Origin of the sequence: Actinosynnema sp. NPDC059335, from assembly GCF_042752395.1 — a bacterium.
In the GTDB taxonomy this organism is placed as follows: Bacteria; Actinomycetota; Actinomycetes; order Mycobacteriales; family Pseudonocardiaceae; genus Actinosynnema.
On sequence record NZ_JBHYXZ010000045.1, the window covers coordinates 10,391 to 57,656 of the forward strand.

At 74.2% G+C, this 47,266-nt stretch carries 46 protein-coding genes and 2 pseudogenes; 19 read left to right on the top strand and 29 right to left on the bottom strand.

All coding sequences use genetic code 11. The features are described 5' to 3' along the window. Positions 1 to 96: 96 nt before the first annotated feature. On the bottom strand, positions 97 to 1,233 hold the full coding sequence (locus ACFXGA_RS16475; protein WP_378088593.1) for a DUF418 domain-containing protein: 1,137 nt from the start codon (positions 1,231 to 1,233) through the stop codon (positions 97 to 99). A gap of 259 nt (positions 1,234 to 1,492) precedes the next feature. Here ACFXGA_RS16475 and urtA point away from each other — a divergent pair, with 259 nt between their 5' ends. Genes urtA through urtE form a run of 5 tightly spaced genes read left to right on the top strand, consistent with a single transcriptional unit; the run spans position 1,493 to position 6,072 of the window. Further along, positions 1,493 to 2,710: an urea ABC transporter substrate-binding protein gene (gene urtA, locus ACFXGA_RS16480; protein WP_378088595.1), complete on the top strand. Its 1,218-nt coding sequence runs from the start codon at positions 1,493 to 1,495 to the stop codon at positions 2,708 to 2,710. Next, positions 2,710 to 3,585 carry an urea ABC transporter permease subunit UrtB gene (gene urtB / locus ACFXGA_RS16485; RefSeq protein WP_378088597.1) on the top strand — a complete coding sequence of 292 codons (876 nt, stop codon included), beginning with the start codon at positions 2,710 to 2,712 and terminating at the stop codon, positions 3,583 to 3,585. The genes urtA and urtB overlap by 1 nt, the downstream gene beginning before the upstream one ends. Continuing rightward, complete coding sequence (gene urtC, locus ACFXGA_RS16490) at positions 3,582 to 4,631, top strand: urea ABC transporter permease subunit UrtC (protein WP_378088599.1); 1,050 nt, start codon at positions 3,582 to 3,584, stop codon at positions 4,629 to 4,631. Before urtB ends, urtC begins: the two co-directional genes overlap by 4 nt. After that, positions 4,628 to 5,377, top strand: coding sequence for an urea ABC transporter ATP-binding protein UrtD (gene urtD / locus ACFXGA_RS16495; protein WP_378088601.1), 750 nt, complete (start codon positions 4,628 to 4,630; stop codon positions 5,375 to 5,377). Before urtC ends, urtD begins: the two co-directional genes overlap by 4 nt. Continuing rightward, the gene (urtE, locus tag ACFXGA_RS16500; protein ID WP_378088675.1) at positions 5,377 to 6,072 is read left to right on the top strand and encodes an urea ABC transporter ATP-binding subunit UrtE; all 696 of its coding nucleotides are present in this window, start codon (positions 5,377 to 5,379) and stop codon (positions 6,070 to 6,072) included. The genes urtD and urtE overlap by 1 nt, the downstream gene beginning before the upstream one ends. Before the next feature lie 6 nt (positions 6,073 to 6,078). Here the strand turns inward: urtE and ACFXGA_RS16505 are convergent, their stop codons facing one another. From ACFXGA_RS16505 to ACFXGA_RS16530, 6 genes and pseudogenes are all read right to left on the bottom strand, one after another. Beyond that, a complete protein-coding gene (locus ACFXGA_RS16505) occupies positions 6,079 to 7,308 on the bottom strand; it encodes a hypothetical protein (protein ID WP_378088603.1) in 1,230 nt (409 codons plus the stop codon). Beyond that, positions 7,305 to 8,063, bottom strand: a complete 759-nt coding sequence (locus ACFXGA_RS16510; RefSeq protein WP_378088605.1) for a hypothetical protein — start codon at positions 8,061 to 8,063, stop codon at positions 7,305 to 7,307. The genes ACFXGA_RS16505 and ACFXGA_RS16510 overlap by 4 nt, the downstream gene beginning before the upstream one ends. A 306-nt stretch (positions 8,064 to 8,369) precedes the next feature. After that, positions 8,370 to 9,668: an FAD-dependent oxidoreductase gene (locus ACFXGA_RS16515; protein ID WP_378088607.1), complete on the bottom strand. Its 1,299-nt coding sequence runs from the start codon at positions 9,666 to 9,668 to the stop codon at positions 8,370 to 8,372. Between the two features lie 156 nt (positions 9,669 to 9,824). Further along, positions 9,825 to 10,163, bottom strand: coding sequence for a proprotein convertase P-domain-containing protein (locus ACFXGA_RS16520; protein ID WP_378088677.1), 339 nt, complete (start codon positions 10,161 to 10,163; stop codon positions 9,825 to 9,827). Between the two features lie 27 nt (positions 10,164 to 10,190). Then, positions 10,191 to 10,991 (bottom strand): annotated as a pseudogene (locus tag ACFXGA_RS16525) (S1 family peptidase); the annotation flags it as partial. A 189-nt stretch (positions 10,992 to 11,180) separates the two neighbouring features. Further along, positions 11,181 to 12,302 carry a hypothetical protein gene (locus ACFXGA_RS16530; protein WP_378088608.1) on the bottom strand — a complete coding sequence of 374 codons (1,122 nt, stop codon included), beginning with the start codon at positions 12,300 to 12,302 and terminating at the stop codon, positions 11,181 to 11,183. 73 nt (positions 12,303 to 12,375) lie between these two features. Here ACFXGA_RS16530 and ACFXGA_RS16535 point away from each other — a divergent pair, with 73 nt between their 5' ends. After that, positions 12,376 to 12,945: a TetR/AcrR family transcriptional regulator gene (locus ACFXGA_RS16535; protein ID WP_378088610.1), complete on the top strand. Its 570-nt coding sequence runs from the start codon at positions 12,376 to 12,378 to the stop codon at positions 12,943 to 12,945. A gap of 10 nt (positions 12,946 to 12,955) precedes the next feature. Here ACFXGA_RS16535 and ACFXGA_RS16540 read toward each other — a convergent pair whose 3' ends face one another. From ACFXGA_RS16540 to ACFXGA_RS16590, 11 genes are all read right to left on the bottom strand, one after another. Beyond that, the gene (locus ACFXGA_RS16540; RefSeq protein WP_378088612.1) at positions 12,956 to 13,423 is read right to left on the bottom strand and encodes a hypothetical protein; all 468 of its coding nucleotides are present in this window, start codon (positions 13,421 to 13,423) and stop codon (positions 12,956 to 12,958) included. A gap of 143 nt (positions 13,424 to 13,566) precedes the next feature. Further along, entirely contained in the window at positions 13,567 to 14,499 is a 933-nt protein-coding gene (locus tag ACFXGA_RS16545; protein WP_378088614.1) for a hypothetical protein, read from the bottom strand. After that, a complete protein-coding gene (locus ACFXGA_RS16550; RefSeq protein WP_378088616.1) occupies positions 14,496 to 15,044 on the bottom strand; it encodes a hypothetical protein in 549 nt (182 codons plus the stop codon). Before ACFXGA_RS16550 ends, ACFXGA_RS16545 begins: the two co-directional genes overlap by 4 nt. A 119-nt stretch (positions 15,045 to 15,163) precedes the next feature. Continuing rightward, positions 15,164 to 16,627 (bottom strand): trypsin-like serine protease, encoded by a 1,464-nt coding sequence (locus tag ACFXGA_RS16555; protein ID WP_378088618.1) that lies wholly within the window; start codon positions 16,625 to 16,627, stop codon positions 15,164 to 15,166. 143 nt (positions 16,628 to 16,770) lie between these two features. After that, positions 16,771 to 17,583 carry a nitroreductase/quinone reductase family protein gene (locus ACFXGA_RS16560; protein ID WP_378088619.1) on the bottom strand — a complete coding sequence of 271 codons (813 nt, stop codon included), beginning with the start codon at positions 17,581 to 17,583 and terminating at the stop codon, positions 16,771 to 16,773. Between the two features lie 442 nt (positions 17,584 to 18,025). Next, entirely contained in the window at positions 18,026 to 19,330 is a 1,305-nt protein-coding gene (locus ACFXGA_RS16565; RefSeq protein WP_378088679.1) for an ABC transporter permease, read from the bottom strand. Continuing rightward, positions 19,330 to 20,052, bottom strand: a complete 723-nt coding sequence (locus tag ACFXGA_RS16570) for an ABC transporter ATP-binding protein (protein ID WP_378088621.1) — start codon at positions 20,050 to 20,052, stop codon at positions 19,330 to 19,332. The genes ACFXGA_RS16565 and ACFXGA_RS16570 overlap by 1 nt, the downstream gene beginning before the upstream one ends. After that, positions 20,049 to 21,050 carry an efflux RND transporter periplasmic adaptor subunit gene (locus tag ACFXGA_RS16575; protein WP_378088623.1) on the bottom strand — a complete coding sequence of 334 codons (1,002 nt, stop codon included), beginning with the start codon at positions 21,048 to 21,050 and terminating at the stop codon, positions 20,049 to 20,051. Before ACFXGA_RS16575 ends, ACFXGA_RS16570 begins: the two co-directional genes overlap by 4 nt. Before the next feature lie 94 nt (positions 21,051 to 21,144). Next, positions 21,145 to 22,203: a GDSL-type esterase/lipase family protein gene (locus ACFXGA_RS16580; protein WP_378088625.1), complete on the bottom strand. Its 1,059-nt coding sequence runs from the start codon at positions 22,201 to 22,203 to the stop codon at positions 21,145 to 21,147. Between the two features lie 753 nt (positions 22,204 to 22,956). After that, positions 22,957 to 23,205 carry an RNA recognition motif domain-containing protein gene (locus ACFXGA_RS16585; RefSeq protein ID WP_378088627.1) on the bottom strand — a complete coding sequence of 83 codons (249 nt, stop codon included), beginning with the start codon at positions 23,203 to 23,205 and terminating at the stop codon, positions 22,957 to 22,959. A 353-nt stretch (positions 23,206 to 23,558) separates the two neighbouring features. Next, positions 23,559 to 24,512, bottom strand: coding sequence for a cation diffusion facilitator family transporter (locus ACFXGA_RS16590; protein WP_378088629.1), 954 nt, complete (start codon positions 24,510 to 24,512; stop codon positions 23,559 to 23,561). Positions 24,513 to 24,570: 58 nt separating this feature from the next. On the opposite strand from ACFXGA_RS16590, the gene ACFXGA_RS16595 reads away from it, so the two are divergent. From ACFXGA_RS16595 to ACFXGA_RS16605, 3 genes are all read left to right on the top strand, one after another. Further along, entirely contained in the window at positions 24,571 to 24,960 is a 390-nt protein-coding gene (locus ACFXGA_RS16595) for an ArsR/SmtB family transcription factor (protein WP_378088631.1), read from the top strand. Positions 24,961 to 25,107: 147 nt separating this feature from the next. Then, positions 25,108 to 25,287 (top strand): hypothetical protein, encoded by a 180-nt coding sequence (locus ACFXGA_RS16600; RefSeq protein WP_053717557.1) that lies wholly within the window; start codon positions 25,108 to 25,110, stop codon positions 25,285 to 25,287. A 113-nt stretch (positions 25,288 to 25,400) separates the two neighbouring features. Continuing rightward, a complete protein-coding gene (locus ACFXGA_RS16605; protein ID WP_378088634.1) occupies positions 25,401 to 26,405 on the top strand; it encodes a GNAT family N-acetyltransferase in 1,005 nt (334 codons plus the stop codon). Between the two features lie 30 nt (positions 26,406 to 26,435). Here ACFXGA_RS16605 and ACFXGA_RS16610 read toward each other — a convergent pair whose 3' ends face one another. The 6 genes and pseudogenes from ACFXGA_RS16610 to ACFXGA_RS16635 form a co-directional block, all read right to left on the bottom strand. After that, positions 26,436 to 26,792 carry a DUF6292 family protein gene (locus ACFXGA_RS16610; protein WP_378088636.1) on the bottom strand — a complete coding sequence of 119 codons (357 nt, stop codon included), beginning with the start codon at positions 26,790 to 26,792 and terminating at the stop codon, positions 26,436 to 26,438. A gap of 98 nt (positions 26,793 to 26,890) precedes the next feature. After that, on the bottom strand, positions 26,891 to 28,498 hold the full coding sequence (locus ACFXGA_RS16615; protein WP_378088638.1) for a tannase/feruloyl esterase family alpha/beta hydrolase: 1,608 nt from the start codon (positions 28,496 to 28,498) through the stop codon (positions 26,891 to 26,893). A gap of 67 nt (positions 28,499 to 28,565) precedes the next feature. Continuing rightward, complete coding sequence (locus tag ACFXGA_RS16620; protein WP_378088640.1) at positions 28,566 to 29,096, bottom strand: hypothetical protein; 531 nt, start codon at positions 29,094 to 29,096, stop codon at positions 28,566 to 28,568. A gap of 146 nt (positions 29,097 to 29,242) precedes the next feature. Next, positions 29,243 to 30,097 carry an NAD(P)-dependent oxidoreductase gene (locus ACFXGA_RS16625; RefSeq protein ID WP_378088642.1) on the bottom strand — a complete coding sequence of 285 codons (855 nt, stop codon included), beginning with the start codon at positions 30,095 to 30,097 and terminating at the stop codon, positions 29,243 to 29,245. 34 nt (positions 30,098 to 30,131) lie between these two features. Then, positions 30,132 to 31,609: pseudogene (locus ACFXGA_RS16630) on the bottom strand (amidase). Positions 31,610 to 31,710: 101 nt separating this feature from the next. Continuing rightward, on the bottom strand, positions 31,711 to 31,869 hold the full coding sequence (locus ACFXGA_RS16635; RefSeq protein ID WP_378088644.1) for a hypothetical protein: 159 nt from the start codon (positions 31,867 to 31,869) through the stop codon (positions 31,711 to 31,713). Positions 31,870 to 31,886: 17 nt separating this feature from the next. Here ACFXGA_RS16635 and ACFXGA_RS16640 point away from each other — a divergent pair, with 17 nt between their 5' ends. Together ACFXGA_RS16640 and ACFXGA_RS16645 are read left to right on the top strand one after the other, a co-directional pair. Beyond that, positions 31,887 to 32,528, top strand: coding sequence for a hypothetical protein (locus tag ACFXGA_RS16640; protein ID WP_378088645.1), 642 nt, complete (start codon positions 31,887 to 31,889; stop codon positions 32,526 to 32,528). Between the two features lie 41 nt (positions 32,529 to 32,569). Beyond that, the gene (locus ACFXGA_RS16645) at positions 32,570 to 33,502 is read left to right on the top strand and encodes a hypothetical protein (protein WP_378088647.1); all 933 of its coding nucleotides are present in this window, start codon (positions 32,570 to 32,572) and stop codon (positions 33,500 to 33,502) included. 89 nt (positions 33,503 to 33,591) lie between these two features. Here ACFXGA_RS16645 and ACFXGA_RS16650 read toward each other — a convergent pair whose 3' ends face one another. Next, entirely contained in the window at positions 33,592 to 34,443 is an 852-nt protein-coding gene (locus ACFXGA_RS16650; RefSeq protein ID WP_378088649.1) for an ABC transporter permease, read from the bottom strand. Continuing rightward, on the bottom strand, positions 34,440 to 35,324 hold the full coding sequence (locus ACFXGA_RS16655; RefSeq protein WP_378088651.1) for an ABC transporter ATP-binding protein: 885 nt from the start codon (positions 35,322 to 35,324) through the stop codon (positions 34,440 to 34,442). Before ACFXGA_RS16655 ends, ACFXGA_RS16650 begins: the two co-directional genes overlap by 4 nt. 114 nt (positions 35,325 to 35,438) lie before the next feature. Here ACFXGA_RS16655 and ACFXGA_RS16660 point away from each other — a divergent pair, with 114 nt between their 5' ends. Then, on the top strand, positions 35,439 to 36,134 hold the full coding sequence (locus tag ACFXGA_RS16660) for a MerR family transcriptional regulator (RefSeq protein WP_378088653.1): 696 nt from the start codon (positions 35,439 to 35,441) through the stop codon (positions 36,132 to 36,134). On the opposite strand, the gene ACFXGA_RS16665 is transcribed toward ACFXGA_RS16660, so the two are convergent. From ACFXGA_RS16665 to ACFXGA_RS16675, 3 genes are read right to left on the bottom strand one after another with little or no spacing between them, the layout of a single operon-like run. Continuing rightward, positions 36,110 to 36,760: a response regulator gene (locus tag ACFXGA_RS16665; protein ID WP_378088655.1), complete on the bottom strand. Its 651-nt coding sequence runs from the start codon at positions 36,758 to 36,760 to the stop codon at positions 36,110 to 36,112. The genes ACFXGA_RS16660 and ACFXGA_RS16665 overlap by 25 nt on opposite strands. Further along, the gene (locus ACFXGA_RS16670) at positions 36,757 to 37,848 is read right to left on the bottom strand and encodes a sensor histidine kinase (protein WP_378088657.1); all 1,092 of its coding nucleotides are present in this window, start codon (positions 37,846 to 37,848) and stop codon (positions 36,757 to 36,759) included. Before ACFXGA_RS16670 ends, ACFXGA_RS16665 begins: the two co-directional genes overlap by 4 nt. A gap of 10 nt (positions 37,849 to 37,858) precedes the next feature. Further along, on the bottom strand, positions 37,859 to 39,283 hold the full coding sequence (locus ACFXGA_RS16675; protein WP_378088659.1) for a serine hydrolase domain-containing protein: 1,425 nt from the start codon (positions 39,281 to 39,283) through the stop codon (positions 37,859 to 37,861). A 152-nt stretch (positions 39,284 to 39,435) separates the two neighbouring features. On the opposite strand from ACFXGA_RS16675, the gene ACFXGA_RS16680 reads away from it, so the two are divergent. From ACFXGA_RS16680 to ACFXGA_RS16710, 7 genes are all read left to right on the top strand, one after another. Further along, positions 39,436 to 40,503, top strand: a complete 1,068-nt coding sequence (locus ACFXGA_RS16680; RefSeq protein ID WP_378088661.1) for a sensor histidine kinase — start codon at positions 39,436 to 39,438, stop codon at positions 40,501 to 40,503. Next, on the top strand, positions 40,496 to 41,590 hold the full coding sequence (locus ACFXGA_RS16685) for a hypothetical protein (protein WP_378088663.1): 1,095 nt from the start codon (positions 40,496 to 40,498) through the stop codon (positions 41,588 to 41,590). Before ACFXGA_RS16680 ends, ACFXGA_RS16685 begins: the two co-directional genes overlap by 8 nt. Beyond that, on the top strand, positions 41,575 to 42,225 hold the full coding sequence (locus ACFXGA_RS16690) for a response regulator (RefSeq protein ID WP_378088665.1): 651 nt from the start codon (positions 41,575 to 41,577) through the stop codon (positions 42,223 to 42,225). Before ACFXGA_RS16685 ends, ACFXGA_RS16690 begins: the two co-directional genes overlap by 16 nt. Positions 42,226 to 42,366: 141 nt before the next feature. Then, positions 42,367 to 43,728 (top strand): glycoside hydrolase family 6 protein, encoded by a 1,362-nt coding sequence (locus tag ACFXGA_RS16695; protein ID WP_378088667.1) that lies wholly within the window; start codon positions 42,367 to 42,369, stop codon positions 43,726 to 43,728. 33 nt (positions 43,729 to 43,761) lie between these two features. Then, the gene (locus ACFXGA_RS16700; protein ID WP_378088669.1) at positions 43,762 to 44,250 is read left to right on the top strand and encodes a MarR family winged helix-turn-helix transcriptional regulator; all 489 of its coding nucleotides are present in this window, start codon (positions 43,762 to 43,764) and stop codon (positions 44,248 to 44,250) included. 73 nt (positions 44,251 to 44,323) lie between these two features. Then, entirely contained in the window at positions 44,324 to 45,745 is a 1,422-nt protein-coding gene (locus ACFXGA_RS16705) for an MFS transporter (RefSeq protein ID WP_378088671.1), read from the top strand. Positions 45,746 to 45,931: 186 nt separating this feature from the next. After that, on the top strand, positions 45,932 to 47,134 hold the full coding sequence (locus ACFXGA_RS16710) for an MFS transporter (protein ID WP_378088673.1): 1,203 nt from the start codon (positions 45,932 to 45,934) through the stop codon (positions 47,132 to 47,134). Positions 47,135 to 47,266 lie beyond the last annotated feature (132 nt).

Sequence of the window (47,266 nt, forward strand, 5' to 3'; positions counted from 1 at the left end):
TAGCCCCCTCCGCGGGGGGTGGTTGGGGGGGGGGCGCCGGCCCCGGGGGGGGGGGGGCCCGGTTGGGGCCCCCCCTCCCGGGCACCCCCGCCCCGGCTAGGCCGCGACCGTGTGCTGACGCTGCGGCGCGCGGTAGGCCCGGTCCCACACCGCTTCCACCGGCCCGCGCGGGAACCGGCGCATCCACCACGACGCGCCCGCCGGCAGCAGGCCGGAGACCAGCAGCCACACGCCCGCGGTGAACCACGGGCCGAGGTGGCCCCACCGCTGCGCCAGGCCGAGGCCCCACTGGTAGCAGAGCACGGACGCCAGGACGTTCTGCCCGATGTAGCAGCTCAACGCCGACCGGCCGACCGCGGTCAGGCCGCGGCGCAGCGGGCCCGCCTCGGCGCGCAGCGCGTTGACCAGCAGGGTGATCCCGCCGAGCAGCCCGAACGCGACCAGCGGCGCGCACACGTACCGGTCGACGGCGAACCACGCCGGGCCGGCGAGCGTGGTGGCGACGTTCAGCGGCACGCCGAGCCCGAGCCCCCAGGCCACCAGCCGGCGCTGGAGCCGCGCGCCGCGCGGCGAGTCCTCCAGCGCGCCCGCCCGGAACAGCCGCGCGCCGGCCAGGAACAGCAGGGTGCTCAGGGGCAGCACGAGGAAACCCTCGGCGCGGAACACCGCGAAGTGCTCTACCCGGGCCTGGACTCCCGCCCACCAGCTGTCGCCGACCGGCGCGAGCCCCGGGTCGCCGACCGCCGTGCCGCCGGTGAGCAGCAGCGCCGCGGTGATCAGGCCGACGACCGCCAGGTTCAGCGCGCCGGCGGCGGCCATCCAGGCGAGCTGGACCCGCGGGCCGCGCCCCACCAGGTAGGCCACCAGCACCGAAACGACCGCGTAGAACATCAGCACGTCGAACTCGAACACCAGCGCGTAGTGCAGCAGGCCCTCGAACAGCAGCAGCGCCGAGCGCCACAGGTACCAACCGGGCCACGGCCGGCCCCGCCGTTCGGCCGAGCGGTGCTGGATCGCCAGGCCGATCCCGAACATGATCGAGAGCAGGCCGAGGAACTTGCCGTTGCTGATCATCTGGAGCAGCGCGGTGGCCGTGTCGCCCGAGCCCGCGCCGAAGTCCGCCAGGAAGCCCGCGGCCCCGCGCGGGTGGGTGAAGACCCACACGTTCGTCCCGAACGTGCCCAGGATCGCCACGCCGCGCAGCACGTCCAGCGCCGCTATTCGTCCGCTCATCCCTACCTCCCCCGTCTCCGTACCCGGTCGAAGGTAGGGCGAAAGGTCTTTCCCGATCGTCGGCCGAAGGTTCCCGGAAATGTCGCACCTTCGGACGATGGCGACGGCCGAACGGATGACACGACGACTGCGGCTGGTGAACGCGGAAGGTCACAAGTCCATACCGTGCGGATTTGGCCACACGAACGTAACCTCACGCGCCCGGCACGCAACACGCGGTTCATAGCTTCTCGGTTCACCTGCCCGAAAGGAGCTGCCGGTGCGTCCCAGAACCCTCAGCCGCGGCCTGATCGCCCTCCTGCTGCCCGCCCTGCTCGCGACGGCCTGCGTCGACGAGCCCGGCGGCGGCGCGGGGGCCTCCGGTGACGAGATCAAGGTCGGCGTCCTGCACTCGTTGAGCGGCACCATGGCCATCAGCGAGGTGACCGTGCGCGACGCGGAGCTGCTGGCCATCGAGGAGATCAACGCCAAGGGCGGCGTGCTCGGCAAGAAGGTCGTGCCGGTGGTCGAGGACGGCGCGTCGGACTGGCCCACGTTCGCGGAGAAGGCGCAGAAGCTCATCTCGCAGGACAAGGTGGCCGCCGTGTTCGGCGGGTGGACCTCCGCGAGCCGCAAGGCGATGCTGCCGGTGTTCGAGCGGAACAAGGCCCTGCTGTGGTACCCGGTGCAGTACGAGGGGCTGGAGAGCTCGCCGTACATCTTCTACACCGGCGCGACCACGAACCAGCAGATCGTGCCCGCGCTGGACTACCTGGCCGGGCAGGGCACGAAGCGGATGTTCCTGGTGGGCAGCGACTACGTCTTCCCGCGCACCGCCAACAAGATCATCAAGGCGTACGCGGCGGCCAAGGGCATCGAGGTGCTCGGCGAGGAGTACACGCCGCTGGGCCACACCGAGTACAGCACGCTGGTCAACAAGATCGCCGACGCGAAGCCGGACGCGGTGTTCAACACCCTCAACGGCGACAGCAACGTGGCGTTCTTCAAGCAGTTGCGCGGTTCCGGCATCACGCCGCAGGACACGCCGGTGGTCTCGGTCAGCGTGGCCGAGGAGGAGGTCAGGGGCATCGGGCCGGAGAACGTGGCCGGGCACCTGGTGGCGTGGAACTACTACCAGACCACCACGACCGCCGCGAACGACGCGTTCGTCAAGGCGTTCCGGGCGAAGTACGGCGCGGACAAGGTGACGTCCGACCCGATGGAGGCGGGCTACAACGCGGTGCACCTGTGGGCGGAGGCGGTGAAGAAGGCCGGCACGACCGAGGTCGAGGCGGTGCGCAAGGCGGCGGGCGGCATCACGATCGAGGCGCCCGAGGGCACGACCACCATCGACGGCGAGAACCAGCACGTCGCCAAGACGGCGCGGATCGGCGTAGTGCAGGCCGACGGCCAGATCAAGGAGGTGTGGTCCTCCCCCGGGCCGATCAAGCCGGACCCGTACCTGAAGGGCTACGACTGGGCGGGCGGCCTCGGCTGATGGGCGCGCTGGCGAACCAACTGCCGATCGGGCTGAGCATCGCGGCCGTGCTGCTGCTCATCGCCCTCGGGCTGACGTTCACGTTCGGCCAGATGGGCGTGATCAACATGGCGCACGGCGAGTTCATCATGGCGGGCGCCTACACCGCGTACCTGTTGCAGGGCCTGACGAGCCAGTCGTTCCTCCTCGCGCTGCCCGTCGCGTTCGCCGTGGCCGGGCTGATGGGGCTGCTGCTGGAGTGGTCGCTGATCCGCCGGTTCTACGGCCGGCCGCTGGACACCCTGCTGCTGACGTGGGGCGTGAGCCTGGTGCTGCAACAGCTCGCGCGTGACGTCTTCGGCGCGCCGAACGTGCAGGTGACCGCGCCGGGCTGGCTGGTGGGCGGGGTGGACGTGCTCGGCGTCCGCCTGCCCTACAACCGGGTGTTCATCATCGTGCTGGCCGCGCTGTGCGTGGTCGCGGTGTGGCTGTACCTGACCCGGTCGCCCGCGGGCCGCCGGATGCGCGCGGTGGTGCAGAACCGGGAGCTGGCCGCCTACAGCGGCATCGCCACGGGCCGGGTCGACCGGTTCACGTTCCTGCTCGGGTCGGGCCTGGCCGGGGTGGCGGGCGTCGCGCTGACGCTCGTCGGCCCGGTCGGGCCGAGCCTGGGCACGTTCTACATCGTGGACGCGTTCCTGGTCGTGGTCGCGGGCGGGCTCGGCCAGCTGCGCGGCGCGGTGCTCGCGGCGGTCGCGCTCGGGTTCCTCAACGGCTACCTGGAGTTCTGGACCGACGCGAGCCTGGCCAAGGTGCTGGTGTTCGTGGCGATCATCGCGTTCCTCCAGGTCCGGCCGCAGGGCATGTTCGTGCTGAAGGGGAGGGCGCTGGTATGACGTGGGGTCGCGTGTCCCTCGTGGCGTGCGTCGTGCTGCTGGCGGTCGCGCCGCTCGCGCTCTCGCCGTTCCGGCTGGGGCTGCTGGCGAAGTACCTGTGCTTCGCGATCGTCGCCGTGGGCATCGCGCTGGCCTGGGGCCGGGGTGGGATGCTGACGCTCGGCCAGGGCGTGTTCTTCGGCCTCGGCGGCTACGCGATGGCCATGTACCTCAAGCTCGCGGAGGCCGGTCCGGGCGGGCTGCCGGACTTCATGGTGTGGAGCGGGGTCGAGGAGCTGCCCGCGCTGTGGCGGCCGTTCGCCAACCCGGTGTTCGCGCTGGCGGCGGTGGTGCTGCTGCCCGGCCTGGTGGCGTTCCTGCTGGGGCTGCTGGTGTTCCGGCAGCGGGTGCGCGGCGCGTACTTCGCGATCCTGTCCCAGGCGCTCGCGGCGGCGTTCGTGATCCTGCTGGTGGGTCAGCAGGGGCTGACCGGCGGCACCAACGGGATGACCAACTTCACCGGGTTCCTCGGCCTCGACCTCACCGACCCGAACGGCCGGCGCGCCGTGTACGCGATCACGGCGGTGGTGCTGGGACTGGTGTTCCTGGCGGCGAGGCTGCTGGTGCGCAGCCGGTTCGGCCGGCTGCTGGTGGCGGTGCGCGACGGCGAGGACCGGGTGCGGTTCCTCGGCTACGACCCGGCCCTGGTCAAGACGATCACGTTCACCGTCTCGGCGGTGATGGCGGGTCTGGCGGGCGCGTTGTTCGTGCCGGTGGTGGGCATCATCTCGCCCGCCCTGCTCGGCATCGTGCCGTCGCTGGAGCTGCTCGTCGGCGTCGCGGTGGGCGGCCGGTTCGTGCTGGCGGGCGCGATCGCCGGCGCGATCGCGGTCAACTACGCCAAGACGCTGTTCAGCGAGGACTTCGCGGAGGGCTGGCTGTACCTGCAGGGCGGGCTGTTCGTGCTGGTGCTGGTGTTCGCGCCGAAGGGCCTGACGGGTCTGGTCGAGTCCGCGCGCGACCGGCTCGCGGACCGGCGGCGACGACCGGTGGAGGTGACGGCGTGAGCGCGTTGCTGGAGGTGCGCGGGCTGCGCGTGGTGTTCGACGGCTTCGCCGCGATCGACGGGCTCGACCTGACCGTCGAGGAGGGCGAGCTGCGGTTCCTGATCGGGCCGAACGGCGCGGGCAAGACGACGCTGATCGACGTGGTGACCGGGCTGACCCGACCGCAGTCGGGCAGCGTCGCGTTCGGCGGCCGGGAGCTGGTCGGCAGGCGGGAGCACCACATCGTGCGGCTGGGCGTCGGCCGCACGTTCCAGACCGCCACCGTGTTCGAGGAGCTGACCGTGGTGGAGAACCTGGACCTCGCGGACGGGTTCCGGCTGCCGCTGCGCAAGCTCCTGCGCCGGCGGCGCGGCGTGTCCGACGCGGTGGCCTCGGCGCTGGAGGCGGCCGGGCTGACCGCGCTGGCCGACCGGCCGGCCGGGGTGCTCTCGCACGGGCAGCGGCAGTGGTTGGAGATCGGGATGCTGCTCGTGCAGCAGCCGAAGCTGCTGCTGCTGGACGAGCCGGTGGCGGGCATGAGCCGGGCGGAGCGCGAGCGGACCGGCGAGCTGCTGCACCGGATCGCGTCCACGCACACGGTCGTCGTGGTGGAGCACGACATGGAGTTCCTGCGCCGGTACGCGCGCAAGGTCACCGTGCTGCACCAGGGCCGCGTGCTGCGGGAGGGCTCGGTGGCGGAGGTGCAGGAGGACCCGCGGGTCCGCGAGGTGTACCTGGGTCGGGCCAAGGGGGAGGCGGTGACGTGATGCTGTCGGTGTCCGGGGTGGACGCCGCCTACGGGCGGGCGCGGGTGCTGTTCGGCGTGGGGCTGGAGGTGCCCGCCGGGTCGTTGGTGTGCGTGATGGGCCGCAACGGGGTCGGCAAGACGACGTTGCTCAAGACGGTCATGGGCACGCTCACGCCCACGGCGGGCCGCATCGCCTTCGACGGGCGGGACGTCACGCGGCTGCCCACGCACCAGCGGGTGCGGGCCGGCATGGCGTACGTGCCGCAGGGCCACGTGTCGTTCCCCCAGCTCACCACCTGGGAGAACCTGCGCGTCACGCTGGAGGCCACCGGGCACCGCGACCCGGCGGCGGTGGACGAGGCGCTGGACGTGTTCCCCGCGCTGCGGCACCTGCTGCGGCGGCCCGCCGGGTTCCTGTCCGGCGGTCAGCGCCAGCAGCTCGCCATCGCGCGGGCGCTGATCACCCGGCCCCGGCTGCTGGTGCTCGACGAGCCGACCGAGGGCGTCCAGCCGTCGGTGATCGACGAGATCGAGGTCGCGATCGAGCGCCTGCACCGCGAGGCCGGGCTCACCGTGCTGCTGGTCGAGCAGTACCTGGACTTCGCGCTGCGGCTGGCCGACAGCTTCGTGGTCATGGACGCGGGCGAGGTCGTGCACGCCGGTCCGGCCGAGGAGCTGCGCGACGAGGAGGTGCGCCGGATGCTGGCGGTCTGACCGGACCTACCGCCGCCGCGCCGCGGCCTGGCGGGCGAGCGCGCCCGCGCCCACGATCAGCAGCAGCGCCACCAGGCCCCACCGGCGCTGGTCGCGCACGTTGTTGTTGGTCGGCGAGATGGTCTGCACCTCGCGCTCGGGCACGGCCAGCTCCCGCGGCGCGGGCGGCTCCGCCGGCGGTGGCAGCTCCGGTGGAGGGGGCGGCGGTGGCGGAGGCGGTGGCGGCGACGCCGGCGGTGGTTGTTCCGGCGGGAACGTCGGCTCCGGCACGAACGGCTCGGGCTCCGGTGTGGTCGGCCTCGTGGTGGTCGTCGTCAGCCGGGGCGGCTCGGGTGTCGTCGTGGTCGTGGTCGTCGTCGGCGGCACGGTGGTCGTCGTCGTGGTCGGCGGCACCGTGGTCGTGGTCTTCGTGGTCGTCGGCGGCGTGGTGGTCGTGGTCGGCTGGGTGGTGGTGGTCGTGGTCGTCGTGGTGGTCGTCGGCGGCGTGGTCGTGGTGGTCGGCTTCGGCGGCTCCACCTCGGTCAGGCAGCCCGAGGCGTCGATGGTGTGCAACGCCTGCCGCACCGAGATCTTCGTGACCACGCCGCTGCCGTCCAGCGCCACCCGCCACAGCGTGCTGTGGCCGTCGTCGTTGTTGTTCGTGGCGTAGAGCGCGCCGTCCGGCCCGAGCGTCACCGCGCCGTAGCTGCTGCCGCCGGGCAGCCGCCCGGCCCCCGGCACCTCGCTCGTCCGGCCGGTGCGCGGGTCGATGGCGACCACCACGGCGCGGTGGTGCTGCGCCGCGACGCCGTAGAGCCGACCGTCGGCCGGGTTGACGTCGAAGTCGTCGACGGTCACGCCCTCCCACTGCCACAACCACGCCTGGTGCACGACCTGCCCGTAGGTCGGGCTGTCGGGGTCGATGTCGACCGAGTTCAGCCACGGGCCGGCGCGCACCACCAGCCGCTCGTCCACCACCGCGCCCGCGGTCGCGTCGCGCAGGAGGTTCGAGGGCGGTGTCGGCTCGCCGACCACCCGGCCGTCGCGGTCCAGGGCGACGAGCCCGCCGCGCTGGTCCACGCCGTACACGAGGTCCTGCCGGGCGGAGAACCCGATGGCGTTCACCCGCACGTCGAGCGCGCCGAGCGAGGTCGTCTCCCCGGACGGCAACTGCACCCGGAAGACGGTCGAGGGGCCGTGGGCCCCCGCCTCGACCTGGATGACGGTGCACACGACCTGCGCGAACGCCTCGATCATCCGAACCGCTCCACGGCGGCCTTGAAGGCGTCGGGCGTCACCCCTGCGCCACCGCCGAACGGGTTCTGCAACTGGTAGGTCGCGTACAGCAGCAGCGTGATGGTCGCGGCCAGCGTGGCCACGATGAGCACGTGCGTGCGGATGCGCGGCCCGCCGAACAGCAGCGGCAGCATGATGGTCAGCACGCTGCCCGCCACCAGCACCAGCCACACCACCGAGCTGACCCCGCCGCCCGCCGCGTCCAGCCGCTCCTGCCTGGCCTGGTAGACCTGCCAGAGCTGGTTCGCGGCCTCGGTCTTGCGGTCGACCTGCCACTCGTCGTCCGTGGACGCCTCGGCCACGACCCGGCGGAGCTGGTCGAGCTGCGACCAGCCGGCCGACTGGAAGTCGCGGCCCTCCACCATGCCCGGCCACTCGTCGTTGATGACGGACTCGGCGTACTGCCGGGACAGCTCCCGCACCCGCGCGCCGGTCTCCTCGGACAGGGCGTCGCTCGCCCAGGTGGCGGCCACGAGCCCGTCCGCCTCCCGGTACGCGGCCTGGTCCGCCTGGCTGACCCCGTCGAACAGGGCGATGAGGACGAACGCCACCAGGACCGCGTGCAGCCCGGCCACGATGGTGAACACCTGCCCCGCGGCCTCGTTGTTGGCCGAACGGCCCTCCAGCTCGCCGTACCTGCGGATCAGGTAAGCGAGGACGGCGGCCACCACGGCCGCGCCGGCGACCCACAGCAGACCTGTGAGATAAACGCTCATCAACGCCCTTTCGTCACTTGCGTGAATTCCACAGATCCGCCGATTTCACTCCTAGGGAAGCTAGTGAGCGACTCGATCCGGTGAGAAGGACGTTCATCCGAGTGCCATGGAATACCAGACTGTCAGGTGATAAGGACGCGTCGATGCACCGCGCGGCGGCCGAGCAGCCCGCTGGAATGCGGGGAGATCCATCCCATCGAGCTAATGAGTTAGACCGATGGAGTTATTTTCGCTGTGACGTACCGTCGCCAATAATCCGGAATCGGCGTTCACGCTGCGGACACCCCGCGCCCCGACCGCCCGGGGTCAGGGTCGGCGCGGGCCGCCGAGCACGACGCGGGCCAGCACGTCGGGGCGCAGGATCGACGTCGGCGGCTGGAGGAGGCCGATCGTGCGGATGAACGCGGTGGCGGCCGCGGGGTCGTGCGTGGCGACGCGTTGCAGCCGGGCGACGTAGCGGTTCAACGCCCTGGTGGACCACGAGCGGTGGCCGGGGATCTCCGGCAACGCCAGGTCGCCGAGCGCGTTCAGCCGCCACACCGGGTCGATGATCCGCGCGGCGGCGCGGAAGAACCGCGGCGCGAGGTCGTCCGGCCCGTCCCGCAGGCACTTCCGCAGCGCCTCGGCCTCCAGGGCGGCGACCGTCATGCCCTGGCCGTAGATCGGGTTGAAGCTGCACAGGGCGTCCCCGAAGACCAGCAGGCCGCGCGGGAACCGGCGCAGCCGCTCGTAGCGGCGGCGCAGGCTGGCCGGGAAGCGGTGGGTGCGGATGGCGGTCAGCGGCTCGGCGGCGGCCACCGCGTCCTGCACGTCCGGCGGCGCGGACCGCTTGAGGAACGCGAGGAACCCCGCCTCGTCGGTGGGCGGGTGGTCGCCCGCCATGCCCACCTGGGTGACCATCCAGCGGCCGTGCTCCTGCGCGGCGAACGCGAACCCGGTCGTCCGGCCGGGCACGGGTCCGACGAGCGTGAGCCGGTCCGGGAACGGCGCGGCCGGGCGGACCAGCCGGCTCGCGTAGACCATGTTGACGTCGATCCGGTCCTCCGCCGGGGTGGGCAGGCCCAGCGACGCGAGCCACGACCGCGCCCGGCCGGACCGGCCCATCGCGTCGATCACGAGGTCTGCCGGCAGCACCTCCTCCGCGCCGTCGCGGGACACCCTCGCCCCGGTCACGCGATCGCCCTCGACCACCGGGCCGACCACGTCGCGGCCGGGCACGAGCCGCACGCCCGGCAGCTCCGCGACCCTGGCGCGCACCGCGCCCTCCAGCATGGGCCGGGTCGTCTGGACGTCGGACGCGCCGGTGTCGGTGCGCGCCAGGGTGTGGCCGGCGAGCACGAACCGCGCGTCCAGGGTGAAGCCGACCGGGACCGCGCCCGCCGCCACCAGGTCCGCGGTCAGGCCGGGGAACATCTCGTCGAGCGCCTGCTTGCCGCGCAGCAGGATGGTGTGGAAGTGCCTGCCCTGCGGCACGCCCCGCCGGTGCTCCCCGTCCCCGGTCAGCGGATCGCGGTCCACGACCGTGATCCGGTCGTAGGAGCCGACCAGCGCCCGCGCGGCCAGCAGGCCGCCCATGCTCGCGCCCAACACCACCGCATGCGTCATCCGGCGACTGTGGCAGTTCCGGGCCGCCGCGCGCTTATCCGGGCATGCGGTTCTGCCTGGCGGGTGATCCCGCCCCGCGGGCCGGGCGGTTCGGTCGGGGTTCCGACCGGCCCCGCCTCGGGTGCGGGCAGGGCCGGTCGGGTTCGGCCGGGTTCGTCAGAAGGTGAGCCGCCAGGCGTCCACGTACCCGGTGTCCTGGCGGTAGACGTCCTGGACCTTGAGCCGCCAGGTGCCGTTGGCCGGTTCGGACGACGCGTTCACCGTGTAGGTGGCGACCACGTCGGGCGCGCTGGAGCTGCTCGCGCTCTTGAGCCGGTAGGTGGAGCCGTCCGGCGCGACCAGGTCGATCACCACGTCGCCGCTCCAGCTGTGCCTGATCTCCACGCCGACCTTCAGGGTGGACGGCGCGTTGCCCGCGACGCCGCTGACCGTGACGTCGCTGTAGACGGCCGCGCCCGCGTCCGGGATGGCCACGTCGGCGAGGTTCTCGAACACCTTGCCGGGCGGCTGCGGCGTGCCGCCGAGGTCGGCCGCCGCCTGCGCGATGGCCGCGGCGAACGTGCTGACCTCGGTGTAGACGCCGGGGTTGTCCGGCCGCGCGCAGCCGTTGCCGTGGCTGACGATGCCGACCTGCACCCACGCGCCGTTGTCGTCGCGCCGGAACATGGGGCCGCCGGAGTCGCCCTGGCAGGTGTCGACGCCGCCGCCGAGCTTGCCCGCGCACAGCTCGGCCGCCGGGATCAGGTCGGCGTAGTACGGGTCGGAGTTCTTGCACGTGGTGTCGTCGATGTAGTCGACGTTCGCCTTGAGCAGGTAGCGGGACTGGCCGCCGTTCTCCCGGGTGGCGCCCCACCCGGCCACGGTGAACACGCCGGTGTTGTAGGCGGGGGTGGTCGCGATCGGCAGCAGGGCCGCGCCGGTGATCGGGCCGGCCAGCTTGACGATCGCCCAGTCGCCGCCGGTGGACGTCGGGTAGGTGGGCGAGCGGTGCACGTAGGTGGACGTGCGGGTGACGCGCGAGGCGTCCTGGAGGTCCACCACGCCGTAGGTGGCGGTGATGGAGGTGTTGTTGCCGGTGCGGCTGACGCAGTGCGCCGCGGTCAGCACCAGTTGTTCGGTCAGCATCGAGCCGCCGCAGCCCATGGACAGGCGGACCATCCACGGGAACTCGCCCTTGGCGGCCTGGGCGCCGCCGACGACCATCGGCGTCGGGTCGCCCGCGTCCGGTGGCGGTGGGGCGGCGGTCGCCTGGCCCGCGAAGGCGGCCAGGACGGCGACGATGCCCGCGCCGAGGGCGAGCGTCTTCCTCACGGTGTCGCGCACGGTCTGTCCTTCCCGCGCCCGGCCGGGGTCGTGCTCGCAGGGGTGGCCGGACGTCGAGATCGCAGGGAACTACCCAGCCGGCCCCTCTGCCGGCGACTCATCGTGCGTGGCGGAAGGCTTGCTCACAATCCGACGATCGACGGGAGTTCCTCCGCCGGCGGCCATCGCTGCGGGAACGCGGTGCGGGGGTCACCCGATGGTCGACGCGACGACGGTCGGGGCGGCCGCGCCGAGGAAGAAGACGCCCTTGTAGCCCGGGGTCTCGAAGCCGGCGCTCGGGTTGCGGCGCAGGGTGGACGTCTCCACCGCCAGCGTGCCGGTGCGGTCGTTGCTGACGAAGAAGATCGCGCCGCCGCCCTCGTTGGCCTTGTTGTCCTCGACGAGGCTGCCCGCGAGGCGGACCGTGAACGTGTTGCCGTCCGCGTGGATCGCACCGCCGCTGCCGCCGCCCGGCGTGCCGGGGCGGGCGGGGTTGGCGCCGTGGCCGACGGCGGAGTTGTTGCGCAGCACGCTGTTCAGCACGACCCACGACACGCCGAGGCCGCTCAACGCGCCGCCGTTGGCGCACCGGCCGCCGTCGAACGTGCTGCCGACCACGTGCACCGGCAGGCCCTGCGACTGGCCGACCACGCGCAGCGCAGCGCCGCCCAGGTCCGGCCCCGTCGCGCCGCACTCGTTGCGCAGGAACGTCGAGTTGACCACCTTCACCCGCCCGCCGCGCACGAACACCGCGCCACCGCCTTCGGCGGCGCCGGCCGCGTTGCCGTCCACCAGCGCCAGGTTCTGGATCGTGAGCCGGGGGTGGTCCTGGTCCTGGCAGTGGGACGTGGTGATGCCCAGCGCCTCGTCGCACGTGTTCTGGTACAGGATGCGCCGCTGCCCCGCGCCGCTGAGCGTGACCAGTCCCCCGCCGTCCAGCACGACGTCCGGCGCGGCGTCGTTGCGGACCTGCGCGGTCACGGTCATCGTGATCGTGACCGGGTCCGGGCCGCAGTCGAACGTGATGACGCCGCCGGCCGCGACCGCCGAGACCACCGCCTGGGAGGTGCAGCCCGCCGGCGTCCCGTCGCCGATGACGCGGGTCGGGCGGGACGTGTCGACGGCGGCGGCCTCGGGCGGCACCGCCGCGCCGCCGTCCGGGTTGCCCGCCGGCGGGGGTGTGAAGCGGCTCGTCGTCGTGGTAGTCGTGGTGGTGGTGGTGGTCGTTGTCGTTGTGGTGCCGGTCGTCGTCGTGGTGGGCGGCGGGGCGGCGGTCGGGGACGACGTGCACCCGGCCAACACCAGCAGGACCACCAACGCACGACGCGGCATGCGGGCGACCTTAACGTGCGACGGCGGGCCGGCCGACTTGACTTCCCCAGGTGTGAGTGGTTGATTACACCTCATGCCTGCCGCGAGCGCCCGCCGACTGTCGACCGCCGAGGAGCGCCGCGAGACGGTCCTGCGCACCGCGCTCGGCGCGTTCGCCGCCCGCGGCTACTACGGCACCACCACCGGCGAGGTCGCGAAGTCCGCCGGCATCTCCCAGGCGTACGTCTACCGGCTGTTCCCCGACAAGGAAGCGCTCTTCCTGTCCGTGGTGGAGCACTGCTTCGCGCGGATCAGGGAAAGCCTCGCCGACGGGGTCGCCGCGGCCGAGGGCAGCACGCCGGAAGCCGTCCTGCACGCGATGGGCGACGCCTACGCCCGCCTGATCGCCGAGGAGAACACGCTGCTGCTGGTCCAGATGCACGCCCAGTGCGCGGCGATCTCCGAACCGGCCGTGCGCGAGGTCGTCCGGCGGGGGGTGGCGCGGATGGTCGAGTACGTGCGCGCCCTGTCCGGCGGCGGCGAGGAGCAGGTGCAGGAGTTCTTCGCCCGGGGCATGCTGTGCCACCTCGTCATGGCGGTGGACGCCGACGGCGTCGACGCGCCCTGGGCCAAGACGCTGGCCCAGGGCATCCGCCACTACTGATCCCCGGTGCTCAGACCCCGGCCGGGGCGCACGGCGACGGGAGGGCGGCGGCCGCGGCGGAGGCCGGTTCGGTGACGGGCGGGCCGTAGGAGGCGGGCCGCGTCCCGCCGCAGGAGTTGACCCAGTGCACGCCCTGGTACTCGTACGTGAAGAACAGGTACTCGGTCCCGACGGCCAGGCTCGGCAGCCCGCACGCGGCCACCTGGTCGTAGGTCCGCACCTCGACCGCGTCGGCGACCTGCCCCTTGTACTCGACGCCGACCCGCACCGCGTAGCGGTACCGGTACTGCTGGGGCTCGTGCACCTTCGCGGTCACCAGGCCGGTGAACACGTAGGCGGCCCGCGCGTAGCGCTGCGGTTCCTGCTCGCCCGGCACGCACTGGCAGGCACTGGCCGAACCGACGGTCACGGCGGTCAGCAGCCCGGCCACCAGCGCCAGCACACCGGCCGCGCGGGTCAGGTGACGCACGAGCACCATGGGACACCTCCGGAGGTGGAGCGGACATCCGTCACGGCGGTGTCCTCCACGGTAGCCGCCGGGGAACGCCGCCGACCACGGCCGCGCGCAGGCCGCCTGCTCCGTCGAACAGCCCAGCACCCGGTGGCGGAACAGCGGACGCGTCACGTGCCGGACGCGGGCCGGCGGTACCGGTGCGTGACGTCCTCGCCCTCGGGCAGCACGGCGGCGAGGTCGACCCGCACCCGCCGGGGCACGACCTCGGTGCCCGTGCCGAACGTGACCGGCATCGGGGCGCCCGGGGCGGCGAGGTCGTTGCGATGGCGTCGTTTCAACGCGTTCTCCGCGGCGACGACCGCCTCGTGCCGGGCCGCGAGGACGTGGACGGCCGACGCGCCGGCCCGCAGGTGCGCCCGCACCCGACGGTCGTCGCCGCGGCCGAACTTGTGCACCCGCCCGAAGCGGACCAGGTAGAGCAGCGCCGGGTCGTCGCGTCGGGCCCGGTGCGTGCGCGAGCCGGGTTCGGGCGGGCAGGCGGCGCACTCGGTGCGCCCCTTGCGGAGCAGGCCGATCGTGCCGCACGCCTCGTGGCGGCCCCACGTGCCCATGGAGGTGGAGCGGGTGCGGACGCCGAGCCACGGCAGCCCCCACACGTCGCCCGCGAGCAGCGTCCACCCCGGCCGCCGGTGCGCGTCCAGCTCGTTCGCCAGTGCCGTGGCGGCCACGAACTCCGCCGCCCCGCGCACCGGAACCGGGCGCCGGGCGTCGAGGTCGAGGAACTGGCGGACCCGCCCGGTGTGCCCGCCGGCGCGCAGCAGGTCGGCGGCCAGGCCGAACACGGGCAGGTCGGGCGCGCTGCGCTCGTCCAGGCAGACGTGGCAGCGGACGTGCCACCCCGGCCGGAACGCCCGTTCGGCGCCGCAGCGCAGGCACCGGTGGAACTCGATCGCGGGCAGGGCGAGAAGGAGTTCCATCGAGCCGGTGGCGATCCGCGCGCACGGCGGGCAGTGGGTGAACCACGCGACCGCGACGCCCTTGCCCAGCACGGGATCGCCGCAGTTGACGCACGTCCGCACGACCGGCCGCCCCGCCGTCACGCGTACCCGTCGAAGGGCTCGAACACCCGGTCCCGCGCGGCGAGGTCCCAGCCCAGGACGTTGCGGTCGCTGCGGCTCGTGGCCAGCTCGCGCACCACCGCCGTCATCGACCGCCTCGTCCGCGTCCAGCCCGCGACCGGGTTGCCGCTCAGCCGCACGACGTGCCACCGGTCGGGATCGGGCGTCCACGGCAGCCACCCGAGCAGGCCGCCCGCGGTGTCGTCGGCGAACGGGACCACGCCGCCCGGTTCGGGGAACGGCGGGTAGGAGTCGAACTCGTCGCGGTGCCGCCCCACGACCTCCCGGGCCGGCTCGAAGTCCTGCACGACCCGCGTCAGCGACGTGCGGCTCTGGACCAGGTTGAAGATCCGCAGGACGTCCCGCAGCAGCCCCGAGGGGAACCGGGCCATGAACCGCTTGTAGTCGGCGGGCAGCGGCGTCCGCAGCCGGCGCTCCACCTCCTCCCAGCCCACCCGCGGCGTGACGGAACCGGACCACCCCAGGGCGGACGCGGTCTCGTCCACCAGGTCGCGCACGGCGCTCATCGGAACACCGACCCCCCTTCGATGATCACCGACGCTACCGCGAACCCGGCCCGCCACCACGGGTTTCGGCCGAACCCGTGCTCCCCACCGGGATGATGGGGGCACGGGTTCGGCGTCGGTCAGCCGTTCGGCGTGGTGATCACCGAGAACGTCGACCCCTGGCTCGCCAGGCGGGCGCTCAGGTCGGTCAGGATCGTGTCGATCGGCACGTAGTTGTTCAGCTCACCGGCGTAGCAGGCGCCCGACCGGGACTGCTGGCTGCCCTCCAGGATGCCCAGCGCGGTGTGGTCGACCTGGCTGAACAGCGGACCGCCGCTGTCACCGGCGCGGGCGCAGATGTCGGTGTTGATGCCGACGTCCGTCGACAGCACGCGACCGCAGCGGGTGCCGACGAGGTAGCCCTCGCCCGCGCCGCTGTCCACCGAGTCCGGGTAGTTCACGGCGCTGGAGCCGGAGCCCGACGCGCACACCACCCAGCCCGCCTTCACCTCGGCGAGGCCGTGCACGCCGGTGATCAGCTCGTCCACCGACGTGGCCTGCTGGCCGCACGGGGTGTCGGCGTTGCTGTCCGCGCCGCCGTTGCGGCAGTACTTCAGGACGCGGTTGCGGTTCGTGTGGCTCTCCAGCCACGTGTTCGCCGCCGCCGCGTCCACGTAGGGCAGGGCCGCGTAGTCGTACGGGTAGGAGTTCTTCTCGATGCCGTGCTGCTGCAGCACCGGGGTGCCGTTGTGCTCGGTCGGGGTGTTGTTGGTCTTCGTGGCCATACAGTGCCCCGCGGTCAGCACCCACGCCTTGCCCGGGTGGCCGCCGCCGGTCGACCGCAGGTTGAAGCCGGCCGTGCAGCCGCCCCAGGTGCCGTTGTCCCGCTTCATGTCCAGCCGCAGGCCGCCCCGCATCGGGCCGTGGTTGGTGCAGTAGAGCGGGTGGCAGAAGCCCCAGTCCACGTTCGGCGTGGACAGCGGCTCCGGCCGGGGCAGCACGGCGGTCCGCACCGCGACGCCGGTCTCGGCGGCGAGCGCGCGGCGGACCGCCTCGCCCTCCTGCGCCCGGGCCACGGACAGCTTCTCCTGCGCCACCCACGGGCGCTCCCACACCACGACCTCGTTGTCGCGCTCGTTGACCGCGGGCAGGTACACCGCGTCGGAGCCCGCGCCCACCCCGGCCGCGATCCGCTCCTTGGCCGCGGTCAGGTCGGCCAACGAGTGCCGCACGGCCTGCGTGCGGACGTGCGCCCGGTCGGGCAGGTCCTTGAGGTGCCGCCGGGCCGCGGCCGGGTCGGTCATGGCCACGACCAGCACGCCGGCCGTCTGGTCGAGCCACATGCCGCCGTACTCGGCGGGGTTCTCCTTGCGCAGCACGCCGTCCAGGCGCACGGCCTCCTGCTGCAGTTCGAGCCGGCGCAGCGCCTCCCGCTCGCCGACGCCGTAGCTCTCGACCAGGTACCGCACGGATTCGGCCACGGCGGCCGGGTCCAGCGTCGTGCGCGCCACCGGCGCGGCGGAGGCTCCCCCGGTCGTGCCCAACGCGGTCGCCGCGACGACCAGCGAGGCGAACAGGGCCCCCAAGCCCTTGGCTCTACCCACGACATCTCCTTGTCAGGTGGATGGGAAACATGAGCATTCAACAGGTCGTGAACGACTCACGGTGCGGAATGCCCGCCGGGCGGGACACGGTCGAGTAGTCCTGCTCACCTCTTCCATGCCGCGGACCGGACGTTCGGTTGTCCTCAGGCGTCCAAGAAGGGGATCAACTGCTCCTCCTCGGCGGACAGGTGCGCCTCCAGCTCGTCGATCAGCTCGTCCACGTCCGCGCGCAACGTCCCCGCGTCACCGCGGTCGAGGGTCTGCCGGAGGCGGTCCAGCAGGGCGGCGATGCGCTCGTGCTCCTCGCCGAGCCGGTCCAGCGTCGGCGCGAGGTCCGGGAACCGCTCGCGCAGCGCGGGGAACGTGCCCGTGTCCTCGGCGGTGTGGTGGAACCGCAACCCCTGGCACGCGGTCAGGCAGTTCACCTTGAGCTGCGCGCCCAGCACGGGCCCGGCCGCGGCGACCTCCCGGCGGATGGTGGCCAGCTCGCGGCGGAACGCGTCGTGCACGAGCTTGAGCGCCGCGCCCCAGCCGGACGCGTTCGGCGGGCCGCCCGAGACCTGCTTCAGCGCCACGACGGGGATCCGCCGGGTCGTCCTGGCCTGGTAGGCGGCCCACCCCGGATCGGACTCGACCGCCCGCGCCCACAACTCCTCGCGTTCCGCCCCGGTCAGCACGGTGGCCTCCGCCTCGTACGTGAAGACGCCGTCCTCCACGGTCACCCGCGGGGTGGCGACGAGGTTGTGGAACCAGTCCGGGTGGCGGGGCGCGCCCGCCGCGGACGCGATCACGACGATCCGGTCGCCGTCGGGCAGGTAGGCCACGGGGTTGGTGTGCCGGGCGCCGGTGCGCGCGCCGGTGGTCGTGAGCAGGATGAGCCTGCCTCCTTCGAAGGGGCCGCCGACGCGGCCCGCGTTGGCGCGGAACTCCTCGATCACCTGTCGGTTGAAATCCATCTGCGGTTCGACTCCTGATTCCGGGCAAGACTGATTCTGGGCACGACCGGACGACCACGGGTGAAATGCGCCGTGGTTTTCGGTGGAGGTTTTGTGAAGACGCGCGGGCACGGCGGTCCGCACGGGGACCGCGACACGCGCGGTACGGCGTCGAAGCGCCCGGGTGTGGGTGGTGCCCGGGGTCGGGTGCGTCGCGCCTACGTGCGCGGAAACCCGGGGATCCCCGGTGTGCGGCGGCGGGCCCCTGGCCCACCCGGCGGTCAAATCCCGGCCGGGTGACTCTCTCGCTCGTGGCCCAAGGCCGACCCGGCAGTCACGGGCGCGACTTTATCCGGTGAATGCGCGGTCGGGCAACTCCGCATTTCGCGCGGTGGTCGGCCGTGCGCAATTCCGGTGGTTCGGTCGCGGGGGACCGCCGCGGCACGGCGGTCCCCGGTCGGGCTCAGGCGCGCATGACCGTGGCGATGGGGATGCGCGCCGCCCGCAACGCCGGCACCAGGCCGCCGAGGACGCCCGCCACCAGGCCCGCGATCACCCCGGCCACGCCCGCCTGCCACGGGAACGCCGTGCCCTCCAACGACGGGAACCGCGACCCGAACAGCTCCAGCGCCACCTTCAGCCCCACCGCGCCCGCGCCGATCGCGAGCGCCGCCGTCAGCAGGCCGGTGAGCAGCGTCTCGGCCAGCACGATGCCCGCCAGCAGCATCCGCGGCGTGCCGACGGCCCGGCGCAGCGCGAACTCCTCGACCCGCTCGCCCACGGTGGCCAGGCCGACGTTGAGGATGCCCGCCACGCCGATCAGCAGCACCAGCGCCGCCATGCCGAGGAAGATCCAGCGCATCAGCGCCAGCTCCGTGGACATCCGCTTCAGCGTCTCCACGGTGTTGACGTGGATGGTGTCCGCGGCGGCGCCCGCCGCGACCAGCCGGGCGCGCAGGACGTGCTCGACCTCGTCCGCCGTCGGCGACATCAGCACCTGCAGGCCGGGGCCGTTGCGCCCGCCGGCCATGCTCGTCACCGGCAGCCAGTTCAGCAGCTCGTCGGCGCGGACGTAGGCCGCCGGTTGGTAGCCGCCGTCGTTCACCACGCCGATGATCCGCGGCGTGGGGTTGGACGTCGCGCCGTCGACCCGCATCTCGGCGGGCACGTGGTAGCGGGTGAACGCCTTCGCCGCCTCCTCGTTGAGCACGATCCCCGGCGCCAGCGACGGCGCGCCCCCGAAGTCGAGCCACCGCCCCTGCACCGGGCGGTACGGCCGGAACTGCCGGATGTCGCCGGTCAGCCCGACGAGCTGCAACTCCACCGCCTGGCCCGCCGGGGCGCCCGCGTCGCCGTCGGACACGGGGTAGCAGCCGGACTCGTCGCACCGCATCTGCGGCCCGCCGTAGCCGGGCTGGTCGATCGGGCCGCCGCCCTCGTTGATCGGCTTCACGCCGGGTTCGCCGATGACCGCCCGCGTGGTGGTCATGGCGACCGCGTCGGTGCGGCCCTCCAGCACCTCCAGCGCCACCGGCACGTTCCGGCCCTCCGGCGCGAGGTAGATCTGCCGGGTGCCGTCCTTGCCCTGGTACATCTCGACGTCGGCGAGCATGGCCCGGTTCGCGATCTCCGCGCCGGCCTGCACCACGACCACGGCGAGCACGCCGAGGAACAGGCTGACCATCGACAGGAACGTGCGCAGCTTGCGGGCCCGGATGCCCTGGCCGCCGATGATCAGCGACGACCGGAGCCTGCCCGACAGCCTCATCACGCGACCACCCGCTGACCGGCCGGGCGCAGCAGGCCGTCGGACAGGTGCAGCACCCGTCCCATCTTCGCCGCGTGGTCGTGGTCGTGGGTCACCAGCACCAGCCCGCAGCCCTGCTCGGTGGCCTGGCGCAGCACCTCGACGACCAGGTTGCCGGTGTCGGTGTCCAGCGCTCCGGTCGGCTCGTCGGCCAGCAGCACGCGCGGCTCGCGCACCAGCGCGCGGGCGATCGCGACGCGTTGCTGCTCGCCGCCGGACAGCCGGGGCGGCTTGTGCTTGGCCAGGTGGCCGATGCCCACCCGCTCCAACGCCGCGAGCACCTTCGCCTTGCGCTTGCGGCGGGGCAGCCAGCCCTGGCCGTTGACCAGCGCCATGGCCACGTTCTGCGCCGCCGTCAGGTGCTTGAGCAGGAAGAAGCGCTGGAACACGAACCCGAACTCGGCGCTGCGCAGCGCGGCGGCCTTGCGCTCGGGGATCCGGGTGATGTCCCGGTCGCCGAGCAGGTACCGGCCGCCGTCGGGCCGGTCGAACAGGCCGATCAGGCTGAGCAGCGTGCTCTTGCCCGAGCCGGAGCGACCGAGGATGGCGACGCTGTCGCCCGGGTGCACGGTCAGGTCCACGCCCGCGAGGATGGTGCGCGGCTCGTCCTGCCCCTTGAGGGTCTTGGTGACGCCGGTGAGCTGGATCAACGGCGTCGGCGGGGGGAGGGGCTGGGTGGTCACTTGCGCCCCGCCTCGGCCTCGCCCGGTCCCGCGGGCTCGCCGGGCGGCAGGTTCGGGCCCGGCACGGCGAGCGTCTCGTCACCCGTCAGGCCGGACTTGATCTCGACCACCTTGCCGTCGGTGAGGCCCAGCTCGACGTCGGTGGTCTGCTTGGTCCCGTCCGGTCCGACCACGTCGACCTTGCCCTTGCCCTGGCCGCCCGCGACCGCCTCGACCGGCACGACCAGCGCGTCCTGGGCGGAGGCGGTGACCAGCTCCAGGGTGGCGGCGGCGCCGTTGATCAGCTTCACGTCGGCGGGCGCGGTGCACACCAGGCGCAGGCCGGTCGGCTCGGAGGGCTGCTGCGGTGTTTGCGGCTGCTGCGGCACGGGCGCGTTCGTGGCCCCGGCCCGGGCGTCGTCGTCCGGGTCCGGCTGCACGGGCGGCGGAGGCGCGGGGACGGTCCCGGCCGGCAGCGCGGCGATCGTGCCGAGCAGGGCGCACGGGAACGGGCCGGGGCCGTTCTTGATCTGCGCCTGCACCGTGCCCTGCGCGGCGTCGGAGATCCGGTACGCCTGCTCGCCGTCGATCTCGGCGACGATGCCGTAGCCCGCGTACTTCGCCGACGCGATCGGCATGCCCGCGGTGACCGTGGCGCGGTCGTCGACCAGGCGTCCGCCGAACGTGGCGCCGGCCGGGACCTCGACGTTGTTCGGCTTGCCGTCCTGCCAGACCGTCGCGAACCGGGTCGGTCGGGTCGGCGTGGCGGTCGGCTCCGGCACGGTCAGGTACCGCACCTGGCCCGCGACCGGCGACACGATCCCGAACAGCGGGTTCATCGTGACCTTGCCGGTGAGGCTGACCTTGTTGGTCAGGTCCTGCCGGGTCGGCTTGGCCGTGGTCTGGACGGTGCCGCGCGGCGCCAGCTCCGGGTTGAGCGGCTCGGCGCCGTTCGACGTGCACGCGGCCGCGGTCAACACCACCGCGGCCAGTCCGCACGCGCGGACGAGGGCGTTCATGGACACCGATCCCCCCACTGCGAATCCCGTTCGGTTTCGCCAATTTACCCATAGGACGCGAACGGGGTGATCGAGGTTGCCCGGCCGGGCGATCTCAGGGCACGGCGTGCAGGTTGCCGTCCGCGCCGGCCAGGCACCGCGCCGCCCCCGCGCCGCCGGTGACGAACTCGGTGACGCAGCGGCCGAGCTGGGCGTGCGCGGCGGCGTTCGGGTGGAACGACTGCTGGGCCAGGTGGAGGCCGATCGCGTCCAGGCCGCCCGTCACCAACGCGTACGGGTCGACCGTCAGCCGCCGCTGCCACTCGCCCGCCGGGTTGTCACCCTTGCTGCACGCCTCGCGGTTCTCCGTGGCGCGGGAGAAGTCGAGGAACTTCACGCCCGCCCGCGTCGCCACGCCGCGCAGCGCCTCGGAGAGCTGGGGCACCGCGACCGTGCGGCCGTACGCGGCGTCGGCCAGGCGGAGCGGGCAGCCCTGGGGGCCGTGCAGCAGGCGGTCCATCTTCTCGGTCACGGGCGAGGCGTAGGACGTGAGGACCAGGTCGTAGGCGGACGGCGCGTAGCCGGCCTGGGTCATCGCGCTGCGGACGTCGCGGAGGGCGGTCTCCGCCTTCGGGGCCATGCCGGCCAGGCGGGCGGGCCACTCGCGTTCCAGCGCGGAGCGGCAACTCGGGCCGAACGGGTTCACCCACGCGGCGACGCAGTCGACCATCGTGTCGGCGAACCGGACGTCGTCGTTCGCGCCGACCTGGACGAGGACCGCGGTGACGCGGTACTGGCGGGCGATGTCGATCAGCCGGCGGGCCTGGGAGCCCTCGGTGTAGTGCGTGGTGTCGGCGAGGGAGACGTTCGCCGAGTCCGCGCCGGAGCAGGCGAGGTTGAAGGTGCGGTCGGCGAGCCGGGTGCGGTGCACCATGGCCTGGGTGGAGCGGTGGCACCAGTTGCCGTTCTCGCCCTCGGTGCCGGGTTCGTAGGACCCCGCGCCTTCGCCGGACATCGCGCTGTCGCCCAACGAGACCACCGCGGTCTGCCGTTCGTCCGCCGCGCCGGTTGCCGCCGGCGCCGCACCGCCCGTCGGGGTGGCACCGGCCGTCGGGGTGGCGAGGACCGTCGCCCCGGCGAGCAGGAGCACACCAACCACCGCACCGACCCTCATCCGCGCCTCCTCGGCGTCCTGGGCTGATCGTGCTCCGTCCGGCGGGACGTGCTCCGACCGTAGGGCGCGGGTGTCGCTGCGACAACGTCCGATCGGCTGGTTCCTCCGCGCCTTCGGGTGCCCGCAGACGTGATGGTCTACTGTGGACCCCAGGGTGGCGGTCGACTGCGGCCGGGGTGGCCGTGATCGGCCGTGGCCGGGGTCGCCGAAGATCACCCGAACGAGCGAACCGATCGTGAATGGAAAATTCGCCGGAACTTCCGGCCGGCGGTTTTCGTTGCCGGGAAAGAAGGAGGCGGCAAGGCGCGGCGGGCGTGGGCTGCGTCGGGGTGGGCGAGATTGGGAGTGGAGGTGGGCGAGGTTGGGATGGGCGAGGCTCCCCGCAAGACAGCGGTTGCCGCAAGACAGCGGTTGGCGAGCCGCAAGACAGCGGTCGGCCGAGATCAGCACCCTGATCCGCGTAGCCCCGTGCGGCGTCGATCGGGAACCCGATCCGCGTGCGGGAGCCTGATCCACGTGGCGTCGATCAAGGACCTGACCCGCGCGGTGCGGACGCGGCGTCGATCGCGCCGGCGGCGGCTGGACCCAGTCGCAAGGCTGCTGCTCGCGCCCACCCACCGGGCAGCGGCGAGCCGCCCGTCGGTCGCTCGACTTCACGCGAAGCCTCACCGACCCTCGACTTCGCGCCGACCCTCGACTTCGCGCTGAGCCTCGCCGACCGGAGCCTCGCCGACCGGTTGGCCGACCCGCTCCTCACTGTTTGGCGGCCGGCGTCACCCCGATGCGGCTGCTGTCGAGCATGCTGCCGTTGAGCGTGGAGATGGCGAACTGCGCTTCCGCCGCCGTGCTCATCGTGACGTTGCCGTACCTCCGCGAGACACCCGCGCCGTCCGTGGCGATGGTGCAGTCCGTCACCTGACCGCAGCTGCTGAACGTGTTCCTCAGGGTGTCGACGGTCGTGTTCACGCTCAGGTTGCTCACGTACAACTTCGTGCCGGCCACCCGCGCACCTCCCCGGTAGGTTGCCTTGGCCGCGACCGCCGGTCGTGCCGGCTGCCGGAGCCCGCCACACCACTGTCCCGGCGGCGCGCGGAGTGGTGCAACGGTGTTCACTGGGATGGACGCGGAAGGCGACGGCACCCGCCTGGCCGCGAGCCGCGCCCGACCATGTCAGTCCACTGAGGACGGTTCGCCCGGCGCCCGACCGGCCGATCGTGCGCGATGCCCGATCGGCATGCCGTGCGGCACGGACCGGCTTGGGTGGGCTCGGGCCGGTGCAAGGACCCACCGGTGGCGAGGTGCGGGGTGGGATGGGCACGTCGGGGTCGGGTCGGGTGAGGGCAGGGCCAAGGGGGTCAGGCCGGGGTGGGGGCGGGCTCGGTGTGGACGGTGACGGAGGCCAGGCGGGGGACGGCGCGCAGCAGGTGGCGTTCGACGTCGTGCGCGATGCGGTGCCCCTGCTCGACGCTCAGCGCCGCGTCCACCGCGATCGCCAGCTCGGCCCGCAGCACGTGGCCGGTCCAGCGCATTCGCACCCGGTCGGCCCGCACGACGCCCGCGACCTGGGCGGCGGCTTGTTCGGCCAGGTCGACGGAGGCCGGGTCGACCGCGTCGAGCAGGCGGCCGAACACCTCGGCCGCCGCGTCGCGCAGGACGAACAGGATGGCGACGGTCATGCCCAGGCCGACCAACGGGTCGGCGGCGGGGAAGCCCAGGGCGACGCCCACGCCGCCCAGGACGACCGCCAGTGACGTGAAGCCGTCCGTGCGGGCGTGCAGGCCGTCGGCGACGAGGGCGGCCGAACCGATTTCGCGGCCCACGCGCATGCGGTAGCGGGCGACCAGTTCGTTGCCCACGAAGCCGATCGCGCCGGCCGACGCGACGAGCCACAGGTGGCGCACCGGTTGGGGGTCGAGCAGGCCGCGCACCGACTCGTACCCCGCGTAGACCGCAGAGGCGGCGATCACCAGCACGATCACGACGCCGGCCAGGTCCTCCGCCCGCCCCAGCCCGTAGGTGAACCGGCGGGACGCGGCGCGGCGGCCCAGCACGAACGCGATGGCCAGGGGGACCGAGGTCAGGGCGTCGGCGAAGTTGTGCACGGTGTCGCCCAGCAGGGCGACCGAACCGGTGATCAGCACCAGCGCGGCCTGGGCGACGGCCGTCGCGAGCAGGGCGACGAACGACACGACGAGTGCCCGCATCCCGCGGCGGCTGGTCTCCAGTGCGGTGTCGATGCGGTCGGCCGCGCGATGCCCATGCCCATGTCCATGCCCATGACCGTGACCATGGCCGCCTGCTTTGCTCATCACGGCTGTCACCATACCTGCGCAGTCACGCAGATACGCAACCAAGTAGGCTGAACCCATGCACACCGCGCTGCCGGACTTCGACATGCCCAACGACGAGCAGGTCCACCTGGCGGCCGAGTCGTTCCGCCTCCTGGCCGACCCGACCCGGATCAAGGTCCTCTGGGCCCTGCTCCAGGGCGAGTCCTCCGTCGCCTGCCTCGCCGAACTGGCGGGCGCGGCGCCGACCGCGGTCAGCCAGCACCTGGCCAAGCTCCGCCTCGCCGGTCTGGTGAAGGGCCGCCGCGAGGGCACGTTCGTCTACTACTCCGCGGCCAACGACCACGTCCGGTCCCTGCTCGCCCAAGCGCTCTTCCACGCCGACCACGTCGACCGCGACCTCCCGCCGGCGGAGGACGCCGAGCAGGAGGTCGCGCACCACAGGCGCCAGGCGAACCGGAGGCGTTGACCCGCCGCGAGGGGATCGCGGCCGTTTCACCCTTACGTCGCAACGATTTTGGCATATCAGTGCAGCTCAACGGGTATCCGAGGCTCCCCACCGGTTCGACGAGGAGCAGGATCATGGGCATCACCACCCTTGGCCACGGGAGGCGTGATGGCGCAGTCGCGTGACCTGATCGACATCCGCAGCGGAGACCTCTTCCACCAGCCCGTCCCCTACGGCCTGGTGTACCCGACGTGCACCGCGGACGGCGAAGCGCCGCCCAGCCAGCGCGGCCGCACGTGGGAACACCTCACCGCGTCCGGCCGCGTGCTGCAACCGGTCTCCCGGTGAAGCGCGGCAGCAGTCCCCCGACGGGGCCGCAGGCGACCGCCTGCGGCCCCGTTCCCGTCACGCGCACCGCGCTCGGCCGATAACGTCACGCCCCGGAGCGAAGGGGGCGCGACGTGATCCTCGAACCGTTCGACCCGTGGCGGGCCGACGAGGCGGACCTGGCGGGATACCACCGGGTCATGCGGGACAGCCTGGCGGTGGACGAGCCGGGCGAACCGGCGCCGACGTTCGAGGACGTGGTGGCACGGTTGCGCAACCCGTTCCCCGGTGTCGGCCCGGCGGGTTTCTGGGTGGTGCGCGACGGCGGTCGGATCGTCGCGTACGCGTACGCGCGGTTCCCCGAGGACGAGAACAGCCACATCGCGGTGGCGACGGTGGTCGTGCACCCGGAGTCACGTCGTCGGGGCGTCGCCACGCGGGCGCTCCGCGCGCTGCTGCCGGAACTGCGGCGGCGCGGGCGCACCGTGATCGAGGACTGGCGGCTCGTGGAGGGCGCGGTGAGCGCCGAGTGGGCCCGCCGGCTGGGCTTCAGGACCGTGCGCGCGGTCGTCTCGATGTCGATGGAGGTCGCCGACGCGGACCGGTCGCGGTGGCCGGTCGGCCTGCCGCCGGGCTACCGGGTCGTCCGGTGGTCGAACGAGACGCCCGAGGAGGTCGTCGCGTCCTACGCCGCCGCGCGCAGCGCGATCCACGACGCCCCGATGGGCACGACCGAGTTCGTCAATCCACAGTGGACTGTCGAGCGGATCCGGCGGAGCGAGGCGGGGTTCCGGGACGACGGGGTCGAGCAGCGGGTGGTGGCGGCCGTGCACGAGGCCACCGGCGAGGTCGTGGGGCTGACCGAGGTGGTGGTGTTGCCGCGCGACCCGGGCACGGCGCACCAGGGCGACACGGCGGTGCTCGCCGCGCACCGGGGTCGCGGCCTGGGCCTGGGGTTGAAGGGCGTGATGGCGCACTGGCTGGTGGAGGACCACCCGGCCCTGGAGCGGACGCGCAGCTTCACGCACGTGGACAACGAGCACATGATCCGGGTCAACCACCGGCTCGGCATGGTCACGGAGCGCACCGAGCTGGTGGTCGCGCACGACATCGACGCCCTCATCGCCACGATGGGATGACCGACGCGGTCAGCCGGACGGGGCGCGGGGTCAGCCGGCGGCGAGGAGCCGGTGGTCGTCGTGCACGAGGCCGAGGCCGTCCACCCACCGCGCCACGGCGGCCGGGTCGGGGCGGACCGGGCCGCGCAGCCGGGCCAGCACGAACGGCGGTTCGGCGCTGTCGCTCTCCACGGCGAGCGACCAGCCGCGGGCCTCGTCCCACAGCAGGGCCACGTCGCGGTCGGCGAACCCGGGCAGGTGGCCGTCGAGCGCGAGGTACGCGCCGAGCCCGCTGCCGTGGTTCTGCAGGCAGGAGGACTCGCCGCTGAGGCCGAGGGCGCGGGTCACCCGCGAGACGTAGGACAGCACCGCGCGCACCGCGTTGTCGTCATCGAACTCCCAGTCCACCTCGCACCACCGTCCGCCCCCGTAGTTGTCGTGACCTGGGGGTAACCCGATCGCGTGATTTCGAAACCCGAACGTTCGGATTGTTGGATCCGGGCAGGTCAGGGCGCTACCGGGCCGGGTTCGCGGTGCAGGGTGACGCCGAGCCAGTCGACCGAGTCCCGGGTCGGCCCGGCGGGTGGGGCGGCGACGAAGTTGGCCGCGTCGTCGACGCTGCCGGTCCCGTCGTAACGGGCGGTCAGCGGGTACGGGAACACCGGCCGGGTGCGGACCACGCGTCCCCCGGCGTCGCGGCCGGTGGCGATGATCCGGTCGGGTGCGACGCCGTCCTCGACCCACGCGAGGAGGTCGCGGATCGGGTCGACGCCGGTGAGCCGGTCCCCTCCGCCGCAGTGGTGCAGGCCCGGGACCATGAACACCCGCGCCCAGGAGCGGAGGTCGCGGTCGCGGCGTCCCAGCCGTTCGTAGTAGTCCAGCAGGGCGCGCGGCGGGACGCCCTCGTCGGCCCAGCCGTGCCAGAGGAGCAGCTTGCCGCCCGCGTCCCGGAACTCGTCCAGGTCGAGGCTCATGGCGTTGCCGCGCACGCCCTCGACGTTGACGCGGGCGAACTCCTCGGCGGTGAACTCGACGTCGGCCAGCGACGAGCCGGGCTCGTCGATCGGGTAGGCGAGGTTGGCCAGGTAGTGGTCGGCGAGCAGCGCGGACACGGAGTCGTGGGCGGTGGGCGCGATCCAGCTCCGCCAGCCCAGCTCGGAGCCGCGTTCCTGGCCGGCCGGGTAGAGCCGGCGGCCGGCGGGGTCGCGGGGTCCGGCGTAGAGGCGGCGCACGACGTCGAGCTGCGCGGGGGTGAGGCAGTCCTCGACGCCGGGCGCGCAGCGCAGCGGTTCGGGGTCGTAGTCGCACCGGCGCGGGTCCTCGATGAGGCCGTCCACCAGGCCGTCGATGCGGTCGCAGTGCCGCACGACGGCGGCGTGCAGCAGCGGGAGCCGGTCGGCGGTGAGCACGGGCCGGCCGTCCGCGCCGAGGTTGGTGCGGGCGAGCCACGCCTGGTAGAGCACGAGCGGGCTGTGGTAGTTGGCGGGCGCGCCCGCGATGACGCCGTCGAAGTCGTGCGGGTACCGCTGGGCCAGCAGCAGCCCTTCGCGGCCGCCGTTGGAGCAGCCCGTGAAGTAGGAGAACGCGGGCGGCTCGCCGTAGAACGCCTCGATGACGCGCTTGGCGGCCAGGGAGACCACGTGCGGCGCGCGGAACGCGAAGTCGTCGCGGGCGGCCTGGTCGTCGGCGGCCCACCGGGTGTCGGCCGACCGCACCGCGCCGCGCCCGACGTGCCCGTCGTCGGTGGTGGCGACCGCGAGGCCGCCGATCTCCGGGCCGCAGTCGGGGAACCCGGGCGTGGTCAGCTCGCCGCAGAACCCGCCGCAGCCGTACTGGAGGTAGCGGCCGGTGTAGGTGGTGGTGGGCAGCTTGAGGTGGAACCGGACCGCCGGCTCGACGTACCCGAGCACGGCGCAGTGCGCGCGTTCGACGCCGTCGGGCACCGGCTCGGCCTGCGTGACGTGCGCGCGGGTGCCGGGCAGCTCGTAGCGGCCCACCAGGTCCGAGCACTCGGCCACGGGCCGGTTCGGTCCACCCTCCTCGGCCGGCGAGGCGGCGATGATCGCGGCCAGCAGGGCGGCGACCAGCCCGAGGGCCACAACCCACCGGAACACGCGCACCTCCTCCGCGCCCATTCTGCCGATCCGGGTCGGGCGGTCGGGGCCGCGGGGTGGTGTCGGGTCAGGGACGCGGTGTGCGGACGGCGAGCGCGGCGAGGTCGTCCAGGTACCCGGCGGTGAACCCGCCGGCGACGTTCTCCGCCTCGGCGATCACCACGGTGGCGCCGTCGACCAGGTCGGAGTCGTAGTTGTGGGCGGTGAACGGCACGTCGGCGATCCGCAGCAGCGAGCCGGGCAGCGGGGTGATGTCGCCGGTGCCGTGGATGTCCTCGACCCGTTTGAACTCGCGCGCCCGGTCGCGGTCGGCGAACTCGACCCAGGCGAGGAACACGACGGCCGTGCTGCCCCGGTCGTCGGTGACGGTGAGGAGCATCCGGTCGAGCGCGACGCACGGCGCGACCTTCAGCAGCTCCTGCACCCGGCCGAACGAGTGGGACACGCACTCGGCGTCCTCCCGGGTCGCCCGGTCGACCACCCGCAGGCCCTCGTCGCGCCACAGCTCGTCCGGGTCCGCGGGCGCGGCCAGGCCACCCGCGCCGAAGGCCACCACGCCGGCCACGGCGGCGGCCGCGATCACCCCGCCCGATCCCACGCGTCGCCACCTCCACCGCCGAACCCGTACCGGTCACCCACTGGTACCCGGTTCGACGGTAACTCCCACCCGGGGAAGCGGACAGGGTTCGGCGCGGCACCGGGACGACGGGTGATCGCCGGAACGGGCGGCGACCCGGGGCCGGGCTACGAGCGGAAGGCCGTGACGACCGCCGCCATGTCCACGCCGCCGCCGACCCGTTCCGCGGCCTCGCGGTACTGCCCGTTCAGCACGCGCATCAGCCGGTCGTCGGTGCCCGCCTCGGCCATCGCCGCGACGATCAGCTCGCTGTCCTTGACCGCGCCGTCCAGCCCGAACGACGGCGGGAACTCGCCGTCGATCATGGACCGCCCCTTGACCTGCGCGTACGTGCTGTCGACCGGGCCGCCGGCGATGGCCTCCAGGAACGCGTCCGGGTCCAGGCCGAGGCCGCGGGCCAGCGCCACGGCCTGCGCGGTCGCGGCGGTGATCGACAGCACCCACGAGTTCGCCGCCAGCTTGAGCCGCTGGCCGTCGCCGGGCCGCTCCCCCGCCCACACGGTGCGGATGGCGAGGGCGTCGAACACCGGCGTGACGAACTCGCGCAGCTCGACCGGCCCGGCCGCCAGGACCGTGAGCCTGCCCTGCTCGGCCGGCGCGCGGGTGCCGAGGACGGGCGCGTCGACGTACGGCACGCCGTGCGTGGCGGCCAGCTCGGCCAGGTGGCCGGTGCCCTCCAGCCCGACCGTGCCGCACTGCGCCCACACCGCGCCGTCCTCGACCGACGGCAGCGCCTCGGCCATCACCCCGGCGGTGGAGTCGGCGTCGAACAGCATCGTGATGACGACGTCCGCGCCGACGACGGCGCTCTTGGGGTCCTCGGCGACCACCGCGCCCTCGTCGGCGAGCGGGCGCGCCTTGGCGACGCTGCGGTTCCACACCACGACGTCCAGCTTGGCCCGCAGCAGGCTCCGCGCCATGCCGGCGCCCATCAGACCCGTTCCCAACACCACCACGCGCATGGGCTCAAGATTCCACCACGGGCGGCGGACCGCATCACGAAGGCAGGTAGCGCGGCGCCCGGCGGGCGTCGGCGGCGCGCTCGAACGCGGCGGCGACGCGCAGCACCTCGGCGTCCCGCCCGTGGCCCGCCATGAACGACACGCCGATCGGCAGCGGCCCGGCGAACCCGGCCGGGACGGTGGCGTTCGGGTAGCCGGCCACGGCGGCGGGGGTCGAGGAGCCGAGCAGGTAGTCGTCGCCGTCGCCGTAGTCGGTCCGCCACGCCGGGCCGTTGGTCGGGGCCATGACGACGTCGAGCCGGTGGGTCGCGAGCACCTCGTCGATCGACCGGCGGGCCAGGTCGGTGGCGGTGCGGCGCTGTTCCCGGTAGGCGGGGTCGGTGAGCGGCGGCGCCTGCTCGGCCTCGAGGAGGATCTCCTGGCCGAACCGGCTCAGCTCGACCGGGTCGGCCTCGTTGAACGCGATCAGCTCGGTGATCGTCCGGGGCGCGCCGGGCCGGGTCCGCAGGTACCGCTCCAGGTCGTGCTTGAACTCGGCGATCAGCGCCGGGAACTCGGCCGCCTCCACCCGGGCTCCACGTCGACCACGGTCGCGCCGGACCGCCGCAGCACCTCGACCGCGGACTCCACGACCCGGTCCACGTCGGCGTCGAGGCCCGCCTTGCGCCACACGCCGATCCGCTTGCCGCGCACGGACGCGGTGTCGAGGCCCGCGGCGTGGTCCGCACCCCCGCCCTCCAGCGCGGACATCAGGATCGCGGCGTCCACCACGTGCCGCGCCATCGGGCCCGCGGTGTCCTGCCGGGACGAGATCGGCACGATCCCGTCGCCGCCGACCCGGCCGAGGGTGGGATTGAGGCCGACCACGCCGTTCTGCCCGGCGGGGCACACGATCGACCCGTCGGTCTCGGTGCCGACGGCGACCTGCGCCAAGGACGCCGCCACCGCCGCGCCCGAGCCGGACGACGAGCCGCACGGGTTGCGGTCGAGCACGTGCGGGTTGTGGGTCTGCCCGCCCACCGCCGACCAGCCGGAGGTGGAGGACGTGGAGCGGAAGTTGGCCCACTCCGACAGGTTCGTCTTGCCGAGCAGCACCGCGCCGGCGGCACGCAGGCGGCGCACCAGCGCGGCGTCGTCGCGGGGCGGCACGAGCAGGGCGCGCGACCCCGCCGTGGCGCCCATGGTCCGGGTGTCGATGTTGTCCTTGAGCAGCACCGGGATGCCGTCCATCAGCCCTTTCGCCCGGCCTTGCCGACGCCGCCGGTCGCTCTCCTCGGCCTGGGCGAGCGCGTCGGGGTTCACCGCGACCACGGACCGGACCAGCGGGTCCACGGTCCGGATGCGGTGCAGGTAGGCGCGGGTCAGGTCCACCGCGGTGAGCGTGCCGTCGGCCAGCCGGCGCTGGAGCTGCGGGATGGTGGCCGCGTCGAGGTCGCCGACCGGTCGGGAGCGGGCGTGGGCCGGCGGTGCGACGACGAGCACGCACAGCAGGGCCGTGAGCAGGGTGCGCATGGGCTCACCACAGTCGCGCGCCGGGTCGTGGTCAACCCGCCGTTGGTCGGCCGCGTCGACTCGTACCGGGTCGGGCGATCCCCGTTCGGGGTCCGGTCGGCTCACCCGTCGGCGGACGCCTGCCGGACCCGGGCGTGCAGCCGTTCGCGGATCTCGTCGGGGGTGTAGGCGCGGCGCTTGCGCTCCGCGCGGGCGATCACCACGCCGGTCGCGGCGACGCCCGCGACACCGGCCAGACCGAGGAGCTTCCACCAGCGCACGTGCCTAGGCTACCGGGATGGCGGGAACGAAGATCGGTCTGGACGAGGCGGTCGAACTCACCCGAACCGGCGACGTGTGGCTGTTCCGCGGCCGGTCGGTGGCCGACCGCGCGATCCGGGTCACCACGAACAGCCCGGTCAACCACGTGGGCATGACCATCGCGGTGGAGGACCTGCCGCCGCTGATGTGGCACGCCGAGCTGGGCCGCTCCCTGCCGGACGTGTGGACCGGCACGCACCACCGGGGCGTGCAGCTGCACGACCTGCGGGACGCGGTGCTGGTGTGGGCGCGCCGGTACGGGCAGCGGGCGTGGCTGCGGCAGCTCGACCGGCCGACCACCCGGGAGGAGGACGACGCCGCGCTCCGGGCGGTGGCGCGGCTGAACGGCACCCCGTTCCCGTCCACGGCGCGGCTCGCCACGAGGTGGCTGCGCGGCCGGCTGCCGACCCCGCGCAAGACCTCGGACGCCGCGCTGGAGACCGCGTACTGCGCGGAGGTCGTCGCGGTGACCTACGAGGCGATGGGTCTGCTGCCCGCCGGCCGCCGGGCGAACTGGTACGACCCGGGCCGGTTCTGGAGCGGCGACGAGCTGGACCTGCTGGGCGGGGCCCGGCTGGGCGAGGAGATCGCGGTGGAGATCCCGGCCGGGATCACGTGAACCGGCCGTGCCGGGCGCGGGACCGCCCTACCATGCGAGCGGTGATCACCCGTTCAGGTTTGGCGCTGGTGGCGGTCCTGCTGGCCGGTTGCGCGCCCGCGGCGGACGTGCCCGAGCCGCAGCCGGGGACCGGGCTCCTGGGCGCGCTCGCGCTCGTGCGGGCCACCGACGAGTCGGCCGTGCTGGTCGAGTACGGCGACGTGGCGGCGGTGCGGGCGCTGCTGGCCCGGGACGCCGACCGCTTCGGCGCGTTGCGCGGCTACGGCTACTCGGGCCTGGCCGGGCACGGGCACGTGCTGCCCGACCTCGTCGGGTTCGACCCGGCGCAGGCGGCCACGGCGTTGCGGGTCGGGCAACCGCCGGCGTGGGCCGCCGTGCTGCGGATGGACGTCGACGTGGCCGCCGTGGACGGCAAGCTCGCCGCGCTCGGGGGCCGCCGCGCCGACTCGGGCACCTGGATCACCGCGGCGGACGACGAGCTGGTCCCGACCGGCCCGCTCGCGGAGGCCGGGATCGTGACCGGGTTCCAGCGGGTGCGGGTGGAGGCGGGCTCGGTGAGCCACGCGCCCAACGCCGAGTCGCTGGCCTGGGTCACCGAGCCGCCGGACGGGAAGTCCCTGGCGGCGGACCCGATGGTCGGCGAGCTGGCCCGCTGCCTGGGCGAGGTGTCGGCGGCGTTGATCGGCCGGCCGAGGAGCGGGCTGCCGCTGGCGGCGGGCGTGCGCACGACCCCGGACGGCGGGACCACCGAGGTCGTGTGCGTGCCCGACGAGAACCCCAACGCGCTCATGGACCTGGTGCGCACCAACCTGGAGACCGCGCCCTGGTCCGGGCTGCTGCCCGGGGCGTCGGTCGAGCGGCCCGACGACCAGACCGGCCTGGTGCGGGTGCTCGCGCCGACCCCGCCGGACGCCCGCGCGGGCCGGGTGCTGACGGCGTTCCAGCGGGGCGAGCTGCCCGGCCTGGTCGGCTGACGGCGGTCCGGCGCGGCGAACCGCCCGGCCTGGCCGGCTGACGGCGGTCCAGCAAGGTGAACCGCCCGACCTGGCCGCTGACGGTCGGTTCAGTCGAGCCGCTGCGCCGCCCGCGCGCGACGGGCCGCGACCGCCGACCCCGACTCGCGCCGCGCCATGCGGCGCAGCACCGCCGGCGCGACCAGGAACCCCGCCACGGCCCACGCGCCCAGCACCAGCGCCGTCTCCGCGTGCCGCCACGACCCGGCGACCTCGGCCGCGGCCACCGCGTCCGGCAGCAGCGCCGACCGCAGCCCCAACCCCAGCCAGTACAGCGGGAACACCTGGCCGACCGCCTGCAACCACCCCGGCAGCGCGGTGATCGGGTAGAACACGCCCGACACCGCCGCCAGGGCCATGACCAGCAGGGTGACGAGGCCCAGGCCCCGGGCGTCGCCGAACACCGCGCCCAGCACCGCGCCGATCGGCAGGGTCGCGAGCAGGCCGAGCACCAGCACCCACGCCGCCGTGACCCACGTCGACACGCGTCCCGCCTCCAGGCCGTCGAACAGCGGCACCGCCGGCGCCAGCACGAGGAGGAGCACGGCGATCGTCGTCGCGGCCTTGCCCAGCACCCGGCCCACGACGTAGGCGAGCACCCCGTCGGGGGTCGCCTTGGCGCGCAACAACGTGCCGTCCTCGCGGTCCAGGGTCAACGCCATCGCGAGCCCCACCAGGCCGGTGAAGACGACGTTCATCGCGAGGACGCCCGGCACCGCCTGCGCGCCCAGCGGGAAGTCCACGCCGGGGATCGCGCCGTCGCCGAACGCGTGCAGCACGACCAGCGCGACCGCCGGCAGCCACAGCCAGCCCAGCAGCTCCCCCGCGTTGGTCATGGTGTGGCCGAACTCGATCCGGCCGCGCCGCACGCCGGCCCGCACCGCCACCAGCCGGGCGTTCACGCGGCCACCGCCTCGGACTCGCGCACCAACGCCAGGTACGCGTCCTCCAGGCTCGCCCGCCGCACTTCCAGGTCCGCCACGGCCGGGCCGTGCTCGGCGAACAGCTCGCGCACGTACCGGGTGGCGTCCGGCACGGTCACCACGTGCGCCTCGCCGCCGAGCCGGTACCGCACCTCCGCCTCGCCCGCGAACCGGGCGGCCAGCTCGTCCGCCGTGCCGTCGGCGACCACCCGGCCGGCCACCAGGACCACGATGCGGTCGGCCAGCTTCTCCGCCTCGGCGAGGTCGTGCGTGGTGAGCAGGATCGCGGTGCCGGGCAGGCGGCGCACCAGCTCGTGGAACGCGCGCCGCGCCGCGGGGTCGAAGCCCACCGTCGGCTCGTCCAGGAACAGCAGGTCCGGGTGCCCGACCAGGCCGACCGCGACGTCCACCCGACGCCGCTGCCCGCCGGACAGCGTCCCGAGCCGCGCGTGGGCCCGGTCGGCGAGGCCGACGAGCCCGATCAGCTCGTCCGGGTCGAACACCCGCTCCCGGTAGGGGCGGTGGAGCAGGGCCAGGTAGGACAGCAGCTCGCGGACCCGCCACCGGCCGTGGTCGCGCCACGACTGCAGCACCACGCCGAGCCTGGCCCGCCACGCCTCGTCACCGCGGTCCGGGTCGACGCCGAGGACCCGCACGTCGCCCGCCGAACGCCGGCGGAAGCCCTCCAGGACCTCGACGGTGGTGGTCTTGCCCGCGCCGTTGGGGCCGAGCAGCGCCACCACCTCGCCGGGTCCGACGGTCAGGTCCACCCCTCGGAGCACGTCGGTGGGGCCGTACCGCATGCGCAGGCCGCGCACGTGCACCGCGAGCGGTTCCCGCTGGTTGTCACCGGTTTTCATGGCTTCAACCGTATCGTTGAAGTTCTTCGTTGAAGGTTGTGCCGACCGACCGCAGGCCAGGTCCGTGGAGGTTCCGGTAACCTTCAAACACCCGGTGAACGTGGAGGCTTCGCGGTGGGACTTCGCCCGGTCGACCTGGCCCGCGCGGCGGGCATCTCGGCCCAGCAGGTGCGCAACTACCTCGACGCCGGGGTGCTGCCGCCGGCCGAGCGGTCCCCGGCCGGGTACCGGCGGTTCGACGACCGGCACCGGCAGGCGTTGACGACCTACCGCGCGCTCGGCCGCGGCTACGGGTGGGACGCCGCCAAGGCGATCATGCGCGCCGTCCACGCCGGGTCGCCGGACGTGGCGCTGGCGCGGGTGGACGCCGAGCACGCCGCCGCGCACGAGCAGCGGCTGGCGCTGCGGGCGACGGCCGAGGCGTTGGAGGCGGTGGCCGGGCACCCGCCGGACACCGTGCCGCGCGCCGGGCTGCGGGTCGGCGAGCTGGCGGCCCGGCTGGGCGTGCGGCCGTCCGCGCTGCGGGTGTGGGAGGCGGCGGGGCTGCTGCTGCCCGGCCGCGACACCGACGGGTACCGCCGGTTCGGCCCGACCGACGTGCGGGACGCGCGCCTGGTCGCCATGCTGCGGCAGAGCCGCTACCCGCTGCCGTCGATCAAGCCGATCATGGACGAGTTCCGCAGCTCGGGCGGCGCGGAGGCGTTTCGCGCGGCCGGCACCCCGCGCGAGGCCGACCTGGGCCGGCGGGCGAGGGCGATGCTGGAAGCCGCCGCCGCCCTGCACGGCTACCTGGTCAGCCCGGCCTCGTAGGCGACGATCGCGGCCTGGACCCGGTTGGCCACGCCGAGCCGCTGGAGGATCGCGCTCACGTGCGCCTTCACCGTGCCCTCGACCAGGTCGAGCCGGCGGGCGACCTCCTGGTTGGACAGCCCCTCCCCCACCAGCGCCAGCACGTCCCGCTCCCGGCCGGTCAGCGCGGCGACCCGCCGGCGGGCGTCGTCGCGGCGGGTGTGCCGCCCGTCGCGCAGGCCGGCCACGACGCGGTGGGCGATCCTCGGCGACAGGTAGGCCGCGCCGTCGGCGACCGCGCGGACGCCGATCAGCAGCTCGCGGGGGTCGGCGGCCTTGAGCAGGAAGCCGTCGGCCCCCTCGCCCAGCGCCCGTGCCACGTGCTCGTCCTCGTCGAACGTCGTCAGCACGAGCACCGCGGTACCCGGCGCGACGCGGCGCAGCTCCGTCGCGGCGGCCAGGCCGTCCAGGCGGGGCATCCGGATGTCGAGGAGCACGACGTCCGGCCGGTGGACCAGCGCCAGCTCGACCGCCTCGCGCCCGTCGGCGGCCTCGGCGACCACCTCGATGCCCGGGTCGGTGCGCAGGATCGCCTTCACGCCGGCGCGGACCATCGCCTCGTCGTCGGCCAGCAGCACGCGGATCACGCGCCACCCCGCTCCGGGATGCGCGCCGTCACGGTGAACCGGCCGCCCGCCGCGCCCGCCGTCACCGTGCCGCCGAGCAACCGCACCCGTTCCGCCAACCCCGCCAACCCGCTGCCACCCGACACCGCCTCACCGGTCCGCCCCGCCGCCTCGCCGCCCGGCACCACCGCGCCGTCCTGCCCGACCGACCCCGCGGCCGGCCCCGCCGCGCCGTCCTGCCCCGCCACGACGACCTGCCCGGCCGACGCGCCGCCGGTCGCCACCGCCCCGCCGACCGGGTTCGTCACGGTGACCAGCACCCCGTCCCGCTCCCGCCGCACCTCCGCCGTGACGGGCGCGCCGGGCGCGTGGCGGGCCGCGTTGGTCAGCGCCTCCTGCACCACCCGGTGCACCGCCCGGTCCACCAGCGGCGACAGCGGGGCGCTGTCGCCGGTCCTCGTCAGCACCACGGGCAGGCCCGCGCCGGCCGCCCGCGCCACCAGCGCCTCCACCGCCTCGTCCGGCGGGTCGAGCGGTGGAGCGCCCTCGCGCAGCACGCCGACGGTGTGCCGCAGCCGGTCCGTGGCGGTCACCGCGGACTCGCGCAGGCCGGCCGCGGCCAGGCGGGTCGGCTCCGACTCCGCGGTCAGCTCCAGCGCACCGGCGCGCAGCGCGATCAACGCCAGCTCGTGCCCGAGCGAGTCGTGCATGTCCGCCGCGATCCGGGCCCGCTCCCGCAGCCGGGCCTGCTCGGCGACCAGCTCCCGGGTCCGCTCCAACCGCGCGATCCGCTCCCGCCCCGCCTCGACCAGCTCGGCCTGCTGCCGCCGGAACCGGCCCGCGAGCCACGGCAGCGCCACCGACAGGCCCAGGCTCGCCAACGCCCCCACGCCCTCCCACAGCCGCACCGCGCCGAGGACGACCCCGACCGCCGCGACCGCGCCCAGCACCACCCCGCCCCGCCGCACGGGCAGGTGGCGGCCGTGCAGGTAGACCAGCACGGCCAGCACCGGGTACAGCACCTGCCGCCACGCCGGCAACGCGTCCGTGGCCACCCCGTTCGCCAGCCCCGCCAGCGCGAGCACCGCGAGGACCGCGCCGTTCCGCATGGCCACGACCCTAGTCCTCAGTGGACCGCAGTCGGAGCAGGCGGGCGACCGCGACCGCCGCCCCGGCCAGGGCCACCACCACGATCGTGATCGTCAAAGGCACGGCGAAGTAGGTCAGCTGCGCCCACGTGACCGCCCGGCCGTTCATCAGGACCGACACCAGGTCCGGGTAGGCGGCCAGGACCGCCGCCGGCGCCAGCAGGGGCACGAACCGCGCGACCACCCGCCACGCGGGCGTGCCCCGGCGGCGCCGCGCCCACCGGCCCGACCGCCGCACGCCGAGCACCGCGAGCCCGAGGGCCGCCGCCGCGACCAGGCCGAGCACCAGCTCGAACGCCTGCCGCCCGCCGCCGACCGGGTCCGGCTCCCGGCCCCGGGCCAGGGCGATCAGGCCGTGCAGGACGTCGTAGGTGTCGTCCTGCAACGACGCGTTGTTCGCCAGCACGGCGAACCCCTGCCCGGTGTCGGGCAGCACCGCCTGCACGGCCGAGTAGGTGAACAGGTTGCCGGGGTGCACCAGCTCCGCCACGCCGTCCGGGCCCACCCCGGGGATCCAGCCCATGGCGTAGTCGTCCACAGTGGACGACGTGTGCATGGCCCGCAGCCCCTCGGGGGACACCAGCTGCTCGCCGTGCCCGGCCTGGCTGATCAGCCACCGGCCCAGGTCGGCGGCCGTGGTGACGACCCCGCCCGCGCCGCTGGAGTCCAGGAAGCCGGGCAGCTCGGGCCGGCTCACCCAGACCCCGAACACGGAGTTGAACCCGTCGGCCGGCCGCACGTCCCCGGCCGTCACCGTGCTGCGGGTCATGCCCAGCGGCCCGAACACCCGCTCGTCCAGGTAGTCGGCGAACGTCCGGCCGCTCGCCACCTCCACCAGGCGGGCGGCCAGGTCGTAGTTCACGTTGCAGTACTCGTAGCGGGCGCCGGGGTCGGCCGCGAGCGCCCCCTCGGCGAGCTTGCCCGCGTAGTCGGCCAGGGAGGTCGCGGTCTCCAGCCCCGTCACGTCGATCGTGGTGTCGGAGAAGCCCGACGTCTGGTTGAGCAGGTGCCGGACCGTCACCCCGGCGAAGCGCGGGTCGGCCATCGTGAAGCCGGGGAGCTGGTCGGCCACCGGCTCGTCCAGCGCGATCCGACCGTCCTCCACCAGCGTCATCACGGCCATGGCGGTGAACGACTTGCTGACCGACGCGATCCGCATCGGCGTGTCGGCGGTCACCGGCGCGCCCGCGGAGTCCTCACCGTACCCGGCGGCGTGCACCACGCGGTCGCCTTCGGTCACCACCACGGACACGCCCGGCATGCCGGTGTCGTGCAGCACCCGGGCCATGTAGTCGTCGATGGAGCCCGGCGACGGCGCGGCGTGCGCGGCCGGGACCGGTGTCGGGGTCAGCAGGGCCGCGGCGGCGACCAGGGCCGTGATCAGGGCGTTCCTCATGCGGCAAAGCTAGGGACGGCCGCCCTGCGCGGGCATCGGACCACGGGCCCGGACGACCCCTGACGAAAGTCGGGGGTGCCTGGGAACGCTCTCGGTCGGGCCGGCCGCCGTCGCCCTCCGTTCACCCGACCCGGTGCGGTTAGGGTCGCGGCATGCCGGGGCAGGTCGAGTCCGAACTCCTCGCCGCCGTCGCGCGGTTCGCCGGACCGGTCCGCGGCGTCGGCGTCACGTTGATCAGCGCCTTCGGCGTGCTGTCCGTGCCGACCGAGGCCCTGCCGCTCGGGCTGGGGCTGTTCGGGCTGGTGCTGGTCGGCGCGGTGGCGGACTTCAGCTCGCCGAAGCCCGCGCTCGTGCTGGCGGTGGCCCGGGTGGTGGCGCTGTGCGCGGCGCACGACCAGATCGGCGGCACGGGCCAGTGGACGCTCAACGTGCTGACCACGACCGCGATCACGCTCCACTGGGAGTGGTCGCCGAAGGTCGCCGTGCCGACGACGGCCGCGCTGCTGGTGGTGCACGTCACCGCGGTGGGGTGGGACGGCGCGGCCGTGCTGCGGGTGGTGGTGGAGTGCACGTTGGCACGTGCGGCGTACCTCCTGCTGCGCCGCTCCTCGCGCCGGGTGGACGAGCTGCGCGTCCGGCGCGCGGCGTCGGAACGCGCCGAGGCGGTCGCGCTGGAACGGCGGCGGCGGGAACGCGAGTACCTCGCGCTGCTGCACGACACGGCGTCGGCGACCTTCCTGATGGTGGCGGTGCACGGTCGGGAGGCCGACCCGGCCGAGGTGGCCGGGTACGCGCGCCGCGACCTGGACCTGCTGACCGGCACGTCCGGCGTGCCGCGGGACAGCGCGGTGGACGTGGGCTCCTCGCTGCGGGCGGTCGTGGAGCGCAGCCCCCTGGCCGTGGACGCCCGGTGGGAGCCCGCCGAGGTGCCCGCCTCGGTCGCGTTGGCGCTGGTGCGGGCGGTGCGGGAGGCGTTGGCCAACGTCGAGCGGCACGCGGGCACCGGCGCGGCGCAGCTGCGGGTGCGGGCGTCGGACGGCGGCGGCGTCGTGGTGGAGGTGACCGACGCGGGCCCCGGGTTCGACGTCGGGGCGGTGTCCGGGCACCGGCGCGGGCTGCGCGGGTCGGTGGTCGAGCGGATGGCGGCGGCGGGCGGCCGGGCCGAGGTGACGTCCCGGCCGGGCCGGACGACGGTGCGGCTGGCGTGGCCGCATGGCTGAGCCGCGCGGGACCGACGGCACCGAGGTCGAGCGGCACGTGTTCGCCACGCTGCGGCTGGTGCTGCTCGGCGTCACGGCCGTGGTGCAGGCGAGCCTGGGCGTCGGGCCGCTGCTCGGCCACCCGCACCCGGCCGCGCGGGTCGCGTTCGCGGTGCCGCTGCTGGTCGTGCTGCTGTGCGGGGTGTGGGTGGTGCGGCGCCGGCCGCTGCCCGTGCCCGTGGCGGTGGGCGGCGCGGTGGCGGTGCTGGCGGCGTCCGCGGTGGCCACCGCGGTGCTGCCGCCGCAGGCGCACTTCGGCCCGGCGCACTGGTCGTACGGACTGGTCGGGTGGCACCTGCTGCTGTTGCTGCTGGACCGCGTCCCGGCGCTGCTCGCCGCGCAGGGCGCGCACCTCCTGCTCAGCGTGGGCCAATGGCTGCTCGCCGGCGCCCCGGACCGGGCGGAGATCGGCAACGCGGGCGTGGTCGTGCTCAGCGTGACCAGCTTCCAGGCGGGCGTCCTGGTCATGTCCCGGTTCATGCTGCGCACCGCCCGGCAGGCCGCCGAGGTCGCCGCCGAGCGGGAGCGCGCCGCGACCCGCGCCGCCCTGGCCGAGCAGTGGGGGCAGGACCTGCGCACCGGGTTCGCGGGCCAGCTCGGCACGACCCTGCCGCTGCTCGCGGACCTCGCCGACGGCGTGCTCGACCCGCGGGACGAGGGCACGCGGCGGCGGTGCGCGCTCGCGGCCACCCAGCTGCGCCGGCTGTTCGCGGAGAACGACGACGTGCCGGACCCGCTGGTGCACGAGGTCACGGCGTGCGTGCACGTCGCCGAACGGCGCGGCGTGGACGTGTCGCTGGCGGTCAGCGGCGCGCCCGTGCCGGTGCCGACCGACGTGCGGCGGGAGCTGACCGGGCCGGTGGCGGAGGCGTTGTCGGCGGCCCGCGCGCGGGCCAGGGTGAGCCTGCTGCGCACCGCGGACGAGGTGCGGGTGGCGGTCGTCGCGGATGCCGGGGTGGAGGTGGGAACCGCGACGGGTCGGGTCGAGGTCGAATGCGGCACGTACGGTCGGCACACGCGGATGGAGGCCAGATGGCGGACGAGCTGAGTGCGGTGGTGGTGGACGATCACCCGGCGGTGCGCGCGGGTGTCGCCTACTGGCTGGCCTCCGGTTCGCCGCCGATCCGGGTCGTGGCGAGCGGCGACGACGTGCGGGCGGCGTGGCTGGGCGCGGGCGCGGAGGCCGACGTGGTGATCCTCGACCTGCACCTGGGCGGACCGACACCGGTGCTCGGCGACCTGCGCCGGCTGGTCGAGGCGGGGCGGCGCGTCGTCGTGTACTCGATGCGCGCCGACGACGACATCGCGTTGCAGTGCCTGGAACTGGGCGCGTTGTGCTACCTGACCAAGGCCGAGGGCGAGGAACACCTGGTGCAGGCGACCCGTGCGGCGGCGGAGGGCAAGCCGTACACGCCGCCGTCGCTGGCGGGGGCGTTGGCGGGCGACCGGTCCGACCACCGGCCCGCGCTGTCGGCGCGGGAGGTGGAGGTGCTGGTCGAGTGGTTCCAGTCCGAGTCGAAGCCGTTCGTGGCGCAGCGGTTGGGCATCTCGCTGAGCACGGTGAACTCGCACCTGGAGCGCATCCGGGTGAAGTACGCGCTGATCGGGCGGGAGGCGCCGACGAAGGCGGCGCTGGTCGCGCGGGCGATCCAGGACGGCCTGATCGGCGTGGACGAGCTGTGACGGCCGACTTCGGGGCGTTCCGCTCGGGTTCGACCCGAACCACCCGGTGACCGCGACGGTCCGGAGGTGATCACGGCGGCGCGGTACGGTGGCGGGACACCGCCTCCCGCACATCGTTGTGATCACCGGAGGTAGCAGTTCATGAGGTTTCCCTTACGCGTCGGCTCCCTGTCGACGGCGGTCGCGATCGCCCTGGGCCTCGCGGTCGCCGGACCGGCCGGCGCGAGCCCGGTCACCCCGCAGTGGTCCCCCCGCGTCGACAACCCGTACGTCGGCGCGCGTGCCTACGTGAACCCCGAGTGGTCGGCGCGAGCCGCCGCCGAGCCGGGCGGCGCGGCCGTCGCCGGGCAGCCGACCGGCGTGTGGCTCACGAGCGTCGCCTCGATCGCGGGCGCGAACGGCCGCATGGGGCTGCGCGCCCACCTGGACGAGGCCCTGCGCCAGGGCGCCGACCTGGTCCAGCTCGTGCTGTGGAACCTGCCCGGCCGCGACTGCGGCTGGTTGTCCACCAACGGCGAGCTGGGCGTCGGCGAACTGTCGCGCTACCAGCGTGAGTTCATCGACCCGATCGCCCGCGTCCTGGCCGATCCGGCGTACGCGCGGCTGCGCATCGTCACCGTCGTGGAGCCGAACTCGTTGCCGTTCCTGGTGACGCACGTGCTGCCCCGCCCGGACTCCACCCCGGCGTGCGAGCAGGTCAAGGCGGCCGGCTCCTACACCGAGGGCATCGGGTACGCGCTGGCGCGGCTGGGCGCGATCCGCAACGTCTACAACTACCTCGACATCGGCCACCACGGCAGCATCGGCTGGGACGACAACCGGCTGCCGACCCTGCGCCTGCTGGCGAAGGCCGCGACCTCGGCCGGCAGCAGGCTGACCGACGTGCACGGCTTCATCGCCAACACGGCCGACTACTCCGCGCTGCGCGAGGAGTTCATCGTCAAGACGGTGATCGTCGGGCAGCACATCCGGCAGACCCGGTGGGTCGACTGGAACCCGTTCCTCGACGAGCTGTCCTTCGCCGGGCACTTCCGGGCCGAGGCGGTCGCGGCCGGGTTCCCGTCCGGCGTCGGCGTGCTGATCGACACGTCCCGCAACGGCTGGGGCGGCCCGAACCGGCCGACCGCGCCCGGTCCGGAGACGAACGTGGAGACCTACGTCGAAACCGGCCGGATCGACCGCCGGGCGCGGATCTACAACTGGTGCAACCAGGTCGGCACGGGTCTGGGCGAGCGGCCGGTCGCCGCGCCGGCGCAGGGCGTGGACGCCTACGTGTGGATGAAGCCGCCGGGCGAGTCGGACGGCGCGAGCGTCCCGCTGCCGATCGGCGACGAGAACTTCAACCGGATGTGCGACCCGACCTACGACGGCCGGCCGACGTCGACGTTCGACCCGACCGGGGCATGGTCGGACGCGCCGCCGGCCGGGGCCTGGCACTCCGCCCAGTTCCGGGAGCTGCTGCGCAACGCCCACCCGCCGGTGAACCAGGTCTTCAGCGGATAATCCGCTTCCGTCCGGATCGTTAGACTGGGGGCCATGCCCGCCATGGCCCCCACCCGCACCGAGTCCGACCTGTCCTTCCTCCTGGACCACACCGGTCACGTGCTGCGGACCCGGATGGCGGCCGCGCTGGCCGAGATCGGCCTGACCGCGCGGATGCACTGCGTGCTCGTGCACGCCCTGGAGGAGGAGCGCACCCAGATCCAGTTGGCCGAGCTGGGCGACATGGACAAGACCACCATGGTCGTCACCGTGGACGCGCTGGAGAAGGCGGGCCTGGCCGAGCGGCGGCCGTCGGGCACCGACCGCCGCGCGCGGATCATCGCCGTGACCGAGAAGGGCGCGGAGCTGGCCCGGCAGAGCCAGGCCATCGTCGACGGCGTCCACCGGGCGGCCCTGGAGTCCCTGCCCGCGCAAGCCCGCGAAGGGCTCCTGCACGCGTTGAACCTGCTGGTCAGCGGGCATTTGTCGACGCCGGTCGCGGCGCCGCAGACGGCCCGGCGGGCCCGCGAGAGCACCCGGTAGACCCGAAGCAGATTGTCTGTAACGAAACTATCCACTACGGTCCCTCCTGTTGCCACCGGACCAGGAGAGCCCCATGTCGTCCCCGCTCGCCACCCCGCTCGAAGCGCGCCCCGACCGCCGCCGGTCCGCGCTGGTCGTGCTGTCCGCCGCGATGTTGATGACGGTCCTCGACGGCAGCATCGTCACCGTCGCCATGCCGGCCATCCAGCGTGACCTGGGGTTCTCCCCCGCCGGCCTGAGCTGGACGGTCAACGCCTACCTCATCGCGTTCGGCGGCCTGCTGCTGCTCGCCGGCCGGCTCGGCGACCTGGTCGGCCGCAAGGCGATGTTCCTGGCCGGGAACACCGTGTTCACCGCCGCGTCGCTGCTGGCGGGCGCGGCCGGCACGCCCGGCCTGCTGATCGCCGCCCGGTTCCTGCAGGGCGCGGGCAGCGCGATGGCGTCGGCGGTCGTGCTCGGCATCCTCGTCACCCTGTTCACCGACCCGGCGGAACGCGCCAGGGCGATCGGCGTGTTCAGCTTCACCGGCGCGGCGGGCGCGTCCCTCGGCCAGGTGCTCGGCGGCGTGCTGACCGACGCGCTGAGCTGGCACTGGATCTTCTTCATCAACCTGCCGATCGGCGCGGCCACCGTGCTGCTGGCGGTCCGGGTGCTGCCGACCGACCGGGGCGCGGGCCTGGCCGCCGGCGCGGACGTGCTCGGCGCGGCGCTCGTGACCGGCGGGCTCATGCTCGGCATCTACACCGTGGTCGGGATCGAGCGGCACGGCTGGACGTCCGCGCACACGCTCGGCCTGGGCGCGGTGTCGGTCGCGTTGCTGGCCGCCTTCACCGTGCGCCAGGCGAAGGCGCGGACACCGCTGATGCCGCTGCGGGTCCTGCGCTCGCGCACCGTGGTGGGCGCGAACCTGGTGCAGGTGCTGACGCTGTCGGCGATGTTCGCGTTCCAGATCGTCGTCGCGCTGTTCATGCAGCGGGTGCTGGCCTACAGCGCCCTGGCCACCGGTCTCGCGATGCTGCCGGCGGCGGTCTCCATCGGCGCGGTGTCGCTGTTCGCCTCGGCCCGGTTGAACACCCGCTTCGGCGAGCGCGCCGTGCTGCTGGTCGGGTTGGCGCTGCTGGCCGGCGCGATGCTGAAGCTCGTCGCGGTCCCCGTGGACGCCGACTACGCGACCGACCTGCTGCCGGTCATGCTGCTGATCGCGGGCGGCGGGCTCGTGCTGCCCGCGCTGGCCTCGTTGGGCATGGCCGACGCGAAGCCGGACGACGCCGGCCTGGTGTCGGGGCTGTTCAACACCACCCAGCAGGTCGGCATGGCGGTGGGCGTCGCGGTGCTGTCCACGCTGGCCGCCGCGCGGACCGGGGAGGAACTGGCCGCGGGCGTGCCGGAGCCCGCGGCGCTGACCTCCGGGTACCACGTGGCCTTCACCGTCGCCGCGGTCCTGCTCGGCGCGGCGTTCCTGGCGGCGCTGACCGTGCTGCGCAAGCGCCGCTGACCCGCGTCCGCCGGTTCGCGGGGCCGTTGCCGCGGTCGCCACGCCCGCGCCGTGTGAGCAGGCGCACGCGGCGCGGGCGTCGGACGTGCGGGACGAGGCGGGTAAAATCGTTTCAGTAGCTAAGGAAGTCGGGTAGGCACACGTCGCGCGGTCACTGTCGACACGGGACACTGACAGGAGCGACGCATGACAGCGACCGTCGAGTCCACTGTGACCCGTCGGAGTGGCCGGGGCGGCGGCGCCGCGATGATCGCGCTGGCGCTGGGCGGCTTCGGGATCGGCACCACCGAGTTCGCCACCATGGGGCTGCTGCCGCAGATGGCGGCCACGTTCGACATCTCCATCCCCACCGCGGGCCACGCGATCAGCCTCTACGCGCTCGGCGTGGTGGTCGGCGCGCCGCTCATCGCCGGGCTGGCCGCGAAGCTGCCGCGCAAGGGCCTGCTCATCGGCCTCACCCTCGCGCTCGCGCTCGGCAACGGGCTGTCCGCGCTCGCCTCGAACGCCACCCTGCTCATGACGTCGCGCTTCGTGGCCGGGCTGCCGCACGGCGCGTTCTTCGGCATCGCCGCCGTGGTCGCCGCCACGCTCGTGCCGCCGGAGCGGCGCGGCACGGCGGTCGCCCGGATCATGGTCGGGCTCACCGTCGCCAACCTGGTCGGCGTGCCGGTCGCCACCGCCGCCGGCCAGCAGGTCGGGTGGCGGGTGGCGTACCTCGCGGTGGCCGTGATCGAGGTCGTGACGGCGCTGGCCGTGGCCCGGTGGCTGCCCCGCGTGCCGGCCGCGCGGGACGCGAGCGTCGCCGCCGAGCTGAGCGCGTTCCGCCGGCCGCAGGTGTGGTTCGCGCTGCTCACGGGCATGATCGGGTTCGGCGGCATGTTCGCCGTCTACTCGTACATCTCGCCGATCACGACCGAGGTCACCGGGTTGTCCGCGTCGGCCGTGCCGTGGGTGCTCGCGGTGTTCGGGCTCGGCATGACCATCGGCGCGACGGTCGGCGGCCGGTTCGTGGACCGGTCCGTGATGGGCACGGTGTTCGGGGCGATGATCGCGGTGACGGTCGTGCTGGTCGCGTTCGCGCTGACCGCCACCTCGGCCGTGATGGCGTTCGGGACGGTGTTCCTGCTCGGGCTCGTGTCGCAGGTGCTGGCCTCGGCGCTCCAGGTGCGCCTGATGGACGCCTCGCCCGACGCGCCGTCGCTGGCGTCGTCGTCCAACCACTCGGCGTTGAACATCGCCAACGGCGCGGGCGCGTGGCTGGGCGGCCTGGCGATCGGCGCGGGCTGGGGCTTCACCTCGACCGCGTGGGTCGGGGTCGCCCTGAGCCTGGCGGGCCTGGCGGTCGCCGCCCTCTCGGTCCTCCTCGACCGCCGCCACATCCCCACCTGACCCCACCCCCCGCGTGAGTCCAACCCCCACGTCACGTGAGTCCAACGTTCGCGTCGCGGGGGGGGAAACCTGGGCCCCCCCCCCGGTGCCCACACCCCGCGCCCCCCCGGAGGGCGGGGGGGTGGTGGTGTT

Coding starts and splice junctions, on each gene's coding strand:
- ACFXGA_RS16515 (WP_378088607.1), bottom strand. CDS start 9,668: ATGACGCATGCGGTGGTGTTGGGCGCGAGCATGGGCGGCCTGCTGGCC.
- ACFXGA_RS16670 (WP_378088657.1), bottom strand. CDS start 37,848: ATGCGGAACGGCGCGGTCCTCGCGGTGCTCGCGCTGGCGGGGCTGGCG.
- ACFXGA_RS16640 (WP_378088645.1), top strand. CDS start 31,887: ATGGCGGGAACGAAGATCGGTCTGGACGAGGCGGTCGAACTCACCCGA.
- ACFXGA_RS16580 (WP_378088625.1), bottom strand. CDS start 22,203: ATGAGGGTCGGTGCGGTGGTTGGTGTGCTCCTGCTCGCCGGGGCGACG.
- urtC (WP_378088599.1), top strand. CDS start 3,582: ATGACGTGGGGTCGCGTGTCCCTCGTGGCGTGCGTCGTGCTGCTGGCG.
- ACFXGA_RS16565 (WP_378088679.1), bottom strand. CDS start 19,330: ATGAGGCTGTCGGGCAGGCTCCGGTCGTCGCTGATCATCGGCGGCCAG.
- ACFXGA_RS16560 (WP_378088619.1), bottom strand. CDS start 17,583: ATGGATTTCAACCGACAGGTGATCGAGGAGTTCCGCGCCAACGCGGGC.
- ACFXGA_RS16710 (WP_378088673.1), top strand. CDS start 45,932: ATGACAGCGACCGTCGAGTCCACTGTGACCCGTCGGAGTGGCCGGGGC.
- ACFXGA_RS16690 (WP_378088665.1), top strand. CDS start 41,575: ATGGCGGACGAGCTGAGTGCGGTGGTGGTGGACGATCACCCGGCGGTG.
- ACFXGA_RS16530 (WP_378088608.1), bottom strand. CDS start 12,302: ATGCCGCGTCGTGCGTTGGTGGTCCTGCTGGTGTTGGCCGGGTGCACG.
- ACFXGA_RS16600 (WP_053717557.1), top strand. CDS start 25,108: ATGGCGCAGTCGCGTGACCTGATCGACATCCGCAGCGGAGACCTCTTC.
- ACFXGA_RS16550 (WP_378088616.1), bottom strand. CDS start 15,044: ATGAGCGCCGTGCGCGACCTGGTGGACGAGACCGCGTCCGCCCTGGGG.
- ACFXGA_RS16590 (WP_378088629.1), bottom strand. CDS start 24,512: ATGAGCAAAGCAGGCGGCCATGGTCACGGTCATGGGCATGGACATGGG.
- urtB (WP_378088597.1), top strand. CDS start 2,710: ATGGGCGCGCTGGCGAACCAACTGCCGATCGGGCTGAGCATCGCGGCC.
- ACFXGA_RS16475 (WP_378088593.1), bottom strand. CDS start 1,233: ATGAGCGGACGAATAGCGGCGCTGGACGTGCTGCGCGGCGTGGCGATC.
- ACFXGA_RS16705 (WP_378088671.1), top strand. CDS start 44,324: ATGTCGTCCCCGCTCGCCACCCCGCTCGAAGCGCGCCCCGACCGCCGC.
- ACFXGA_RS16685 (WP_378088663.1), top strand. CDS start 40,496: ATGGCTGAGCCGCGCGGGACCGACGGCACCGAGGTCGAGCGGCACGTG.
- ACFXGA_RS16625 (WP_378088642.1), bottom strand. CDS start 30,097: ATGCGCGTGGTGGTGTTGGGAACGGGTCTGATGGGCGCCGGCATGGCG.
- ACFXGA_RS16510 (WP_378088605.1), bottom strand. CDS start 8,063: ATGAGCGTTTATCTCACAGGTCTGCTGTGGGTCGCCGGCGCGGCCGTG.
- ACFXGA_RS16680 (WP_378088661.1), top strand. CDS start 39,436: ATGCCGGGGCAGGTCGAGTCCGAACTCCTCGCCGCCGTCGCGCGGTTC.
- ACFXGA_RS16535 (WP_378088610.1), top strand. CDS start 12,376: ATGCCTGCCGCGAGCGCCCGCCGACTGTCGACCGCCGAGGAGCGCCGC.
- ACFXGA_RS16675 (WP_378088659.1), bottom strand. CDS start 39,283: ATGAGGAACGCCCTGATCACGGCCCTGGTCGCCGCCGCGGCCCTGCTG.
- ACFXGA_RS16655 (WP_378088651.1), bottom strand. CDS start 35,324: ATGAAAACCGGTGACAACCAGCGGGAACCGCTCGCGGTGCACGTGCGC.
- urtE (WP_378088675.1), top strand. CDS start 5,377: ATGCTGTCGGTGTCCGGGGTGGACGCCGCCTACGGGCGGGCGCGGGTG.
- ACFXGA_RS16700 (WP_378088669.1), top strand. CDS start 43,762: ATGCCCGCCATGGCCCCCACCCGCACCGAGTCCGACCTGTCCTTCCTC.
- ACFXGA_RS16540 (WP_378088612.1), bottom strand. CDS start 13,423: ATGGTGCTCGTGCGTCACCTGACCCGCGCGGCCGGTGTGCTGGCGCTG.
- ACFXGA_RS16505 (WP_378088603.1), bottom strand. CDS start 7,308: ATGATCGAGGCGTTCGCGCAGGTCGTGTGCACCGTCATCCAGGTCGAG.
- ACFXGA_RS16575 (WP_378088623.1), bottom strand. CDS start 21,050: ATGAACGCCCTCGTCCGCGCGTGCGGACTGGCCGCGGTGGTGTTGACC.
- ACFXGA_RS16695 (WP_378088667.1), top strand. CDS start 42,367: ATGAGGTTTCCCTTACGCGTCGGCTCCCTGTCGACGGCGGTCGCGATC.
- ACFXGA_RS16595 (WP_378088631.1), top strand. CDS start 24,571: ATGCACACCGCGCTGCCGGACTTCGACATGCCCAACGACGAGCAGGTC.